This window comes from Vibrio sp. 2304, assembly GCF_033339475.1.
Classification (GTDB): Bacteria; Pseudomonadota; Gammaproteobacteria; order Enterobacterales; family Vibrionaceae; genus Vibrio; species Vibrio alginolyticus.
The window spans coordinates 115,344-173,014 of sequence record NZ_JAWOUQ010000011.1; the positions used below are offsets into that span (position 1 = coordinate 115,344).

At 44.5% G+C, this 57,671-nt stretch carries 52 protein-coding genes and 1 other annotated feature (1 of these 53 only partly in view); of the genes, 32 read left to right on the forward strand and 20 right to left on the reverse strand.

The window, feature by feature from the left end:
- Positions 1-402: the 3' portion of a hemerythrin domain-containing protein gene (locus R7P64_RS19035; protein ID WP_005381807.1), read on the forward strand. The gene continues 150 nt to the left of window position 1, outside the view; 402 of the gene's 552 nt are visible here — the last part of the coding sequence; its start codon lies off the left edge, out of view; the stop codon is at positions 400-402.
- Between the two features lie 236 nt (positions 403-638).
- On the opposite strand, the gene R7P64_RS19040 is transcribed toward R7P64_RS19035, so the two are convergent.
- On the reverse strand, positions 639-824 hold the full coding sequence (locus R7P64_RS19040; protein ID WP_005381805.1) for a DUF3545 family protein: 186 nt from the start codon (positions 822-824) through the stop codon (positions 639-641).
- A gap of 721 nt (positions 825-1,545) precedes the next feature.
- Here R7P64_RS19040 and R7P64_RS19045 point away from each other — a divergent pair.
- The gene (locus R7P64_RS19045; protein WP_005381800.1) at positions 1,546-2,979 is read left to right on the forward strand and encodes an alanine/glycine:cation symporter family protein; all 1,434 of its coding nucleotides are present in this window, start codon (positions 1,546-1,548) and stop codon (positions 2,977-2,979) included.
- 110 nt (positions 2,980-3,089) lie between these two features.
- Positions 3,090-3,866, forward strand: a complete 777-nt coding sequence (gene yaaA, locus R7P64_RS19050; RefSeq protein WP_318098444.1) for a peroxide stress protein YaaA — start codon at positions 3,090-3,092, stop codon at positions 3,864-3,866.
- Positions 3,867-3,975: 109 nt separating this feature from the next.
- Here the strand turns inward: yaaA and srmB are convergent, their stop codons facing one another.
- Both srmB and R7P64_RS19060 read right to left on the reverse strand, forming a co-directional pair.
- Positions 3,976-5,199, reverse strand: coding sequence for an ATP-dependent RNA helicase SrmB (gene srmB, locus R7P64_RS19055; protein WP_005381797.1), 1,224 nt, complete (start codon positions 5,197-5,199; stop codon positions 3,976-3,978).
- Positions 5,200-5,306: 107 nt separating this feature from the next.
- The gene (locus tag R7P64_RS19060; RefSeq protein ID WP_318123826.1) at positions 5,307-6,026 is read right to left on the reverse strand and encodes a tRNA1(Val) (adenine(37)-N6)-methyltransferase; all 720 of its coding nucleotides are present in this window, start codon (positions 6,024-6,026) and stop codon (positions 5,307-5,309) included.
- A gap of 330 nt (positions 6,027-6,356) precedes the next feature.
- Here R7P64_RS19060 and brnQ point away from each other — a divergent pair, with 330 nt between their 5' ends.
- Positions 6,357-7,667, forward strand: a complete 1,311-nt coding sequence (brnQ, locus tag R7P64_RS19065) for a branched-chain amino acid transport system II carrier protein (RefSeq protein WP_005381792.1) — start codon at positions 6,357-6,359, stop codon at positions 7,665-7,667.
- Positions 7,668-7,752: 85 nt separating this feature from the next.
- On the opposite strand, the gene fldB is transcribed toward brnQ, so the two are convergent.
- On the reverse strand, positions 7,753-8,271 hold the full coding sequence (fldB, locus tag R7P64_RS19070; RefSeq protein ID WP_005381790.1) for a flavodoxin FldB: 519 nt from the start codon (positions 8,269-8,271) through the stop codon (positions 7,753-7,755).
- Positions 8,272-8,428: 157 nt separating this feature from the next.
- Between fldB and xerD the strand changes: the two genes are divergently transcribed.
- The 7 genes from xerD to R7P64_RS19105 all read left to right on the forward strand — a co-directional run bounded on the left by xerD (position 8,429) and on the right by R7P64_RS19105 (position 17,160).
- On the forward strand, positions 8,429-9,346 hold the full coding sequence (gene xerD / locus R7P64_RS19075; protein ID WP_005381788.1) for a site-specific tyrosine recombinase XerD: 918 nt from the start codon (positions 8,429-8,431) through the stop codon (positions 9,344-9,346).
- A gap of 59 nt (positions 9,347-9,405) precedes the next feature.
- Positions 9,406-10,194 (forward strand): bifunctional protein-disulfide isomerase/oxidoreductase DsbC, encoded by a 789-nt coding sequence (gene dsbC / locus R7P64_RS19080; protein ID WP_318123828.1) that lies wholly within the window; start codon positions 9,406-9,408, stop codon positions 10,192-10,194.
- A 43-nt stretch (positions 10,195-10,237) separates the two neighbouring features.
- A complete protein-coding gene (gene recJ, locus R7P64_RS19085; RefSeq protein ID WP_017821504.1) occupies positions 10,238-11,977 on the forward strand; it encodes a single-stranded-DNA-specific exonuclease RecJ in 1,740 nt (579 codons plus the stop codon).
- Positions 11,978-12,150: 173 nt separating this feature from the next.
- Positions 12,151-13,249 (forward strand): peptide chain release factor 2 gene (prfB, locus tag R7P64_RS19090; protein ID WP_100068604.1). Its coding sequence is split into 2 segments (ribosomal slippage): positions 12,151-12,225 and positions 12,227-13,249, totalling 1,098 coding nucleotides; the frame shifts between segments, so codons are not numbered across the junction.
- Between the two features lie 34 nt (positions 13,250-13,283).
- Positions 13,284-14,801 carry a lysine--tRNA ligase gene (lysS, locus tag R7P64_RS19095; RefSeq protein WP_005382861.1) on the forward strand — a complete coding sequence of 506 codons (1,518 nt, stop codon included), beginning with the start codon at positions 13,284-13,286 and terminating at the stop codon, positions 14,799-14,801.
- Positions 14,802-15,044: 243 nt separating this feature from the next.
- Complete coding sequence (vpsR, locus tag R7P64_RS19100) at positions 15,045-16,379, forward strand: cyclic-di-GMP-binding transcriptional regulator VpsR (RefSeq protein ID WP_017635067.1); 1,335 nt, start codon at positions 15,045-15,047, stop codon at positions 16,377-16,379.
- A gap of 529 nt (positions 16,380-16,908) precedes the next feature.
- A complete protein-coding gene (locus R7P64_RS19105; RefSeq protein ID WP_005381776.1) occupies positions 16,909-17,160 on the forward strand; it encodes a hypothetical protein in 252 nt (83 codons plus the stop codon).
- A 131-nt stretch (positions 17,161-17,291) separates the two neighbouring features.
- Here the strand turns inward: R7P64_RS19105 and R7P64_RS19110 are convergent, their stop codons facing one another.
- Positions 17,292-18,326, reverse strand: a complete 1,035-nt coding sequence (locus R7P64_RS19110) for an NADP(H)-dependent aldo-keto reductase (RefSeq protein WP_005381774.1) — start codon at positions 18,324-18,326, stop codon at positions 17,292-17,294.
- Positions 18,327-18,480: 154 nt separating this feature from the next.
- Here R7P64_RS19110 and R7P64_RS19115 point away from each other — a divergent pair, with 154 nt between their 5' ends.
- A complete protein-coding gene (locus R7P64_RS19115; protein ID WP_005381772.1) occupies positions 18,481-18,792 on the forward strand; it encodes a DUF6482 family protein in 312 nt (103 codons plus the stop codon).
- A 15-nt stretch (positions 18,793-18,807) separates the two neighbouring features.
- Here the strand turns inward: R7P64_RS19115 and mutH are convergent, their stop codons facing one another.
- Positions 18,808-19,488, reverse strand: a complete 681-nt coding sequence (gene mutH, locus R7P64_RS19120) for a DNA mismatch repair endonuclease MutH (protein WP_017821501.1) — start codon at positions 19,486-19,488, stop codon at positions 18,808-18,810.
- Between the two features lie 619 nt (positions 19,489-20,107).
- Here mutH and rppH point away from each other — a divergent pair.
- From rppH to R7P64_RS19145, 5 genes are all read left to right on the forward strand, one after another.
- On the forward strand, positions 20,108-20,629 hold the full coding sequence (rppH, locus tag R7P64_RS19125) for an RNA pyrophosphohydrolase (protein WP_005381953.1): 522 nt from the start codon (positions 20,108-20,110) through the stop codon (positions 20,627-20,629).
- A 2-nt stretch (positions 20,630-20,631) separates the two neighbouring features.
- Positions 20,632-22,878: a phosphoenolpyruvate--protein phosphotransferase gene (ptsP, locus tag R7P64_RS19130; protein ID WP_318123830.1), complete on the forward strand. Its 2,247-nt coding sequence runs from the start codon at positions 20,632-20,634 to the stop codon at positions 22,876-22,878.
- Between the two features lie 6 nt (positions 22,879-22,884).
- Positions 22,885-23,676 (forward strand): sulfite exporter TauE/SafE family protein, encoded by a 792-nt coding sequence (locus R7P64_RS19135; protein WP_005385965.1) that lies wholly within the window; start codon positions 22,885-22,887, stop codon positions 23,674-23,676.
- Between the two features lie 87 nt (positions 23,677-23,763).
- Positions 23,764-24,585, forward strand: a complete 822-nt coding sequence (gene lgt / locus R7P64_RS19140) for a prolipoprotein diacylglyceryl transferase (RefSeq protein WP_005381948.1) — start codon at positions 23,764-23,766, stop codon at positions 24,583-24,585.
- Positions 24,586-24,594: 9 nt separating this feature from the next.
- Entirely contained in the window at positions 24,595-25,446 is an 852-nt protein-coding gene (locus R7P64_RS19145) for a thymidylate synthase (protein ID WP_005381947.1), read from the forward strand.
- 70 nt (positions 25,447-25,516) lie between these two features.
- Here R7P64_RS19145 and R7P64_RS19150 read toward each other — a convergent pair whose 3' ends face one another.
- Positions 25,517-26,659, reverse strand: a complete 1,143-nt coding sequence (locus R7P64_RS19150) for a flavohemoglobin expression-modulating QEGLA motif protein (protein ID WP_053306894.1) — start codon at positions 26,657-26,659, stop codon at positions 25,517-25,519.
- A 155-nt stretch (positions 26,660-26,814) separates the two neighbouring features.
- Positions 26,815-27,960, reverse strand: coding sequence for a Na/Pi symporter (locus R7P64_RS19155; RefSeq protein ID WP_222712340.1), 1,146 nt, complete (start codon positions 27,958-27,960; stop codon positions 26,815-26,817).
- A 386-nt stretch (positions 27,961-28,346) separates the two neighbouring features.
- Here R7P64_RS19155 and nhaR point away from each other — a divergent pair, with 386 nt between their 5' ends.
- Both nhaR and R7P64_RS19165 read left to right on the forward strand, forming a co-directional pair.
- A complete protein-coding gene (gene nhaR / locus R7P64_RS19160) occupies positions 28,347-29,237 on the forward strand; it encodes a transcriptional activator NhaR (protein ID WP_005381942.1) in 891 nt (296 codons plus the stop codon).
- Between the two features lie 288 nt (positions 29,238-29,525).
- Positions 29,526-29,834 (forward strand): ArsR/SmtB family transcription factor, encoded by a 309-nt coding sequence (locus R7P64_RS19165; RefSeq protein ID WP_005381940.1) that lies wholly within the window; start codon positions 29,526-29,528, stop codon positions 29,832-29,834.
- 304 nt (positions 29,835-30,138) lie between these two features.
- Here the strand turns inward: R7P64_RS19165 and rpsT are convergent, their stop codons facing one another.
- Complete coding sequence (gene rpsT / locus R7P64_RS19170; protein ID WP_005381938.1) at positions 30,139-30,399, reverse strand: 30S ribosomal protein S20; 261 nt, start codon at positions 30,397-30,399, stop codon at positions 30,139-30,141.
- A 305-nt stretch (positions 30,400-30,704) separates the two neighbouring features.
- Here rpsT and murJ point away from each other — a divergent pair, with 305 nt between their 5' ends.
- The 6 genes from murJ (at position 30,705) to ispH (ending at position 38,311) form a co-directional block, all read left to right on the forward strand.
- The gene (gene murJ, locus R7P64_RS19175; RefSeq protein WP_222712336.1) at positions 30,705-32,267 is read left to right on the forward strand and encodes a murein biosynthesis integral membrane protein MurJ; all 1,563 of its coding nucleotides are present in this window, start codon (positions 30,705-30,707) and stop codon (positions 32,265-32,267) included.
- A 69-nt stretch (positions 32,268-32,336) separates the two neighbouring features.
- Positions 32,337-33,272: a bifunctional riboflavin kinase/FAD synthetase gene (gene ribF, locus R7P64_RS19180; RefSeq protein ID WP_005381933.1), complete on the forward strand. Its 936-nt coding sequence runs from the start codon at positions 32,337-32,339 to the stop codon at positions 33,270-33,272.
- 64 nt (positions 33,273-33,336) lie between these two features.
- Positions 33,337-36,165, forward strand: coding sequence for an isoleucine--tRNA ligase (gene ileS / locus R7P64_RS19185; RefSeq protein WP_318123835.1), 2,829 nt, complete (start codon positions 33,337-33,339; stop codon positions 36,163-36,165).
- Between the two features lie 73 nt (positions 36,166-36,238).
- Positions 36,239-36,745, forward strand: coding sequence for a signal peptidase II (lspA, locus tag R7P64_RS19190; RefSeq protein ID WP_005385948.1), 507 nt, complete (start codon positions 36,239-36,241; stop codon positions 36,743-36,745).
- 144 nt (positions 36,746-36,889) lie between these two features.
- Complete coding sequence (fkpB, locus tag R7P64_RS19195; protein ID WP_005381922.1) at positions 36,890-37,321, forward strand: FKBP-type peptidyl-prolyl cis-trans isomerase; 432 nt, start codon at positions 36,890-36,892, stop codon at positions 37,319-37,321.
- 24 nt (positions 37,322-37,345) lie between these two features.
- Positions 37,346-38,311 (forward strand): 4-hydroxy-3-methylbut-2-enyl diphosphate reductase, encoded by a 966-nt coding sequence (ispH, locus tag R7P64_RS19200; protein WP_017636164.1) that lies wholly within the window; start codon positions 37,346-37,348, stop codon positions 38,309-38,311.
- A 46-nt stretch (positions 38,312-38,357) separates the two neighbouring features.
- Here the strand turns inward: ispH and R7P64_RS19205 are convergent, their stop codons facing one another.
- The 4 genes from R7P64_RS19205 to R7P64_RS19220 form a co-directional block, all read right to left on the reverse strand.
- Positions 38,358-38,828 (reverse strand): low molecular weight phosphatase family protein, encoded by a 471-nt coding sequence (locus R7P64_RS19205; protein WP_318123837.1) that lies wholly within the window; start codon positions 38,826-38,828, stop codon positions 38,358-38,360.
- Positions 38,829-38,902: 74 nt separating this feature from the next.
- Positions 38,903-39,631, reverse strand: a complete 729-nt coding sequence (gene btsR / locus R7P64_RS19210; RefSeq protein WP_005381917.1) for a two-component system response regulator BtsR — start codon at positions 39,629-39,631, stop codon at positions 38,903-38,905.
- Between the two features lie 12 nt (positions 39,632-39,643).
- A complete protein-coding gene (locus R7P64_RS19215) occupies positions 39,644-41,332 on the reverse strand; it encodes a sensor histidine kinase (protein ID WP_318118470.1) in 1,689 nt (562 codons plus the stop codon).
- A gap of 193 nt (positions 41,333-41,525) precedes the next feature.
- The gene (locus R7P64_RS19220; RefSeq protein ID WP_005381914.1) at positions 41,526-43,010 is read right to left on the reverse strand and encodes a carbon starvation protein A; all 1,485 of its coding nucleotides are present in this window, start codon (positions 43,008-43,010) and stop codon (positions 41,526-41,528) included.
- A gap of 280 nt (positions 43,011-43,290) precedes the next feature.
- On the opposite strand from R7P64_RS19220, the gene R7P64_RS19225 reads away from it, so the two are divergent.
- Positions 43,291-43,632 (forward strand): DUF2799 domain-containing protein, encoded by a 342-nt coding sequence (locus tag R7P64_RS19225; protein ID WP_005381912.1) that lies wholly within the window; start codon positions 43,291-43,293, stop codon positions 43,630-43,632.
- A gap of 114 nt (positions 43,633-43,746) precedes the next feature.
- Positions 43,747-44,019: a hypothetical protein gene (locus R7P64_RS19230; protein ID WP_318118469.1), complete on the forward strand. Its 273-nt coding sequence runs from the start codon at positions 43,747-43,749 to the stop codon at positions 44,017-44,019.
- A 51-nt stretch (positions 44,020-44,070) separates the two neighbouring features.
- Here R7P64_RS19230 and murQ read toward each other — a convergent pair whose 3' ends face one another.
- Together murQ and R7P64_RS19240 are read right to left on the reverse strand one after the other, a co-directional pair.
- Positions 44,071-45,000 (reverse strand): N-acetylmuramic acid 6-phosphate etherase, encoded by a 930-nt coding sequence (gene murQ, locus R7P64_RS19235; protein WP_318118468.1) that lies wholly within the window; start codon positions 44,998-45,000, stop codon positions 44,071-44,073.
- 36 nt (positions 45,001-45,036) lie between these two features.
- Positions 45,037-46,149 carry an anhydro-N-acetylmuramic acid kinase gene (locus R7P64_RS19240; RefSeq protein WP_318123840.1) on the reverse strand — a complete coding sequence of 371 codons (1,113 nt, stop codon included), beginning with the start codon at positions 46,147-46,149 and terminating at the stop codon, positions 45,037-45,039.
- 99 nt (positions 46,150-46,248) lie between these two features.
- Here R7P64_RS19240 and nagZ point away from each other — a divergent pair, with 99 nt between their 5' ends.
- The 3 genes from nagZ to tyrA all read left to right on the forward strand — a co-directional run bounded on the left by nagZ (position 46,249) and on the right by tyrA (position 49,665).
- Positions 46,249-47,232 (forward strand): beta-N-acetylhexosaminidase, encoded by a 984-nt coding sequence (gene nagZ / locus R7P64_RS19245; RefSeq protein WP_318118466.1) that lies wholly within the window; start codon positions 46,249-46,251, stop codon positions 47,230-47,232.
- A gap of 207 nt (positions 47,233-47,439) precedes the next feature.
- Positions 47,440-48,516, forward strand: coding sequence for a 3-deoxy-7-phosphoheptulonate synthase (locus tag R7P64_RS19250; RefSeq protein WP_005381904.1), 1,077 nt, complete (start codon positions 47,440-47,442; stop codon positions 48,514-48,516).
- Between the two features lie 21 nt (positions 48,517-48,537).
- On the forward strand, positions 48,538-49,665 hold the full coding sequence (gene tyrA, locus R7P64_RS19255) for a bifunctional chorismate mutase/prephenate dehydrogenase (RefSeq protein WP_318118465.1): 1,128 nt from the start codon (positions 48,538-48,540) through the stop codon (positions 49,663-49,665).
- 77 nt (positions 49,666-49,742) lie between these two features.
- Here tyrA and R7P64_RS19260 read toward each other — a convergent pair whose 3' ends face one another.
- The 3 genes from R7P64_RS19260 to ettA form a co-directional block, all read right to left on the reverse strand.
- Positions 49,743-50,744 (reverse strand): M23 family metallopeptidase, encoded by a 1,002-nt coding sequence (locus tag R7P64_RS19260; protein WP_005381900.1) that lies wholly within the window; start codon positions 50,742-50,744, stop codon positions 49,743-49,745.
- Between the two features lie 39 nt (positions 50,745-50,783).
- Positions 50,784-51,143 carry a PilZ domain-containing protein gene (locus R7P64_RS19265; RefSeq protein WP_065274196.1) on the reverse strand — a complete coding sequence of 120 codons (360 nt, stop codon included), beginning with the start codon at positions 51,141-51,143 and terminating at the stop codon, positions 50,784-50,786.
- Positions 51,144-51,373: 230 nt separating this feature from the next.
- Complete coding sequence (ettA, locus tag R7P64_RS19270; protein WP_005381894.1) at positions 51,374-53,041, reverse strand: energy-dependent translational throttle protein EttA; 1,668 nt, start codon at positions 53,039-53,041, stop codon at positions 51,374-51,376.
- A 364-nt stretch (positions 53,042-53,405) separates the two neighbouring features.
- Between ettA and sltY the strand changes: the two genes are divergently transcribed.
- Both sltY and trpR read left to right on the forward strand, forming a co-directional pair.
- Positions 53,406-55,352, forward strand: a complete 1,947-nt coding sequence (gene sltY, locus R7P64_RS19275) for a murein transglycosylase (protein WP_411912775.1) — start codon at positions 53,406-53,408, stop codon at positions 55,350-55,352.
- A gap of 13 nt (positions 55,353-55,365) precedes the next feature.
- Positions 55,366-55,674: a trp operon repressor gene (gene trpR, locus R7P64_RS19280; RefSeq protein WP_005381892.1), complete on the forward strand. Its 309-nt coding sequence runs from the start codon at positions 55,366-55,368 to the stop codon at positions 55,672-55,674.
- A gap of 110 nt (positions 55,675-55,784) precedes the next feature.
- On the opposite strand, the gene yjjX is transcribed toward trpR, so the two are convergent.
- Positions 55,785-56,318, reverse strand: a complete 534-nt coding sequence (yjjX, locus tag R7P64_RS19285) for an inosine/xanthosine triphosphatase (RefSeq protein WP_005381891.1) — start codon at positions 56,316-56,318, stop codon at positions 55,785-55,787.
- Positions 56,319-56,342: 24 nt separating this feature from the next.
- The gene (pheA, locus tag R7P64_RS19290) at positions 56,343-57,521 is read right to left on the reverse strand and encodes a prephenate dehydratase (protein ID WP_017636154.1); all 1,179 of its coding nucleotides are present in this window, start codon (positions 57,519-57,521) and stop codon (positions 56,343-56,345) included.
- Positions 57,522-57,533: 12 nt separating this feature from the next.
- Positions 57,534-57,655, reverse strand: a sequence feature (Phe leader region).
- Positions 57,656-57,671: the final 16 nt, after the last annotated feature.

Genomic DNA, 57,671 nt, shown 5'->3' on the forward strand with positions numbered 1-57,671 from the left:
AAAGTACACCACCCGAAAGAAGATATCCTCTATCACCACTTTCTTGAACACTATGGTAAGCAACAAACCATGGAAAATTTAGAGAAAGAACATCTAGAGTTAGCGAGTAAAACCAGAGAGTTTTCATCCGTGATAGAGATGATCCTTCAGGATGCTGTTGTGCCACAAGACATGTTTGTCGCTCACCTAGAAGATTTCATAGAATCGCAAAGGCACCACTTGGAGCTAGAAGAGCGAAAAATTTTGCCTCTCATTGAAGAGTTGTTTACCACAGAAGATTGGCAGCATGTCGAGAGCTTATGGAGCGTCAGTGAGGATGACCCTGTGTTTGGTGACACGATTGCTGATCGTTATAAGCAGTTGGCCGAACGTGTTCGTCAAAGTGATACTGAATATGTTTAAGACTGAATGATGAAACCTGAGCGAGCGAAAGCCGTCTCTCGGGTTTGTGAGATACATTTCTTATTTCTTGGGAATCAACCGAAAATTTAGTGTGCATATTTCTCGGCAAAAAGTACGGAAGATTCTCATTGAGTAATAATGGTATTCATACTTAAACCTTGGTACATAAACTCACGGTGTTTACGGTCACTGTAAACAAAAAACAAAAGGCACCTGTAAGGTGCCTTTTGTTTGAATTAGAGTTTAATGTCTTCCAAGTTATAATCGGTACAGACATCAAGTTCGCGCAGCTCTTTAAGCAAATTGCGTCTGTCGTTCATCTCTTCTATTTCACGCCACTTTCGCTTTACTGGTTTGGCACGAGATTTGGTTGTTGAGGTAGTATCCAGATTAAAAATGTCATCTAGTTGAAAGCCTTCCATAAGCCACCTTTACCTTTCTTAAGCTAAACTGTTGTAACCAGTCCTTGTGGAGTTTTTTAAGTACCACAATAGCCGTGAGAATAACCATGATATATTTCGCATTTGTGTCGGTAGCATGACATTTTCGTGCAAAAATATTCTCAAAATCACACTTTTTATTGCAACGATGTGGATAAAAAATGCACAAACGATCTCAAGAAAACGATTAAATAGAGAGATTTTCTATGTTAATTCGATTTGATGAATGGGTGCACTGCGCAAAGGTTAAAGTTGCATAAAATCAGTTTGATGAAATAGTGTTCAATTAGATGGTAAGTCACTAGCGTAAATTTATGTAACACCTTGTGAATACTAGCTTGTTCTTGTTTATACGGTTTGCCATTCCATTTAATGAAGAATAATTATTTATGTTGGTGTTTGGTAATTGAAATGTTGCGCAGTTTGAGTGTTAAGTCTTCTATTTATGTTATTTTTTGGTGACTTTATAGTGAAAAATAACAATGTTATTCTTATTGTTGCATATTGATTTTTGCGCTCCTAGGTTGCATTATCCGCCCGTCAAAAAATACGCTGGTACGTAAAATGGATGCATGAAGCGACGTTTACGATTCTAGATTGCCCATAAACATTACTTAAAAAGCTAAGCACACTTTGACACTTAGCAGGCAATTTGGTGGATGGCTAGGACGCATAGACTGGCGCAACTCACTTTGAGGTACACATGACAGACTTAATCAATTTGATGAACGATCTCCTCTGGGGCTCGATTCTGGTTTATCTTCTTGTTGGTGTTGGTATTTACTTCACCGTTCGATTAGGGTTCATTCAGTTCCGCCATTTCGGCCACATGTTCTCTGTTCTTAAGAACAGCCGTAAAGCAGACAAAGCTGGTATTTCCTCTTTCCAAGCGCTTTGTACTAGTCTTGCTGCACGTGTTGGTACAGGTAACATGGCGGGCGTTGCAGTGGCATTGACTGCGGGTGGTCCTGGTGCGATCTTCTGGATGTGGCTGATTGCAATGCTTGGTATGGCAACATCGTTTGCTGAGAGCACACTGGCGCAGCTATACAAAACCAAAGATGATGATGGCAACTACCGTGGTGGCCCTGCCTACTACATGGAAAAAGGCTTGGGCATGCGTTGGATGGGCGTGTTGTTCTCAGTTTTCCTAATCATCGCTTTTGGTTTGGTATTCAACGCCGTACAAGCTAACTCAATTGCCAATGCAATGAGCAACGCATTTGGTTGGAATAACCTGTATGTCGGTATTGCCGTTGTTCTACTGTCTGCAATTGTTATTTTCGGTGGCATCAAGCGTATCGCAAGAGTTGCTGAGATGATCGTTCCGATCATGGCACTACTTTATCTAGCCCTAGCGCTGTTCATCATGTTCTCTAACCTAGAGAAATTACCTGATGTATTGATGCTTATCTTTAAGAGTGCATTTGGTCTGCAAGAAGCAGCAGCAGGTGGTCTTGGCTACGCAATTGCACAGGCAATGATTAACGGTATCAAGCGCGGTCTATTCTCGAATGAAGCAGGTATGGGTTCTGCACCTAACGCGGCGGCTTCAGCAACACCTTACCCACCACACCCAGCGTCTCAAGGTTACGTACAGATGCTAGGCGTGTTCATGGATACGATCGTTATCTGTTCTGCAACAGTGGCTATCATCCTGATGTCTGGTGAGTATGTCGGTCAAGCAACGGAAGTGACGGGTATCGAGCTAACTCAGCGTGCATTGAGCTCACAAGTTGGCGATTGGGGCGGCATCTTTGTTGCTGTGGCAATCTTCTTCTTTGCGTTTACTTCAATCATTGCAAACTACTCGTATGCTGAAACGAACTTAATCTTCCTAGAGCACAATCATAAAGCGGGCTTAAGCATTTTCCGCGTTATTGTCCTTGGTATGGTGATGTTTGGTGCACTAGCTTCGTTGCCAGTCGTATGGTCGCTTGCTGACGTCTCTATGGGTCTGATGGCTATAGTCAACTTGGTGGCGATCATCTTGCTATCTGGCATCGTGATTAAACTGGCAAAAGATTACAACCGCCAGCTTGGTGAAGGCAAAGTGCCAACATTTGATGCGAATGACTTCCCAGAGCTGAAATCTCAGCTTGAAGAAGGCATTTGGTACAACGATAAAAAAGACTAAGTGAGCTATCACTCATAGTTGAAAGCTATTAGTACGATGTAAAAAGCCATGCAGACAATGCATGGCTTTTTTTGTACCCTATTAAAAACAAAATTAGAGAAGGGAAAGTCATGCTTATCGTAGTTTCTCCAGCGAAGACTCTTGATTACGAGTCTCCGTTAGCGACAGAAAAATTTACTCAACCTGAGTTGGTCGAATACTCAAAAGAGCTTATCGATGTTTGCCGCAAACTGACTCCTGCTGATGTTGCCTCTTTAATGAAAGTGAGCGACAAGATTGCCGATTTAAATGTGGGCCGATTCCAAGAATGGAGTGAAACGTTTACTACGGAAAACTCACGACAAGCCATTCTTGCATTTAAAGGTGACGTTTACACAGGTCTAGACGCCGAAAGTTTATCTGAAGCGGACTTCGAATATGCTCAAGATCATCTGCGTATGCTATCGGGTCTTTATGGTTTACTAAAACCACTTGATTTGATGCAGCCATACCGTCTTGAAATGGGTACCAAGCTTGCAAACGACAAGGGTACGAACTTGTACCAGTTTTGGGGCAATGTAATTACGGACAAGCTTAACGAAGCGATTTCTGCTCAAGGTGATAATATCCTTATCAACCTTGCATCAAATGAATACTTTAAAGCGGTTAAGCCAAAGAATTTAGATGCGCAAGTGATCACGCCAGTATTCAAAGATTGTAAGAATGGTCAATACAAGGTCATCAGTTTTTACGCGAAGAAAGCGCGCGGTATGATGGCGCGTTACATCATTGAAAACCGTGTTGAGAGCGTGGCAGACCTGACTAAGTTTGATACGGCGGGTTACTACTTTGTGGAAGATGAATCGACGCCAACAGAGTTAGTATTTAAACGTGAAGAGCAAAAATAAAGCTGATTGAGACGTAATCGACGTTAATCTCTATCAGCACAAACGAAAAAGGGTTGGCATTGCCAACCCTTTGTTATTTTCTAGCTTGAGCTACTTGGCTCCAACAAGATTACTTCTTCTTAGCGGTTTTCTTTTTCGCTACTTTTTTCTTGTCGTCTTTTTTCTTTTTCTTCTTAAACACAGGCTTTTTGTGTTTAGGACGCATCTCTTTCACGAAACGCTCTTTGATGTCTTCTTTCACGTAGCGCGCAACGCGATCCATCATTGGTTGGTCGTGTGCTTCTACGATTGAGATAGCGTTACCTTTCTTACCTGCGCGAGCCGTACGGCCGATACGGTGAAGGTAAACATCAGCCGTGCGCGGCATGTCGTAGTTGATAACGTGTGATACATCCGGAAGATCGATACCACGCGCAGCAACGTCCGTCGCTAGCAGCACGTTCACAGTACCATCGCGGAAGCGAGAAATCGCATTGTTACGACGATCTTGCGGCATTTCACCTTGAATCCAAGAACATGGAATCTGTGCACTTTCAAGCTGCGCTCGTAGCTCAGCCAAACGCTCACGAGTCTTTAAAAAGACGATAGTGCGCTCAGCTTGCTGAGTAATAATGTGTTTTAGTAATTCCAGTTTGTGTTCAGCATCATCAGCTCGGTGATACCACTGAGCAATTTTCTTACGCTCACGCAGCGGTGATTTTGCATCAATCTCTGCTGGGTCATTCAACAGATCAGCGGTAAAGCCTTCTACGCCTTTCCCTTCTAACGTTGCTGAGAACAGAAGGGTTTGCTTACGCCAGCGACATTCGTTAGATAGGCGATCGACAGTAGGAGCAAAACCCATATCTAGCATACGGTCTGCTTCATCAAGGATTAACCATTCGATTGCACGACAATCAAAACGTTCTGCATCAATGTATTCTTTTAAACGGCCAGGTGTCGCAACCACAATGTCTTGTGTTGTTGCAAGGATGTCGGCGTGCTCTTGGTACTGAACACCACCAGTGATGGTGAAAATGTTGAGTTTGGTATTTTTTGCCAAAGCACGTGCTTGATCGGCAATTTGCATCGCCAGTTCGCGAGTAGGCGTTAGGATCAAAATACGCGCAGGCCCAGGCTTACGACGAGGGAAGTCTTGCAAGTATTGCAATGCTGGCAGGACGAAGGCGGCCGTTTTACCAGTTCCTGTTGGCGCTGACGCTAGAATGTCACGACCGTCCAACGCTTGTGGAATCGCTTCTGCCTGAATTTTTGTTGGGCGTTCGTAACCCATCTCTTCAATGGCTTCAAGTAGGTTTTGGTCTAGATCAAGTTCAGCAAAGGTTCTGATCACAATGAGTTCTCCACAAGCAAAGCTTGGTTAATGGTTCGCCACAACAGCATAGAATACAAAAAGGTCGCACATTATAAAGTGATTGGTGATAAGGATCACATGTTATTTCACATCTTAAGATAAAACTCGCGAGTTAACTGGATGAAATCATCACTATAGCCGTCATTTGAACGGATAATTAAATGTGACGTTTGCGAATCGCAAGGTCGTTTTGATAGTTCAAATAACAGTCGGTGTACTGGTTTCTTTTCTGATGGTTGCACACGACAGATCCGCAATAGATACCAACCTTGGTTTAATGCTAGCTCAATGAACTGCTCGCCTTCGGTGATTGGCAACACAAAACTAGCCCTCCCTTCGTCATCAAGCAAATGATAGCAACGCTGTAGCAATGTGTTATGGCCTAGCGTATCAGTGTGCCTCGCGGTTGCACGTTGACTGTGTTTCGATTGTTCGCCGCTGTTGAAGTAGGGCGGATTACAAATGATGCGTTGAAATGGATGTGTCGGCGTAAAGTGCAGTATGTCGGTGTGATGCACACTTACACGATCTGACCAAGGAGACTGGGCCATATTTTTTTGCGCGGCAGTAACGGCTGTTAATTCGATATCGACCGCGGTTATTTGAGCTTCTGTAAAGCGTTGAGCACACATCAGGGCAAGCAGGCCAGTGCCAGTGCCAATATCGAGAATTTTAGCGTCGTTAGGGCTTTGAATCCAAGCACCAAGCATTACCCCATCTGTGCTGACTGGCATACCACTCTCGCCGCCCTCAATACAAAATTGCTTAAAATTGAAGCCTTTAGTTTTCAGTTTTTTGTTCTTCATGATTGTTTTATATTTGCTCAATAATTAAGTGGATTGCTCTATTGTTTATTAATTGTATAGATTGTTGTTTTGTTGGTTATTAAATTGTATTGTTAATTGATCGAGATAAAGAACTGGTCTGTTATTTGGATCTGGTTATATCCACTGCTTTTAAGTTTGAAAACTAAATTAATATGGTGTTTTTTTCTTAAAGGTTGCCAAATGATGAGTCTTTCGTCATTATGCGGCGAAAATTTTATAGATTGAACCACGTGTACTTATTGACTTTAGGTATACAAAAAGTGGTCTAAGCATACACAACATTCATTAATTAAAAGACAAGGGTTATCTGTGAAGCAGACGTTAAAACTAACAGATATTATCGCAGTAGGCTTTATGCTATTTGCGTTCTTTTTAGGTGCGGGCAATATTATCTTTCCACCTCTAGCGGGTCAGTTAGCGGGTGAAAACTTAATGCCAGCTATGTTTGGTTTCTTGCTAACAGCGGTAGGTCTACCTCTTATTACTATCGTTGCTATTGCTGTTGCTGGTGGTTCTTGGGATCACTTGACGCAAGATCTTCCGAAAAAAGCGGCAGTTCTTATGGCTGCACTGATTTTCATCATCATTGGTCCTGCGTTTGCAGCGCCTCGTACTGGCCTAGTGGCTTACGAGATGGCGGTGAAACCTTTCTTCCTTGAGGCGTCACAAACGCATCTGACAGCGTTCTCAGTGATCTTCTTTATCGCAGCGATGATGTTCTCATGGTTCCAAGGCCGTTTGATCGATCTTATCGGTAAAGTACTGACACCAGCATTGTTTGTTGGTTTGATCATTCTTGCTGTCGCTGTCTTCCTTGATCCTCAGGGCGATATGATTGGCGCGCACGGTGAATACCTAACGCAGCCTCTGACCAAAGGCTTCTTAGAAGGCTACAACACAATGGATACGTTCGCGTCATTGATGTTTGGTATGCTGATGGTTGATGCACTGCGCGGCAAAGGCATTACTGAGCGCTCTGCAACTACTAAATATCTGATCTATGCAGGTTGTATTGCTGCTGCTGGTCTTGCGTTTGTTTACATCTCACTATTTTACTTAGGTGCGACGAGTGCAACGGTTGCTGCTGGTGCTGATAATGGTGGCCTAGTGCTTAGCCAATACGTTCAAGCGTTGTTTGGTCCATACGGTCAAATCGTTCTGTCTGTCATCGTATTGCTAGCGTGTCTGACAACCGCGATTGGCTTGATTTCTGCGTGTTCAGATTTCTTCAGCTCGAAAACACCACTGTCATACAAGCAATGGGTACTGATTAATGGTTCTGTTTGTGCATTGGTTGCAAACGTTGGTCTTGCGCAGCTGATTTCTCTGTCAGTGCCAGTATTGTTTGCGCTGTACCCTGTGGCGATTGCGTTGGTTGCACTAACATTTGTGCGCAGCAAACTGCCGAATCCACGCTTTGCTTACCGTGCAGTACTGCTTGTATCTCTGCTGTTTGCGTTGGTTGATGCGGCAAAAGTATCGGGTATTGATGTTTCTGCGTTTAACATGTTGCCACTATTCGAAGTCGGCATGGGTTGGGTGCTTCCAACATTTGCGGCTATCGTGTGCATGTTCTTCATCGCGAAACCTCGCCCAGAGCTAGCACAAGAAACCGCGTAATCACTTCGCGTTATCAAGATAATAAAAAGCCCGATGAATTACTTCATCGGGCTTTTTACTTTTTAATGATGACGTGTTTGCGCTATTAAAGCGTGTCGTGGAATTCCACAAGAACTTGTTCACACCATTTTTCGATGCGTTCATCACTCAGTTCGTACTGTGAGTCTTCATCTAACGCAAGTCCAACAAACTTGCTGCCATCTTCGATCAATGCTTTCGATGCTTCAAATTCGTAGCCTTCATTTGGCCAGTAACCGATAAAGGTTGCGCCTGTGGCTTGCAATTCATCGTGAAGTAAGCCCATCGCATCTAAATACCACTCTCCGTAACCTTCTTGGTCACCCAGACCAAACAGCGCTACAACTTTGCCTTTCAGTGGCGTGGTCGCGATGTCTTGCCAAATCGCGTTCCAATCTTCTTGAATTTCACCAAAATCCCAAGTTGAGATGCCAAGGAGTAATAAGTCGTAGTCCGCCATTAGTGATAACGGTGTCTCTTTCACATTGTGAATGTCGACAAGGTCTTCACCAATAAGCGTACGAATTTTCTCTGCTGCCATTTCGGTGTAGCAGGTCGTTGAGCCGTAAAAGAGTCCGATTTTCATTATATTCGTCGTTATTTGTGTTGCTGTTGTGGAAGATTCTAACCATAAATTGAGGAAGATTGCAGCGAATATCCTATGTGGGATGATTTTTTATGGTATTGGATTGGCAGGTGCTTTAATCTAAATACTGTAAATATAAACAGATAAGGAAGCATTCATGACGGCACAACAGCCTGTCAATCAACAAGATTTTTCGCTTGTTGAGCAATTCTTAGATGCGATGTGGATGGAGCGTGGTCTATCAGAGAACACGTTGGCTTCCTACCGAAACGATTTAATGAAGCTGCTCGTGTGGATGGAAAAACATCGATACCGTCTTGATTTTATCAGTTTGTCTGGCTTGCAAGAATATCAAAGCCACCTTGTAGACTTAGATTACAAACAGACGTCCCGTGCGCGTATGTTGTCGGCTATTCGTCGTTTATTTCAATACCTGCATCGTGAGAAGGTGCGCGCTGATGACCCGAGTGCGCTCTTGGTTAGCCCTAAACTGCCACAACGTTTACCCAAAGATATTAGTGAAGAGCAAGTGGACGCGTTGCTCGAAGCGCCAGACCCGAATGACCCTATAGAATTGCGCGATAAAGCGATGCTAGAGCTACTCTACGCGACAGGGTTGCGTGTGACAGAGCTCGTCAGTTTGACCATGGAAAATGTTAGCTTGCGCCAAGGGGTGGTGCGCGTGACTGGTAAAGGTGGTAAAGAACGCCTGGTTCCTATGGGGGAAAACGCGGTCGATTGGATCGAGACGTTCATTCAACAAGGGCGCCCTGCGTTACTTGGTGATACATCATCTGATATTGTTTTTCCTAGTAAACGCGCAAGACAGATGACTCGTCAGACGTTTTGGCACCGTATTAAATACTATGCTTTGATAGCAGGGATTGATACTGATCAGCTGTCGCCGCACGTACTGCGTCATGCCTTTGCCACGCATTTATTGAACTATGGCGCAGATCTCAGGGTCGTACAGATGCTTTTAGGACATAGTGACTTATCGACCACGCAAATTTATACTCACGTGGCGACTGAACGATTGAAGCAGATCCACAGTCAACACCACCCAAGAGCATAACAATGGTTAGATTCATCCATGTCTTCTTGGAAAAACGATTTTACATTAAGGTGAATTTCATGAGCGTATTACGCCGACTAACTCTGCTGACTTTACCATTTTTTGTTACCGCTTGTGGTGCAGAAGAAAGTCAGGCTCAAACGGAGACTCCTGCGCAACAAGTGGCGCCAGCTGCACAAAGCGGCTTTGATGAAGCAGCATTAAAAACTAAGTTCTCAAAGCTTGGTTTATCTATCGTTGATATTCAACCATCAGACGTCGCTGGCTTATTGGAAATTCAAACCAATGGCGGGATCCTGTTTGCTTCAAATGATGGTAGCCATTTTATCGCCGGTACGCTTTATGCCATTAATGATGATGGCAGTTACAAAGATGTCATAGCAGAGCGTCAAGCGCCGCTTAACGCCGAGAAAATTGCGCAGTTCTCCGATAGCATGATCGAATACAAAGCCGACGATGAAAAGTATGTTGTGACCGTATTCACTGATATCACCTGTGGTTACTGTGTGCGTCTGCATAGCCAAATGCAAGGCTATAATGATCTAGGTATTACAGTGCGTTACATGGCTTACCCTCGCCAAGGTGCAACTGGCCCTGTGGCAGAGCAAATGGCAACGATTTGGTGTGCTGAAGATCCGGCGTCGGCAATGCACAACGCGAAAGTGAATCGTACATTTGATAACCCTGCGAAAGACCTGAAACAGTGTAAAGAAACCATCCAGGCGCATTACAATCTAGGTCGCCAATTGGGTATTTCTGGTACGCCAGCACTCTTCTTACCGAATGGCGAAATGGTTGGTGGCTACCTACCACCTGCAGAGCTATTGAAACGTTTAAAGCAACTATAATCCATTAGGAGCAGAGTCGGCAAAGTTGTCGGCTCTTTTAAGCATGATAGAAATTCAACGACGTCCTGAACCTGATCTTTCCCTTCTTCCTGATTCCATTCCTCCGATTCTTAAACGTATCTACATCAACCGTGGGATAACGGATCTTTCACAATTAGAAACGTCGGCCCGTGGGTTGCATTCATATCAAAAACTCGGGGGGATTGAGCAAGCTGTCGATCTTTTGTTTCAGGCGATAAAAGAACAAAAACGCATCATCGTTGTCGGTGATTTTGACGCTGATGGCGCGACAAGCTCAGCATTATCAGTGCTCGCGCTGCGTATGCTTGGTAGTCACAATGTGGATTACCTAGTGCCAAATCGTTTTGAAGACGGTTATGGGTTAAGCCCAGAAGTCGTTGACCAAGCCTTAGAGCTTGGCGCTGAGATGATCATGACGGTGGATAACGGCGTCTCATCAATCGAAGGCGTGCGTTACGCAAAAGAAAATGGCATTACCGTGCTCGTTACCGATCACCACTTACCAGGACAAGTGTTGCCTGATGTGGATGCAATGGTGAACCCAAACCTTGAGAGCTGTAGCTTTCCATCTAAAGCGCTTGCGGGTGTAGGGGTCGCGTTTTATCTCATGATGGCACTATGCGTTCATATGCGAAAACACAATTGGTTTGCAGAACAGGGGATGCAAGAGCCCAAATTGATGGAACTGATTGACCTTGTTGCACTGGGTACCGTCGCCGACGTCGTTCCATTGGATGAAAACAACCGCATTCTTGTACACCAAGGCTTGCAACGTATTCGTGCTGGCAAAGCGCGTCCCGGCATCCAAGCATTAATTGAGGTCGCGAAGCGCGATGCGCGTCGTTTAGTTGCGTCTGACTTTGGCTTTGCTTTAGGTCCACGTATTAACGCTGCAGGTCGTCTTGATGACATGTCTTTCGGTGTTGAACTATTGATGTGTAACAACATCCACGCTGCTCGTCGCATGGCAAGTGAATTGGATGGCTTGAACCAAACTCGTAAAGAGATTGAAGAAGGCATGAAGCAAGAAGCGATGGCTTTCTGTGAGCGCCTTCAGTTTGGTGAAGGCAATGAGCTTCCTTATGGCTTAGCCTTATTCCAGCGTGATTGGCACCAAGGTGTGATTGGTATTTTGGCTTCGCGCATTAAAGAGAAGTTTCACCGTCCAGTCATTGCATTTGCTGATGGCGGAGAAGGGACGATTAAAGGCTCGTGTCGTTCTATTCCGGGGCTACACATGCGCGATGCGTTGGATTTCATCGACACACAAAACCCGGGTTTGATCATCAAGTTTGGTGGACACGCCATGGCAGCAGGCTTAACGATTAAAGAGCAGGATTTTGAGCGTTTCAGTCGTTTGTTTGATGAAGTGGTAAAAAAGGAACTCGATGAAGCGGCGCTAAAAGGCGTGATCATGTCAGATGGTGAACTTAAGCCGGAAGAGTTCTCTATGCATGTTGCTGAACAGCTGCGATCGGGTGGCCCTTTTGGACAAGCCTTCCCTGAACCAATCTTTGATGGTGAGTTTAAAGTACTGCATCAAAAGCTGGTGGGTGAGAAGCATCTTAAATTGATGTTAGAGCCGCTTTATAAAGGTCACCCTACCAATGTGATGATCGACGGCATTGCATTCAATGTTGATCTACGCCGATGGCCAGATGCATCGGTTAAAACAGTACGTCTCGCGTATAAGCTGGATGTGAATGAATTTCGTGGTAATCAATCATTGCAATTGATGATCGACCATATCGAAGCTAAGTAATACCTAGATTAACCTTTCTTATAGAGTACGGTTGCCCCTAAGTGGGCGTAAAATTTTATGACCGTGCTCTCTCTCACCGCAATCTGATTTCTCATCCGAAATTTTCCTGTATCTCGGTCACATTTTTCAGTAGAATTTCTCGGTTAAATTCTATTCTAAAATGTTGAGTAAACATGTTTGAAATCAATCCAATTAAAAACCGTCTGCAGGACGTGTCTCAGCGCACAAATGTCCTGAGGGGGTATCTTTGACTATGACGCGAAGAAAGAGCGTCTAGAAGAAGTCAACGCAGAACTTGAACAACCAGATGTATGGAACGAACCTGAGCGTGCGCAAGCACTGGGTAAAGAGCGTGCATCACTAGAAGCGGTTGTTGAAACCATTGATCAACTAGAGCAAGGTGTGGAAGATGTAGAAGGTCTTCTTGAGCTGGCTGTAGAAGAAGAAGATCAAGAAACATTTGACGAAATTGAACCAGAACTTGCTGAGTTGGAAGAGAAGCTAGAAAAGCTTGAATTCCGTCGTATGTTCTCTGGCGACCACGATAGCTCTGATTGTTACATCGATTTGCAAGCAGGTTCTGGTGGTACAGAAGCACAAGACTGGACTAACATGCTGCTGCGTATGTACCTACGTTGGGCAGAAGCGAAGGGCTTCAAAGCTGAAGTGATTGAAGTCTCTGAAGGTGAAGTCGCGGGTCTTAAGTCGGCAACAGTTCGCATCTCTGGTGAATATGCGTACGGTTGGTTACGTACTGAAACGGGCGTTCATCGTCTTGTTCGTAAATCTCCGTTCGATTCAGGCGGTCGTCGCCATACGTCATTTGCTTCTGCGTTCATCTATCCAGAGATTGATGAAAACATCGACATCGACATTAATCCTTCCGACCTACGTATTGACGTTTACCGTGCGTCAGGCGCAGGTGGTCAGCACGTAAACACCACAGAATCTGCGGTACGTATTACGCACGTACCTACGAACACAGTGGTTCAGTGTCAGAATGACCGTTCTCAACATAAGAACAAAGATCAGGCAATGAAACAGCTTCGAGCGAAGCTATTTGAGCTTGAATTGCAAAAGCAAAATGCGGAAAAACAAGCTAATGAAGACGCTAAGTCTGACATTGGCTGGGGTAGCCAGATCCGTTCTTACGTATTGGATGACTCACGTATTAAGGACCTCCGTACGGGCATTGAAAACCGTAATACTCAAGCGGTTCTTGATGGCGATCTGGACAAATTTATTGAAGCTAGCCTGAAATCAGGTCTATAAAGCTTTTCACCGACAAAAACAGGATACATCGAAAATGACTGATGCTGTTCAAAACGAAACTGTACTAGAAGAAAATAAGCTGATTGCTGAACGCCGCGCTAAACTGGATGCAATCCGAAAGAGCTGCAAAGCGAACGGCCATCCAAACGACTTCCGTCGTGACGCACTAGCGGGCGACCTTCAGAAAGAGTTCGGTGAAAAGACGAAGGAAGAGCTAGAAGAGCTTAACCACGTAGTAGCAATCGCTGGCCGTATCATGGCTAAACGTGGTCCATTCTTGGTAATTCAAGAAACTTCTGGCCGTATCCAAGCTTACGCTGACAAAGCGGTTCAAAAAGTACTTAAAGAAAAATACCAAGGTCTAGATATCGGTGACATCATCGGTGTTAAAGGTGCACTTCATAAGTCTGGTAAAGGTGACCTATACGTGAACATGGAAGAGTACGAGTTGCTAACCAAAGCACTACGTCCACTTCCAGAAAAGTTCCACGGTCTAACTGACCAAGAGATGCGTTACCGCCAACGTTACGTTGATCTGATCGTTAACGAAGACTCTCGTCAAGCGTTCGTAGTACGTTCTAAAGTAATGTCTGCAATCCGCAACTTCATGATCTCTAAGCAGTTCATGGAAGTTGAAACGCCAATGATGCACGTTATCCCTGGCGGTGCGAGTGCGCGTCCATTCATCACGCACCACAACGCACTAGACATGCCAATGTACCTACGTATCGCGCCAGAGCTATACCTGAAGCGTCTAGTTGTTGGTGGTTTTGATCGCGTATTCGAAATCAACCGTAACTTCCGTAACGAAGGCCTTTCTCCACGCCACAACCCAGAATTCACAATGATGGAATTCTACATGGCGTACGCAGACTACAAAGATCTGATGGACCTAACTGAAGAACTACTAAGCTCAGTGGCGCAAGAAGTTCTAGGTTCAACGTCAATGCCTTACGGTGATGAAACGGTTGAGTTTGGTGGTACTTACACTCGTATGAGCATGTTCGAAGCAATCAAGCACTACAACCCAGACCACGCGCAAATCCAAGCGCTAACAGAAGAAGACCTACAAAACCGTGATCTAATGGTTTCTATCGCGAAATCTGTTCACGTTGAAGTAGAACCTTTCTGGACATGTGGTCAGCTTCTTGAAGAGATCTTTGGTGAAACAGCAGAACCTAAGCTAATGCAGCCTACGTTCATCACTGGTTACCCAGCAGATATTTCTCCGTTGGCTCGTCGTAGCGACGATAACCCGTTCTTTACAGACCGCTTTGAGTTCTTTATCGGTGGCCGTGAAGTAGCGAACGGTTTCTCAGAGCTTAACGATGCTGAAGACCAAGATGCACGCTTTAAAGCACAGGTTGAAGCGAAAGAGTCTGGTGACGACGAAGCAATGTTCTACGATGCAGACTACATCACTGCTCTAGAGCACGGCCTACCGCCAACAGCAGGCCAAGGTATCGGTATCGACCGTTTGGTTATGCTACTGACTAACACGCACACTATCCGTGACGTGATCCTATTCCCTGCAATGCGCCCGCAAGCGTAATTCGATAGGATGAGTAAAAAACCACCTTCGGGTGGTTTTTTTTTGCCTTTTAGTTAAGGTAATTCAAGTTGTTGCACTTGCCTTTTAATGGGATATGCAAATAAACATTCGCCAAATCTCAATCTATTGCATAGTCTTAATACTGAGACAGACGTGAGGGGGCGGAGTCTCGATAATGTTACCCGCTCGCAAAGATAAGTTTGTGGCACAAAATTTCTATTAACAATGAAAAAGGGTTAGAGAATGGCTGGGCAGTTTAAGATGGATTCCATCCCGGGATCGCTTGTGGTAGTTGGCGGTACTTATGAGCCTTGGTTATCGGTACTGGAGCAAGTGGGCTGGAAGTGTCACCAAGTAGGTGACTTACGCAAAGCTAATACGCTGTTAGAAGATATTGGTCCATGTATCGGTATTGTTGATCTCAGCCATGACGAGTTCAGCTTGAATGGTTTGGCGAACTTAGTCAGCTCTCACAAACACGTACGTTGGTTAGCGTTTATTCGTGAATCTCAGCTTGGCACTGACACCATATGCCAGTTCATTGTTAACTTTTGTATCGATTTTTTCACAGCGCCGATCCCAGATGCACAGTTATTAAGCACAATAGGTCACCAGCTTGGCATGCTTAAGTTGGAGAAAAAAGTTTGGCCTAGTTTTGGTAGCAGTTTAGATATGGGTTTGATCGGTGAATCTATCCCGATGAAACGTTTACGCGATCAAGTGAAGCGCATTGGTCCAACAGACGTCAGTATTCTGATTTCTGGGGAAAGTGGGACTGGTAAAGAGGCGGTTGCTAGGGCCATCCATAAAGTCTCTTCACGCTCTCATAAACCGTTTATGGCAATTAACTGTCGCGCACTCAATGAACAACGTTTCCAAGCTGAAGTATTTGGTATTAACGCCGATGAAGATATGGAAGCATGCCTGCTTGAACAAGCAGATGGCGGCACCGTGTTGTTTAACGACATTCTTACCATTTCAAAAGAGCAGCAAATGAATCTGCTGAGATTCTTGCAAGAAGGCACCATTGATACCAAAGATGGCGTAAAAGCGGTTAACGTGCGTATTCTTGCTGCTAACTCGTCAGATGTTGAAAAAGCTTTGATTGACGGTGACTTCAATGAAGAGCTTTACCATTACATCAACGTTCTGCGCATCAATGTCCCTAGCTTGAAAGAACGTGCGAGTGACATCGCATTGCTGGCTCGTTTCTACTTACAAGAGTTCTCAAAAGAGTACAACTCGCAAGCAAAAAGCTTTTCTGAGGATGCATTCAAGGCACTGACACGTTATTTCTGGCCTGGAAATGTGCGTGAGCTGATGAACCAAGTGAAGCGAGCGGTATTAATGTCCGACAGCGTAATGATTGAAGAGCATCACTTAGATTTACCTCAACGTAATGACTCAAAGCGCAGCTTGAAATCAATCCGTGAGAAGAGTGAACGTGATGCGTTGCTGGTTGTTTTGGAATCTCATTCTGGTCAAGTTTCAAATGCGGCGAAAGAGCTCGGAGTTTCGCGTGCAACCATGTATCGACTACTTAATAAACATAACTTGATTTCCGAACAAGCCATGTAGTTGGCCTTTCCCTGTGTCAAATAGGCGAATAAATACAATAAAAGAGAGTGGCCACAGAGCCGCTCTTTTTATTTTTTGTTTGGTTTGATTTATAAAATCCGCAAATTTATATATTCCTCAGGTGAATATGTTATACATAAAAGTATATGAAACTAAATTGCGGTGTATTGATTTGTTTTTAATCAAAAAGGCAAAAAATGTTTGATATATATTCATCAAAGCTTACAATTTAACCGTAACTCAGTGAGTTATACCTTTCATAAACGGATTAATTTTTAGCTAGGAGGCGCAAGATGAAACATTACGTTGTTAACACCACTGCTTGCGCTGATCGTATGCCTATCGCTCCGATAACCCTTAAATCGGATGATACCAATACCACTGGCTCACAAGATAAAAATTAATCCGTAACCTATCATATTTATTACTAGGCTGCGGAAAAGTAGCGGCTTAGTATCAACAGAATATTTCTGTTCATTTTACGCACTATTTTTCCCAGTCGAATACATCGATAATCGGAGAAAATATTATGCGTCACTCTATTTACCTACAATTGGCCACTTTGCTATTGAAAGCAGACCTTAAACGCGAAGAAAAGCAATGGCAGCGCACCATACGCCGAACTGCTCATGATATTCCATGGACGAATGTTCATCTATTGAGAGATATTGGTTTAGATCGCGATGGTCGTTCTACACGTGCCAATGTTCCGGATGCAGTAAAAGTTGAACGTCGAGTTCGTCACCTTCGTCGAGTTTTAACGTCGCGAATAATGACGTAATCGTTAGCGTGTTGGACTGGCAGAGTTGCTAACGAGTCAGTCAACACGCTTAACGTGCGATATGAAGTCATACTTCATTTGATAAACAGCTGATCTTGAAGATCAGCTGTTTTCGTTTGAAGGTGGTACCGTTAAGGGCAAGGATTCGAGTAAGTTGTACCTATTGCTTGAATTTCAGTAAGTAGTTCGTCGCTAAGTTGCAAATCAATACTGTCGATATTGGCCTTTAATTGGTCTAGGTTTGTTGCTCCGATAATGTTAGAAGCAACAAATGGACGCTGATTGACAAACGCGAGCGCCATTTGTGCAGGGTTTAGACCATGCTCTTGAGCTAAATTGACGTAAGCTTCGGTCGCTTTAACACCTTGCGGAGTGAAGTAGCGCGCAAAACGCTCCCACTTAGTGCATCGAGCGCCTTCAGGTTTTGCCCCGTTTAGGTATTTACCACTCAGGCAGCCAAATGCCAAAGGAGAGTAGGCAAGTAACTGAACGCCTTCGTAATGGCTGATTTCAGACAAGCCAACTTCGAAGCTGCGGTTCAATAAGTTATATGGGTTTTGAATGGAGACAATTCTTGGCAAATCGTGTTTTTCTGCCAAACGCAGTAGCGACATTACACCCCACGGCGTCTCGTTGGATACGCCGATATAGCGCACTTTACCTGCATTCACTAATTCAGTAAGCGCTTCCAACGTTTCAATTAACGTGACTTCTTCTTGTTTGTCAGGGTATGGGTAGTTGAGTTGACCAAAGCAGTTGGTTTGACGCTGCGGCCAATGTAGTTGGTACAAATCGACATAATCGGTTTGTAGACGATTAAGGCTGTCATCAATCGCTGTATGGATGTGGCGACGATTAAGGCTCATGTTGTCTCTAATGTGAGGAACATTGCGAGGGCCTGCCACTTTTGTTGCCAGTACTACTTTTTCTCTTTTGCCGCTTTTTGCCAACCAATTACCGATGTATTGCTCGGTAAGCCCTTGTGTTTCCGAGTTTGGCGGTACAGGGTACATCTCAGCGGTATCGATGAAGTTCACCCCATGATCGAGGGCAAAGTCGAGCTGTTCAAAGGCGTCCTTTTCTGTGTTTTGCTCGCCAAACGTCATAGTGCCGAGGCAGATTTTACTGATCTCAAGTGATGAGTGCGGTAGTTTTGTGTATTGCATATCACGTCCTTGAAGAGTTACCGACTAAATAAGTGATTCCAATATAGGGGATTTTTAGCCGCAATCGCAAATGATTTACGTATAAAGGGAGAGCAAACTCGAAAGCTACAGTTAGCCTAACTACACTTAAATAATCGTGTGAAGGAGGTATGTTATGCAGAAGCATCAATTGGACATGTGGCTACATGGTCCACATAAAGATACTTATAAAACTCCCAAAGTATTTGTGATTGGGTGTTCTGATGTCTCTGACTATCTTTTAGCTGTGGAGTACAAGCATCAACTTGAGCCGATTAAAGACGGTGAAGACCCGATACATTTTGGCTCTCTAGACTTAGTAAAAGAAGAACTATTGAGGCTAGGGGTCGATAAAGCGTATTTAAGGCTGCGCAATGCGTATGACGAATGTGGCACTGAAGAGGCAGCCTCGTACTGCGATATTGAGTTATCGCTCGTGACGCACTAAGTAGCTGATATGGTTTTATTCTGGTTGAGTGTTAATGTAGTGCTTGAGTAAGATCTGTTCAGTAAACTGTGTTCTAAGGTAAAAGCCTCGGGGCAGAGTTTTCATCGGCTTACCATTTGAGTTATATGCTTCGGTGAGCGCTTTTGCATTTGCGGCTTTAGGGCGAAGATGCAGCGCTTCTCCGTGTCTGGCGGAAATTTGATCAAATCTTCCCAAGACGATCATCTCCATTAACTCTTCCCAGTCATTTCGCAAAATCCGTTCTTCTTCTTCATCTGGTGACCAAATGAGTGGACTGCCCACACGTCTTTCAGCGAGTGGGATTTCTCGTTCTCCTTCTACGGGTACCCAAAGCACACGAGATAGCTTGTTTCGAACATGACTTGTTTCCCATGTAAGACCATGAACACCAGTGAGGGGGGCCACAGAAACAAAGGTTGTTTCTAAAGGTTTGCCAGAGTAACTGATCGGAATACTTTTCAACTCGATCCCTAGTTTTGCGAAATCTTGTTGAGGTTTACTGCCAGCTGGAGCGCCCAAGTGCCATTCGAGTAATTGACCCACCCAACCTTTATCACGTTTTAAGTTTTCAGGAACAATCATATTCGCCTCGGCGGCCAACTCAGCAAAACTGAGTCCTGCCATATCATGCGCTCGTTCCAATAGCTCTGCTTCTGTTTGTGGTTCTGGTTTCATAGTTACAAGGTGGTATTACAAAAAATATAGTTTATCAAACTCCGACCAAATCTACTGTTTAAGATTTCACCGAGGCGGTGTAAGAACGATCAATTCATAACTTATCCACAGGTGGAGGAGGTATTGATAAGATCCTGACGAGGTCTGTATGAATAAACAGGGGTTAAAATGCATTTTTGGGGTTGATTTTGTTGTAATCATCTAAACGAATAGCAGGTAAGTGTGGATAAATAGCCTGTTGGTGGATCTTTGACCGATCTGAGTTTGGTGAAAAGATCATCAAGAAATTGAAGATCGAATTATCGTTATTTTTAAAAATAAATACTTTTTTATCAATGTATTATGTTTGTTTTTTTGTTTATTCATTTGTTTTTCATTTGATGGGATTGAACTGAATTACTCATTTGAATTGAATTCTTCACAAAGTTATTCACAGAAAAGGTGAATAAATGTGGGCAATGTCTCACTCTTGTGTTGATAAGGTATGGTTTGATTAAAAGATATCCAAAAATGCTGAAAAGGTAATAAATCTTGCTCATATCACATCAGTAAGTTTGCTAGTAATGGGGATATGTGGAAAAATCACGGTAATAAAAAATTTATTCATAGAGGTTAGCCAGTGATAGATGGCGATGGTTACCGACTTAATGTTGGTATTGTGATATGTAATAACCATGGTCAGGTCTTCTGGGCTAAACGATACGGGCAACACTCATGGCAATTTCCACAAGGTGGGATTGACGAAGGTGAAACCCCTGAACAAGCCATGTTCAGGGAGTTATACGAAGAAGTCGGTTTAACGAAAAAAGACGTTAAGATCATTGCAACAAGTCGTCATTGGTTAAGATATAAGCTACCAAAGCGATTGGTGCGTTGGGACTCCAAGCCTGTTTGTATCGGCCAAAAACAGAAATGGTTTCTGCTGAGATTAGAATGCGATGAGTCTCGCATTAATATGCAACGCGGAAAATCCCCTGAATTTGATGGTTGGCGCTGGGTAAGTTACTGGTATCCAGTTAGGCAAGTTGTTTCTTTCAAGCGAGATGTTTATCGACGAGCGATGAAAGAATTTGCATCCTTAGCCATGCCTTTTCGAGAGAGAAAAGCGAAAGGGAAAAGAAAAAAGCAACGTAGAGGATAATCATGCTCAGTCAGCTAAGGGAAATAGTTGAGAAAGTCTCCAGGGTCGATGATGTGCATCTGGCACTCGATATATTGGTGAAAGAGACTTGTGCTGCCCTTAGTACTGAGTGCTGTACTATCTATCTTGCTAATGAAGAAATGCAGCGCCTTGAGTTAATGGCAACTCAAGGCCTTATTTTTGAAGGTGATAGTATTCATATCAACTTCAATGAAGGCTTGGTTGGGTTGGTAAAACGAAGCGCTGAACCCCTTAACCTTGCCGAAGCCTCAAAACACCCCGAGTTCAAATTCTTTCCTCAACTCGGCGAACAGATTTACCACTCTTTTTTAGCTACTCCAATCATTCATCGTAAACAAGTTTTAGGTGTGTTGGTGATCCAACAAAAAACGCCGCGCTTGTTTAGTGAAATGGAAGAATCGTTTCTTGTTACCTTATCCGCTCAGTTAGCGGTGCTCATTGCACATGCGCAGAATCTTGGGCATTGGCAGTTAGCATCTAAACCCACGGTATTAAAAGGTTTGCCTGCGTCTACTGGTGTCGCGATTGGAGAGTTTTGGTTCGACAATACCCAGCCGAGTTTATCGGATATTTTCCCTTCGTCCACGTTAGATAAGGAACGCGAGCACGAGACACTACTGGTGGCCATAGAGCGAGCGTTAAATGACTTTCGCCGCATGCGGAAAAAACTGGACAGTGAAATCAACAAAGATGCGCTGGCGATCTTCGATCTGTTTACTCACTTACTGAATGATCCGATGCTTCGCGGTGATTTGAAGAAGCAGATTGAAAAAGGAGACAGGGCAGACTGGGCGTTACGCCAAGTTGTAGAGTCATACTCGAATCGATTTGCCAGAATGTCGGATGTATACATGCGTGAAAGAGCGCAAGATATCCGAGAGTTAGGGCAAAGGCTGCTCTATTTTCTGCACAACAGTGAGCAAGAAAATTCTGCAATTGATCGTCCCATTATTTTGGTGGCGAACGAACTCACTGCCACCTTGCTCGCTTCTGTACCTAAAGAGTTCTTGTTAGCCGTCGTATCATTAGAGGGAGGCGCAAACTCTCACGCTGCCATTTTATCTCGAGCTCTTGGGGTCCCTGCAGTCATGGGCGCCAACATTAATCCGGATGTGGTTAATGGCAAACTCGGGATAGTCGACGGCTATACGGGTGAGATCTTCTTAGAGCCAAACCGCCAGTTGTTGCGAGAGTATCGCAGCTTAGTAAGCGAAGAGTCTGAATTGTTTGCCATGGTAAACAAGGACCTCGCACTCCCTGCGGTTACGCAAGATAATCACCATATCGAAATTATGCTGAATGCGGGACTCAGTGCAGACAGTAATATTGCCATCAACACAGGTGTTGATGGTGTTGGGTTGTACCGAACTGAGATTGCATTTTTACTTCAGCATCACTTTCCTTCGGAAGATGAGCAGTATCATCAATACCAAGCAATACTTAACAGCTATTCGAATCAACGAGTAGTGATGCGTACTTTGGATATTGGTGGTGACAAACCTTTGCCGTATTTGCCCATCGAAGAAGATAATCCGTTTCTAGGCTGGCGTGGCATTCGTTTTACATTGGATCATCCAGACATTTTCTTGATCCAGCTGCGTGCAATGTTAAGAGCGAGTGCAGAAAGCGGAAACTTAAGTATCTTATTGCCAATGGTCTCAGGGGTAAAAGAGCTAGACGATGCCATTAGCTTGATTAATCAAGCTCACAGCGAAGCCGTTTTGCTTGATGATAGAATTCAGTTCCCACAAATTGGGGTCATGATTGAAGTACCATCGATGGTGTATCTGTTGCCAACGATTGCTCACCGTGTTGATTTTGTTTCTGTCGGGACAAACGATTTAACTCAGTATTTATTAGCGGTAGATAGGAACAATTCGCGCGTAGCGGATGTCTATGAATCTATGCATCCTGCGGTACTGTTAGCGCTTAAGCAAATCCATGAGGTGTGTGATAAATATCAGGTGCCCGTGTGTATTTGTGGTGAGCTAGCGGGTGATCCATTTGGCGCTCTTCTCTTACTTGGGTTAGGGTATACCAGTTTGAGTATGAACACCTCCAACGTGGCTAAGGTGAAATATTTGATTCGTCATAGTCAACAAGAAGAATTAGAAAAATTAGCGGAGCAAGCAATGACAAAATCCTATGGGGAGGACATTCATCAAATGATGCATGACTTCTTCATTCAACAGGGCTTTGCGGGCTTTATCCGTGCAGGTAAAAAGTAGGAAATCGTGACCGTCTCTTTATTTTTGTTATTGTTGGCGCTAGGCGCTTTTGTGGGTGTGATGGCGGGGTTACTCGGTATCGGTGGTGGTTTGATTGTGGTTCCTGCCTTGTTGTATTTGCTTCCTCTTGCTGGGATCTCTCCAGAAATGAGTATGCACATGGCCTTAGCCACTTCGTTAGCGAGTATTATTGTCACGTCTGGCTCATCGGCGATGAATCACCTTAAGCTCGGCAATGTCGATATGTTTGTCGTAAAATGGTTGATGCCTGGTGTGGTCATTGGTGGCTTTGTTGGTGCCAATATTGCTGAGTGGATCCCTACACACTATTTGCCGAAAGTGTTTGGTGTCATTGTTCTTTGCCTGTCAGTACAAATGTTTCGTTCCATTAAAGTTACGAGCAGTAAACCTATGCCGAGCAGCCCTGTGACTGTAGTTTACGGCACGGGAATTGGTGTCGTATCAAGCCTTGCTGGTATTGGTGGTGGCTCACTGTCGGTACCATTTCTAAATAAACACGGGATAGAGATGCGTAAAGCGGTGGGTTCATCCTCCGTTTGTGGTTGCGTGATTGCTATTTCTGGTATGATCGGCTTCATCTTACATGGCTATAAAGTCGAAGGCTTACCTTCATACAGTATTGGTTATGTTTATCTTCCCGCTTTATTAGCGATTGCTATGGCCTCGATGCTCACAACAAAAGTGGGTGCGAAGCTGGCAACTAACCTTCCAACTGCGGTATTAAAAAAGATATTCGCGGTGTTCTTAATGTTTGTTGCAGCGACCATGCTGCTCTAAGTTTGTACCCAAGTCATTCTCGCTGAACCAAGCATCTAGAGGTTACTTGGGTATATTTATTTTGTTGTGATAAGAAGAGAATGATTTATGTCTCAGGGATATATTGAATTTCCCAATATTGATCCGGTTTTAATCTCTATTGGTCCTGTTTCGGTTCGTTGGTACGGTTTGATGTACCTTGTGGGCTTTATGTTTGCTCTATGGTTAGCGAACCGACGTGCAGATAAGCCTGGAAGTGGTTGGACACGAGAGCAGGTTTCTGATTTGTTGTTCGCAGGCTTCCTTGGCGTGGTGATTGGTGGCCGTGTAGGCTACGTGCTTTTCTACAATTTTGAGCTCTTCCTGGCTGACCCTTTGTATCTATTTAAAGTGTGGACCGGTGGTATGTCTTTCCACGGGGGCTTACTGGGTGTGATTACTGCGATGTTCTGGTATGCACACAAAAACGGGCGAACTTTCTTCGGTGTTGCTGACTTTATCGCGCCGCTTGTGCCATTTGGTTTGGGTATGGGGCGTTTAGGTAACTTCATGAACAGCGAGTTGTGGGGCCGAGTAACGGATGTGCCTTGGGCGATCGTTTTCCCAAATGGCGGTCCACTGCCACGTCATCCATCACAGCTTTATGAAATGGCGCTTGAAGGCATCGTCCTTTTCTTCATTTTGAATTGGTTCATCAAGAAACCTCGTCCTCTAGGTTCTGTTTCAGGACTCTTTCTTGCGGGTTACGGAACCTTCCGTTTCCTAGTAGAATACGTGCGCGAACCAGACGCTCATTTGGGTTTATTCGGTGGCTTTATTTCCATGGGACAGATTTTATCTCTGCCAATGGTGGTTATCGGTGTCCTCATGATGGTTTGGGCATACAAACGTGGTCATTACAAAGACGAATTACCACAAAAGACGAAGTAAGGTATTGGTGTGAAACAGTATTTAGATTTGTGTCAACGCATCGTTGACCAAGGTGTTTGGGTTGAAAATGAGCGTACAGGCAAGCGCTGCCTGACCGTAATCAACGCGGATTTAACCTACGATGTTGCGAACAATCAATTTCCGTTGGTCACCACACGTAAAAGTTTTTGGAAAGCAGCTGTTGCAGAGCTACTAGGGTACATTCGTGGTTACGATAATGCGGAAGATTTTCGTAAGCTGGGCACGAAAACCTGGGATGCCAATGCCAACCTAAATGATGCCTGGTTGAATAACCCATACCGTAAAGGCGAAGACGACATGGGCCGTGTCTATGGAGTTCAAGGGCGCGCCTGGGCGAAACCTGATGGTGGTCATGTTGACCAGCTACGTAAGATAGTGGATGACTTAACGCGTGGCGTTGATGACCGCGGTGAAATCTTGAACTTCTACAACCCGGGTGAGTTCCACATGGGGTGCTTGCGTCCTTGTATGTACAGTCACCATTTTTCATTGCTGGATGATACGCTTTACCTGAATAGTACTCAGCGTTCGTGTGATGTACCGCTTGGCTTAAACTTCAATATGGTTCAAGTTTACGTGTTCTTGGCGATTATGGCGCAAATTACGGGCAAGAAACCTGGTCAGGCATTTCATAAGATTGTGAATGCTCACATTTATGAAGACCAGCTTGAACTGATGCGCGATGTTCAGTTGAAACGTGAGCCATTAAAAGCGCCGACGTTCCATATCAACCCAGAGATTAAATCTCTAGAAGATTTGGAAACTTGGGTCACACTGGATGACTTTTGGGTTGAAGGGTACGAGCATCACGATCCTATTCGTTACCCATTCTCAGTGTAACGAGTATCGTTCTTCAAGATATAGAAAAAGCTCCGAATGGAGCTTTTTTCTTTTTTGTACTTAGAAGGTATTATTTTAGTGCACTGACAATATAACGGTGAATTGGGTTGGTCTGCATCGGTGTGGACAGTGCCGGGCTAATAAACTTAGGTTGAGTGAATATTTCTTTACTCACTAATGAGCGGATAAGCTCAAAATACTTCAGCTCCGTTTTCCCGCACAACAATAGTGAAAAGTCATCGCCCAATTTATCATAGGCATTGAGCACCTCTCGGAATCCTCTAAGATACAAGTAATCCTTCGTTAAACCTCCACCTCGATAGACTCGGGCAGTCGTTGTAAATGCTTGAAGATCAGAAGCTTTATACTGTTCTTTTAATAGCATGAACGTATGGCGGAAATCGCGATCCTTGATCATCGACTCTACTGCCAGAACTCGTAAGGCTAAGGTTCTTAGGCGCTTGATACTGAAATGTCCTGACAGATACTCACATAATATAGCCAGCCCTTCTTGAGTGTTGGTATTGGCAGGACAACCTAAGCTTAGGACTTTTAGCGGTTGTTGACGACCGTTAAGCGTAGTCAGGAGATGTACTCCCATTTCATGATGTGCAAGAGCCTCCAGCTCATCAGTGGTGATGTACGCCGCGTGGTTAATTTTGACTCGAGATCCTGAAACTAGTGCGTTTGCTAACATCCCGTCCAACACCTGTATTTCACATTCATACCCATTGCGTTGAGCAAAATTTTGCATGAAACGTGCTATTGCACGGCTATCGTGCTGAGGTTCTTTTTCTTCTTCTGTAGGAAGGTGCAATATGAAATGGGCGTTGGCAATATCTTTGGCGCTCGGTTCCCCATAATAGCGTAAGGAGTTATAAAGAAACTCTTGCGTGCCTATGGTATTCACTTGATCCAGTTTATCTGCATAAGACTGAATTACATCCGCGTACAGCCTCTGCAGTTGGGTGTCTTGAATGTTTTCTAGAGGTAGCTCATATAGACGTCGCTTTGCACTGTGGGTATCTACGTTAGTAATTGAATATTGAAAATTAGGCTCTTGAGAATATTTGTTTTTAATGAAACGTTCTCTTTCTTGAGCATAATTAAGAGGATTCACGCTACTAAGGATATCAATATCAGCAACCAGTTGGGTTAGGTTTTCGTCTATTGCGAGTAGCTGATCAGAAATAGCGTCATTAAGCTGCGTCATGTTGTCGACTCCAAATGAGATAGCTCAGCATAAGCATGCTGATGTGGCTCAAATTATCACCGGACAATCGATTTGAACAGTTTAATTATCATAAAAAAGGCTCCACGATGTGGAGCCTAAACAATAAGCGATGGTATGTCGTTGTTGTTACGTTGTTACGTTGTTAGGGCTAGAATTGCACCTGGTAGAATAACGAATACTGACATTAGGTAACCACCAACAACTGCTTTATTCTTAATAGCCATTTCAGAAATCATCTCAGCGCCTTTAACCGGAATCTCACGTAGGAATGGAATTCCAAAGATAAACAGCGTCGCCATGATGTTAAACACTAAGTGGACTAGAGCGATTTGTAGTGCGAATACTGCGAACTCTCCAGATACCGCTGTCGCTGCTAGTAGTGCCGTAATACAAGTACCAATGTTAGCACCCAGAGTGAAAGGGTAGATATCTCGTACTTTCAACACGCCAGTACCAACCAACGGAACCATTAAACTTGTCGTGGTTGAGGAAGATTGTACTAGAACGGTCACGATTGAGCCTGATACGATGCCGTGAATAGGACCACGACCGATGGCGTTTTTCAAAATTTCACGTGCACGACCAACCATTAGGCTCTTCATTAATTTACCCATCACTGTGATTGCAACGAAGATAGTCGCAATACCCAAAGCAATAAGCATGACGCCGCCAACAGTATCACCGAAGGTAGAAAGTGGCTCTTTAATTGCGCCTACGACTGGCTTTGTAATTGGTTTAATAAAGTTGAAGCCTTTAATGCTCATATCACCAGTAGCAAGCAGTGGAGAAACAAGCCAGTGAGAAACTTTTTCTAAAATGCCGAACATCATTTCCAACGGAAGGAAAATAGCGACAGCAAGCAAGTTGAAGAAGTCGTGAATGGTTGCACTTGCAAATGCACGTTTGAACTCTTCTTTACAGCGCACGTGGCCAAGAGACACAAGCGTATTGGTCACTGTGGTACCAATGTTAGCACCCATCACCATAGGGATAGCGGTTTCTACAGGTAAGCCACCTGCAACCAAGCCTACAATAATAGACGTTACAGTACTTGAAGACTGAATTAAGGCTGTTGCCACCAAGCCGATCATTAGACCTGCAACTGGGTGTGCGGCAAATTCAAATAGCACCTTAGCTTGATCGCCAGTTGCCCATTTAAAGCCACTACCAACCATAGATACTGCTAGAAGAAGCAGATATAACATGAATGCCAAGTTAGCCCAGCGTAACCAACGAGCTGGGCTCGAAATTGGTGCCACTGTTGAAGTAGCTTGGTTCATCATAATTTTCTCCGTTGACCTTTCAGTTCATTTTTCGGTCTGTAGTTGAATCTGCGGGCGATGTTAGAGAACAAATATTTCAGTAATATTACAAATTTCTTGCTGTGAGAGATTTTTATTGTTCTTTTTGATAATGGCGTGAAAGAAGAAGAAAATTAATTTTTAACCTATTGATTTTAATGGTTAAATTTTGATTTCGTTTTGTTTGGTTTTTGCGCTTTTTTTGTAGAGAAAATGCGCATCAGTTCAACTTTTATGACAGTATTGACTTTATACTTTCGGTAAAACTTATGCTTTTGTAAGGTATTGTATGGTTTTGTCGAGTTTATTGTTTGTCTCTGTCACATTTGGTATAAAAAGTATCACTTTCTTTTCGGGACTCGATCATGTCACATCTAAACTACAACCATCTCTATTATTTCTGGATGGTGTGCAAACAGGGCTCTGTAACTAAGGCGGCTGACGCGCTCTTCCTGACACCGCAAACCGTGACAGGACAGATTAAAGCGCTTGAAGAGCGCATGAAAGGAAAGTTAACCAAGCGCAATGGTCGTACAGTTGAGCCCACTGAGTTAGGTCAGCTTGTGTTTAAGTACGCCGACCGGATGTTCGGTTTGAGCTATGAGATGTTAGATATCGTCAATTACAGCCAGCACTCGAACATTCTATTTGAAGTTGGTGTAGCCGATGCATTATCTAAACGCTTGGTCAGTAAAGTACTGATGACGACCGTCCCGGAAGATAACAGTATTCATTTACGCTGTTATGAATCGACCCACGAACTGCTACTTGAACGCCTTTCTCAGCACAAGCTAGATATGATCCTTTCGGATTGTCCCGTTGATTCTACTCAAAGTCCTGGCCTTTATAGCAAAAAGTTAGGTGAAAGTAGCATGAGCTTTTTTGCTTCTTCTGAAATTGAAAATGTGCGATTCCCTGAGATCTTGGAACAAAAAAAACTTCTGATTCCCGCGAGCCGAACGGCTATGGGGCGTAAAGTTATTCAATGGTTTGATCGTCAAGGCCTTCAACCCAATGTGCTGGGGGAGTTTGATGATGTTGCGTTGATGAAAGCTTTTGCTCGGTACCACGATGATGTGATTTTCTTGGCACCGACCGTATACATGTCGGAGATTGAAGACGACCGAAATTTACAGCTAATTGGCCATGTCGATGGGCTAAAAGAAGAGTACTACGTGATTTTTGCGGAACGAATGATCCAACACCCCGCGGTAAAAAATGTTTGTGATGCTGATTTCAGTCAAATGTTTGAGTAAACCCGTATCGTTGCGTAAATAAATAGATTACTATCAATAAAAATATAATTCTAAATAATATCTAAGTAAGCAAGATACTTGTTTTAGTGAGCAAAACTATTAATTATTGATGGCGCACCAATTAAAATCCTTGGTGGATAATATTGGTGTATCACTAACAACTAAATTAGAGGTTCTAATAATGAAGACTCTGGAAGTGTATCTTGATTTTCTTAGATATATAAATCAGTGCAACACAACAAGCTGGCCAGGGTTGGAATAAGTAAGTTGTAGCTAGAGGTCCAACACATGAATCTACAAGAAATGGAGCAGAACTCCGCAAAAGCCGTCGTGTTGCTCAAAGCGATGGCAAACGAGAGACGCCTACAAATCCTTTGTATGCTGCATAACCAAGAGCTGTCCGTGGGAGAGCTGTGTGCAAAGTTAGAGCTAAGCCAGTCGGCATTATCTCAGCATCTTGCTTGGCTTCGCCGTGATGAGTTAGTCACGACAAGGAAAGAAGCACAAACGGTGTACTACACATTAAAGAGTGATGAAGTGAAAGCGTTAATAAAAACACTGCATAGTCTTTATTGTGCTGAGAGTGCTCAACATTAATTAAATAGTCCTAATATACTGCTCATCTTAGAGTGTGAATCTAACTTGTTGGAATATTTGAGAGTGGCGTTAAACTTTTGATGATAGGGTACTACTCATCGATCAATTTGCTTTGTTCTCAAGTGTTTTATTAGTGCTTTCTAGTATGAGCGTTATATGGGTAATGAATAAGCTGATGTCTTTAAATGGGACATTCAGAAAAAGAAAAGCTGGCATTGCCAGCTTTTTTTATTAAGAAAATTTTGTAGATATAAAAAAACCGACACAAGGTCGGTTTTTTCTTCACTGTAAAATCAGGACTCTATTAAAGAGCTTTGATTTGTGCAGCGAAACGAGACTTATGGCGAGCTGCTTTATTCTTGTGAATAAGGCCTTTAGTTGCCATGCGGTCTAGGATAGGTGTAACTACAGCGAATGCAGCAGTTGCAGCTTCTTTGTCGCCTGCTTCGATAGCAGCAACAGTTTTCTTCATGTAAGTACGCATCATTGAGCGACGGCTAGCATTGTGCTGACGACGTTTCTCAGCTTGGATAGCGCGCTTCTTAGCAGATTTACTATTTGCCAAGGGTCTAACTCCCAAAAACTTAGTTCTGTGACAATTTAAGGGCGAGGAATATCCCTCATTTGCGCTTAAATGTCAAATGATTTGTGCAAAAACCGATCTAAGCCAAAACAAATTTTGGTAAGAGAGGTTATCGCGGTTAAGATGGCGGGGATTCTAACAGCATTTTTATACCAATGCTAATAATTATCCGCGAAAGGCACACTTATTCCTTACAACCCGCGGATAGATTTTTGACGTCTATTTGCAGCACCTGTCAGAGAAACAGTATAGGGTTAGCTGTCTTATGGTGATATTCCGAGGTTACAGTGAGTAAACGACTACTCAAGTCTGGCATGATCGTCAGTGCTATGACATTTATTTCCCGCGTTCTTGGCCTAGTTCGTGATGTTGTAGTGGCAAGTTTAATGGGGGCAGGAGCAAGCGCAGACGTCTTTTTCTTCGCCAATAAAATTCCTAATTTTTTACGACGTTTGTTTGCTGAAGGTGCTTTTTCCCAAGCGTTTGTACCTGTTTTAACGGAAAGCCATGCTCAAGGCGACATGGATAAAACTCGGGAGCTCATTGCTCGTGCAGCGGGCACGTTGGGGGTGATAGTCTCAATTGTTACCATCTTAGGTATTCTAGGTTCCGGTGTGGTGACTGCACTGTTTGGTTTTGGTTGGTTCCTAGACTGGATGCATGGTGGTCCCGCGGCTGAGAAGTTCGAACTTGCTAGCGTGATGCTCAAGATTACCTTTCCTTATTTATGGTTCATCACTTTTGTTGCCCTATCGGGAGCCATTCTTAATACACTAGGTAAGTTTGCGGTTTCTTCGTTTACTCCCGTCTTCCTCAACGTAATGATCATTTTGGCAGCATGGTTTATCTCGCCGCAGATGTCACAGTCAGAGATTGGTCTTGCCATCGGTGTTTTCCTTGGTGGTTTGGTTCAGTTCTTATTTCAAATCCCTTTCCTTATTAAAGCGGGGGTTATGGTTAAGCCAAAATGGGGCTGGCGCGATCCGGGCGTGGTGAAGATCCGAACCTTAATGATTCCTGCTTTGTTCGGTGTGTCGGTAAGCCAAATCAACTTGTTGTTTGATACTTTTATTGCCAGCTTTCTGCAAACCGGTTCGATCAGTTGGTTGTACTATTCAGATCGCTTGTTGGAATTCCCGTTAGGTCTGTTTGGTATTGCTATTGCAACGGTGATTTTACCAGCATTATCACGCAAACATGTTGACGCACAAAATGAAGGATTCGCACAAACCATGGACTGGGGGGTGCGCATGGTGATCTTACTTGGCCTTCCTGCAATGCTTGGTTTGATGGTACTGGCAAAACCTATGTTGATGGTGTTATTCATGCGAGGTGAGTTTTCGCCACAAGACGTACATCAAGCATCATTGTCACTCTTTGCTTACGCTTCAGGCTTGTTGAACTTTATGCTGATTAAAGTGCTTGCTCCGGGTTATTACTCGCGTCAAGACACCAAAACGCCAGTGAAATACGGCATCATTGCGATGGTGACCAACATGGTATTTAATGCAATTTTTGCGTACTTCTATGGCTACGTTGGCTTGGCTATCGCGACAGCACTATCGGCATTTGTGAATATGGCACTGCTGTATCGTGGCCTGCACATCGCAGAGGTATACCAAATCACTAAGCGAACCGTCTTCTTTATTATACGTTTAGCTATTGCTGGCGCGGCGATGGTTGCGGCAATCTTATGGCAACTGGAAGATATGTCAGTATGGCTGGGCTGGAGCTTTGCTCACCGAAGCGCGGTGCTAGGGATGTTGATCGGTTTAGGAGCAGTAGTTTACCTAGTGGTTCTATTTTTAACTGGTGCGCGTTTAAAAGACCTAAAAGCTGGGACAGACTGAGGGTGATTAGTATATAATCCGTCAGTTTCACACAGTGTAAAGTAAAACAGAGGCAGAAAGCAGTATCCAATGGAACTGATTAGAGGCATTCACAATATCAACCCGCGACATCATGGTTGTGTGCTGACTATTGGCAATTTCGATGGTGTCCATAAAGGCCATCAACAAGTATTGCAGCAAGTGTCTGAGCAAGCGGACAGGCTATCCTTGCCTTCTGTTGTGATGACCTTTGAACCTCAGCCGATGGAGCTGTTTGCCAAAGACAAGGCACCTGCAAGGTTGACGCGATTACGCGATAAGTTCGTGCAATTGAGTAAGCTCGATATTGACCGCTTACTGTGTGTCAATTTCAATCGCCATTTTGCAAGTTTAACCGCGGAAGAGTTTATCCGTGACTTGTTGGTCGAGCGTTTGGGTGTTAAGTTTCTTGTCGTTGGTGATGATTTCTGCTTTGGCAAAGGCCGTACAGGTAACTTTGCAATGCTGCAGGAAGCAGGGGAAAAATACGGCTTTGATGTCGTAAGTACCCAGAGCTTTTGTTTACAACAATTACGTGTCAGCAGTACGGCTATCCGTCAAGCGCTGGCGCGTGACGATTTGCATTCCGCGCAACAGATGCTGGGAAGAAACTACAGCATCAGCGGTCGTGTTTCTCACGGAAGAAAGCTAGGTCGAACCATTGGGTTCCCTACTGCAAATATTCCTTTGAAACGCTGTGTTTCTCCGGTTTCCGGAGTCTATGTTGTTCAAGCGCTTGGCTTAGGAAATAAGCCAGTTGGTGGTGTTGCTAATATTGGTCAAAGACCAACCGTCAATGGTGTTCGCCAACAGTTAGAAGTGCACTTATTCGACTTTCATGCCAATTTATATGGCAAGCAACTAGAAGTGGAACTTTTGCATAAACTTCGAGATGAGCAAAAGTTTGAGTCGTTTGAAGCACTTAAACAACAAATCGAATTGGATGCTGAAGCAGCAAGGGTGTGGCTGCGTCAGCTTAAGCGTTGAGCGGTTTATTCCACCGTTCAACATAATGTCTAATTTTCGCCCAATATAACGGAATTAAGAATCGATGAGTGAGTATAAAGATACCCTGAACTTACCTGAAACAGGGTTTCCAATGCGCGGCAACCTGGCCAATCGTGAGCCAGAAATGCTTAAGCGTTGGTACAAAGAAGATCTTTACGGTGAAATCCGTAAAGCTAAGAAAGGCAAAAAGTCATTCGTATTGCACGATGGCCCTCCTTACGCAAATGGTGACATTCATATTGGTCACGCACTAAACAAGATTCTTAAAGACATTATTATTAAATCCAAAACACTTTCAGGTTTTGACGCACCTTACATCCCAGGCTGGGACTGCCACGGTCTACCAATCGAATTAATGGTAGAGAAGAAAGTAGGTAAGCCAGGCCAAAAAGTGACAGCAGCGGAATTCCGCGAGAAATGTCGTGAATACGCAGCAGGTCAGGTTGAAGGTCAGAAAGAGAGCTTCAAACGCCTTGGTATCATGGGTGAGTGGGACAAGCCATACCGCACTATGGATTTCGCAACTGAAGCGAACATTATTCGTGCTCTTGGTAAGATCGCAAGCAATGGTCACCTGCTAAAAGGTTTCAAACCTGTTCACTGGTGTACAGACTGTGGTTCTGCTCTTGCTGAAGCGGAAGTAGAATACAAAGATAAAGTATCGCCATCTATCGACGTTCGTTTTAAAGCGGCTGACGAAGCGGCACTGCTATCTAAATTTGAACTGACAGAAGGTCATGAAGGTCACGGTGACGTATCTATCGTTATCTGGACAACAACACCTTGGACACTGCCTGCAAACCGCGCAGTATGTCTACGTGATGATCTAGAGTACGTGCTTATCCAAACAGAAGGCGACAACGCTGAGCGTATCATCGTTGCTGCTGAGCTAGCGAAAGACGTAATGGACCGTGCGGGTATCGAGCACTTCCACAACCTTGGCTTTGCTAAAGGTGCGGACCTAGAGCTTTCTCAATTCCAACACCCATTTTACGATTTCACTGTACCGGCGATCCTTGGTGATCACGTTACGACTGATTCAGGTACTGGTGTTGTTCACACTGCTCCTGGTCACGGTCAAGAAGACTTCGCGGTTGGTAACAAGTACAACCTAGAAGTAGCAAACCCAGTTGGCTCAAACGGTGTTTACCTACCAGATACAGAGCTATTTGCTGGTCAGCACGTATTTAAAGCGAACGATGCAGTAGTAGAAGTACTAAAAGAAAAAGGTGCACTACTACACCACCACGCTTACGAGCACAGCTACCCACACTGTTGGCGTCATAAGACTCCAATCATCTTCCGTGCTACACCTCAATGGTTCGTTTCTATGGACCAAGCTGGCCTACGTGCTAAAGCATTAGAGTCAATCAAGAATGTAGAGTGGATGCCTGAGTGGGGTCAAAGCCGCATCGAAGGTATGATCGAAGGTCGCCCTGAGTGGTGTATCTCTCGTCAACGTACTTGGGGTGTGCCAATTGCTCTGTTTGTTCATAAAGAAACAGCAGAACTTCATCCAAACACGCTAGAGCTGATCGAGAAAGTCGCTAAGCTGGTTGAAGAGAAAGGCATCCAAGCATGGTGGGATGTAGATGCCGCTGAACTACTAGGTGCTGACGCTGACCAATACGAAAAAGTGCTAGATACGCTAGACGTATGGTTCGATTCAGGTGTCACTCACTTCTCTGTTGTTGATGCTCGTGAAGAGTACAACGGCAACAGTGCAGACCTATACCTAGAAGGTTCTGACCAACACCGCGGTTGGTTCCAATCTTCTTTAATTTCATCTATTGCGATGAAAGACGAAGCACCTTACAAACAAGTACTGACACACGGTTTCGTGGTTGATGGTCAGGGTCGTAAGATGTCTAAATCTATCGGTAACGTGGTTGCGCCAAAAGACGTAACCAACAAGCTAGGTGCTGACATTCTTCGTCTATGGGTTGCTTCTACAGACTACACTGGTGAAGTTGCGGTTTCTGATGAAATCCTAAAACGCAGCGCAGATGCGTACCGTCGTATCCGTAACACAGCGCGTTTCTTCCTAGCTAACTTGAGCGGCTTCAACCCTGAAACAGACATCGTTCCTGTTGAAGAGATGGTTGCGCTAGATCGCTGGGCGGTTGGTCGTGCACTAGCAGCACAAGAAGAGATCGTTAAAGCATACGAAGAGTACAACACACACGGTGTAACTCAGCGTCTAATGCAATTCTGTTCAATCGAAATGGGCTCTTTCTACTTAGACGTAATTAAAGACCGTCAGTACACAGCAAAACGTGGCGGCAACGCTCAACGTAGCTGTCAGACTGCACTTTACTACATCGTAGAAGCGCTAGTTCGTTGGATGGCGCCAATCATGTCGTTCACTGCAGATGAAATCTGGAACGAAATGCCAGGTCAACGCGACAAGTTCGTATTCGCTGGTGAGTGGTTCGACGGTCTATTCGGTCTTGCTGAAGGTGAAGAGCTGAGCAACGAATTCTGGTCTGAGATCCAAGCGGTTCGTGGTGCGGTAAACAAACTTCTAGAAGATGCGCGTAAAGAGAAAACCATTGGTGGTGCACTACAAGCTGAAGTGACTCTATTTGCTGATGACGCACTAGCGGCGAAGATCAACAAACTTGAAGATGAACTGCGCTTTGTTCTACTAACCTCTGCGGCGAAAGTTAAGCCCCTAGGTGAGAAGACGGATGCAGCACAAGCCACAGATATCGAAGGCTTGTTTGTTGAAGTAGCAGCAGCTGAAGGCGAGAAGTGTGACCGTTGTTGGCACCACACGCCAGACGTAGGCACAATCGAAGGTCACGAGAAGATCTGTGGTCGTTGTGTGTCTAACGTAGACGGCGAAGGTGAAGTACGTAAATTCGCGTAATTGCCTAGAACGACTGAACTTTTTTTAAAATTAACAGCCCCAGTATTTACTGGGGCTGTTTGTAGGTAAAGTAATGAGTGAAAAAGCACTGACGTTAAAGCAATCTGGAGTTCGCTGGCTGTGGTTAGCAATTCTGGTATTTATTGCAGATATTGGCATCAAATTGGTGGTGATGGACAACATGGGCTACGGATGGGCAAACCGAATTGAGGTGCTGCCATTCTTCAACCTACTTTATGTTCATAACTACGGTGCAGCATTCAGCTTCTTGAGCGATCAAGCTGGTTGGCAGCGCTGGTTATTTACAGGTATCGCGTTTGTTGTTACGGGTCTTTTGACCTACTGGATGAGTAAGCTTCCAGCAAAAGAAAAATGGAACAACATTGCTTATGCACTGATTATTGGTGGTGCAGTGGGCAACGTGTTTGACCGCGTCGTTCATGGCTTTGTTGTTGATTACCTAGACTTCTTCTGGGGTAACTACCACTGGCCAGCATTCAACCTTGCTGACATGGCGATCTGTATTGGTGCAGCAATGATTATTCTGGATGGCTTCCGTAAAAAAGACGCTGACAAGTAATCTTTTGCGGTATATCGAATAACCCTAAGCGTCGTCCGTTGATTCGAGCGACGCTTTTTATTATGTTGGAGCGCAAATCAGCATATCAATGTATAAAAAGACCAAGCTGACAGCGTAATAACCCAAGAACAAGGAAGCATTAACGTGACAACAATAACCAATGAATCGGTAGTAACCCTTCACTTTACGATTAAAATGAAAGACGGATCGGTTGCAGATAGTACTCATAACATGGGTAAACCAGCGAAGTTTGTTATGGGTGATGGCAGCTTGAGTGAAAACTTTGAGCAATGCTTGATCGGCCTCGAAACAGGCGCACAAAAAGCGATTGAGCTAAAGGCAGAAGACGCGTTTGGTATGCCAAACCCTGATCATATTCACTATATGGATCGCACTAAATTTGTAGGTGATGCAGAAGTGGAAGTTGGTACAATCATGGCCTTCAGTGGCCCTGATGGCATGGAAATCCCGGGCATTATTACAGAGATTGCAGGCGATTCAGTCACTGTGGACTTCAACCATCCTCTAGCGGGACAAGACGTGACTTTCGAAGTTGAAATTTTGTCAGTAGAATAGCGAACCAAATAAAAGATAACTTCCATGAGCAATGAAATGAAAATCCTGTTAGCTAACCCACGTGGTTTCTGTGCTGGTGTTGACCGCGCGATTAGCATCGTAGAGCGTGCGCTAGAGATGTATCAGCCACCGATTTATGTGCGTCATGAAGTGGTGCATAACCGTTTTGTGGTTGAAGGTCTAAAACAGCGTGGTGCTATCTTCGTTGAAGAACTGCACGAAGTGCCAGACAACAACATTGTGATTTTTTCTGCTCATGGTGTATCGCAGGCAGTTCGTCAGGAAGCCAAGCTGCGTGATTTGACCGTATTTGACGCAACGTGTCCTTTAGTAACCAAAGTGCATATGGAAGTGGCGCGTGCGAGCCGTCGTAATATGGAAGTGGTTCTGATTGGTCACGCAGGTCACCCTGAAGTCGAAGGTACGATGGGGCAATACGCCAGTGAAACCGGTGGTATGTACTTGGTTGAAACTCCAGCCGATGTTGAGAAACTGAAGGCGATTGTGAAAGATCCATCCGATCTTCATTACGTAAGCCAAACGACGCTTTCTGTCGATGAAACTGCCGATGTTATCGAAGAGCTACGCCGCGTGTTCCCAGATATCCAAGGTCCACGTAAAGACGATATCTGTTACGCGACACAAAACCGCCAAGACGCCGTACGTGAATTAGCTGGTGACGTAGATGTGATGGTTGTGGTGGGTTCTAAAAACTCATCAAACTCTACACGTCTTAAAGAGCTAGCTGAAAAGCTAGGGACACCTGGCTACTTAACCGACTGTCCGGAAGATATCAAACCTGAGTGGTTCGAAGGCAAAACAAAGGTCGGCGTGACTGCGGGAGCATCTGCTCCGGAAGAGCTCGTTAATCAGATTCTAGAGCGAATCAAAGAGCTCGTCGGTGCCGAAGCGGTTGATGAAGTACTTGGCCGTGAAGAGAATATGTTCTTTGAAGTACCTAAAGAACTGCAAATCAAGCAAGTGGATTAGTCTCCATTTATCGAATATTCAAAAGGCGACCTGTGGGTCGCCTTTTTTACATCTCTCTTAACTCATTTAGGTAATCACGAATTTGGTCTTTTCCTAAACCATCGATAATCATATCAGACATCTTCGTGATTCTTCGCTCAAGCGACTGAGCAACCTTTTCGCAATGTGCGTACATGTCTTCATCAGAACCATCGGTCGGAAAAGCATCAACTTGCCAGTTTACGCGAACACCACCTGCAAGCCACTGAGGAGCGGTTTCTTGATGTAAAGAATCACAGAGAATAATAACGATGTCGGGAAGACACTGAGTTCGCTCCTCCCATGAATGCGTGTGGATATGCGGAATGGGGAGTTGGTGGTCATCTAAGTATTTTTGCACCAATGGGTGCACCTTGCCTGTGGGATGTGAGCCTCCACTGGTGACACTAAAATCTGCTGGCAGGATATTGGTTGCGATTGACTCCGCGAGGACGCTTCGTCCAGCGTTGTGCTTACATATGAATAAAACTTTATACATCGTCGCCTCGTCTTTTCAGAGCGTCCTATTTATACGCTAGCGGAAACTCAGCGATGATGTGTGAAGTTTTTGTGTTAGTGGCTAATGCCGAGCATCTCTTTGAGCACCTTTAAGTAGCGGCGGCTTACTGGTATCTCAAAGCCTGTTTTGGTGATGATTTCCGCTAACCCATTTTCCAGTAACTTGATTTCGCTAATTGCTTTAATACTGACTAAGTATTGACGATGGCAGCGGACTAGAGGGGTTTTCTCTTCCAACGTTTTTAATGTCAGTTGGGTGCTCGCGGTTTGGCTGGTGGAGCGTACATGCACGCCGCTGATATCACTGTAAGCACATTCCACCGTGTCGGTGGCCATGATAACGATGCGGTTGTGTCCGATGCACGGTATCTGATCCAACGTGTCAGGTGTAATAGCAGACAGTTGTTGCGTTAGGGCGGATTGGCTAATGACTTTGTTTAGTCGTTTGACCGTTTTAGTTAACCGGCATGGGTCGACAGGTTTGAGCAAGTAATCAAAGGCATTGTCTTCAAATGCTTGAATCGCATACTGATCATAAGCCGTGACAAAAACCACATAAGGCATGGTTTCTGGATCAAGCATCCCAAGTAATTCAATCCCCGTGACTTGAGGCATTTGGATATCGAGAAACACCACATCAGGCTTGAGTTCATTGATTTTTTTTAGGCCGAGGATTGCGTTTGAGGCATCGCCCACGACCTCAACTTGGCCTGTTTCATCCAGTAACTCTGCTAGCTCTTCACGAGCAAACTGTTCATCATCAATGACGAGTGCGGTTAACATCCAACATTACCTTTATTGCTTCAGCGTGCTTTTATGATTTTGGGGAATGATAAAGCTCATTTTAGTAAATTGATGTGGCTCGCACGTAATTTTTAGCGCTGCATCACGTCCAAATTGATTAGTGAGACGCTTGTCGACAATTTCTAAACCTAGCCCTGAGTGGTTTTCTTTTGGCGGCTCAAAACTGCCTGCGTTGTCTTCGACGGTAATCAAGTGACCTTGTGGGTGTGCTTCGCTGTATATATGAACTTTACCACCTTCAAGCATGTTTGAAATGCCATGCTTAATGGCGTTCTCAACCAAAGGCTGGAGTGTAAAGCTTGGTAATTTGATGTCCAGCAATTCAGGTTGAATATCGATTTCAACCTCTAAGCGGTCCGTAAAACGCGCTTTTTCGATGCTCAAGTACGAGTTCACATGTGCAAGCTCTTCCTTTAGCGTCACGGTATTAATGTTCTGCTTTAAATTGCTGCGGAAGAAGTGCGATAGATTTTGGATTAGCTCGCGCGCTTTGTCAGGGTCACGACGAGTAATCGCACTAATAGTATTGAGTGCATTAAACAAAAAGTGTGGATTCACCTGAGCGTGAAGCAATTTTATTTCTGCTTGGGCGAGTAAGGCTTGTTGTTGTTGGTAATCGCCATAAAGGATTTGGCTAGATAGAAGCTGGGCTATTCCTTCCGCCATCGACATGTTGGCCGTCGAGAACAATTTACGCTTCGGTTCATACAGCTTTATGGTACCAATGACCTCTTTCCCTGCACGCAGTGGGATGATCAGCGCAGATCCGAGCTTGCAATCTTTTGCAATGGAGCATTGGTATGGACGCTCCGCACCATCAAGATAAATGATGTCGTTTTTCTCCATGGAGTCTAATGTGCTTTGCGATGAAATCGGCGTGTTTGGTTTATGGTGATCATCGCCAATGCCCACAAACGCTAAGATTTTTTCTTGGTCAGTAATCGCGACAGCGCCCACTTTGGTTTCTTCGTAAATAATACGCGCGATTTTCTCTGCGTTTTCGGTGTTGAAGCCGTTGCTTAGAATTCCCACTGAGCGATCAGCAATGGTGAGCGCTCGACGCGAAAACGTCGCAGAAAACTTTTCAAAGATTGCTTTTCTGTCTTGCAGGATACTCATGAACAACGCCGCACCAAATGAATTCGCGATGATCATAGGCGCTGCAATAGCGGACACCAGTTCATAGGCTTGATCAAAAGGTTTCGCGACGGCGAGCAGCAAAATCATTTGCACCACTTCTGCAACAAACGTGACGCTGAATACGACGCTTGGATTAAACAGCAATGCGCCTTTATTTCGCTTGATAAGGTAAACGTGGAGCAAGCCACCAATTACGCCCTCGGCGGTGGTTGAAATTGCGCAGGCTAGGTCAGTAAAGCCACCAAGAGAGTATCGATGGATGCCACCAGTAAATCCGACGGCGAAACCTACAACAGGTCCACCAAACAGCCCGCCCATAACTGCGCCGATCGCACGAGTATTGGCAATAGCATCGTTGATGTGCAGACCGAAATAGGTGCCGAGAATACAAAAGCCAGAGAAGAGTACGTAACAAATTAGGCGGTGGCTTAAGCGCGAAGAAATACTCAGCAAAGGTAAGATGATTGGCGTTTTACTTAGCATGTAAGCCAAAACTAAGTACACACACATCTGTTGTAAAAGGGAGATGACCAGTTCCATAGTGAACCTAACCTAGAATCAATGTTGTTATTGTATACCTAAGTAACCTCAAGATGCTTGGCTCAGATAGATAAGAACAGCTAAGTAAATGATGCTGCGCTGTGCTTTCTGAGTCTTAAAGTGACTTGGGTATAAAACAAAAAGAGCCTGCAATTGGCAGGCTCCTATCTTAGTCACTCAGATGTGACGAGTATTACGCTGTTTCTGATACGGCTTGTGGTTTCTCTTCGTCAGCCAGTTCAGTTTCACCTTTACCCTTAGAGGTTTTGATAACGTAACCTGTCACAGCTAGGGCAAACACAATACCTACGATAGTTGATAGTTGCATTGGCAGACCAAAACCTAGCGAGCTGTTGTTTAAGATGAACGTGACACATACCGTGGTCATGAAGATAGCTGGGATAGTGGTAATCCAGTGCAGCTTGTTGTGACGCAGTAGGTAAGCGGACGCAGTCCAAAGCATCATTACCGCTGTTGTTTGGTTTGCAAAACCGAAGTAGCGCCAGATAATGCCGAAGTCTACTTGAGTTAAGATACCGCCGATAACGAACAGTGGAAGTGCCATCAGTAGACGGTTACGTAGCGTTTTTTGTTCCATGTTGAAGTATTCAGCAAGGATCAAGCGGCTTGAACGGAACGCTGTATCGCCAGACGTAATTGGTAGGATAACCACACCCAGGAACGCAAGGATACCACCGAACACACCTAGCAGACCAAATGATGCGCTGTATACCACGTTACCAGGGCCACCGTTTTTCACAGCTTCTGATAGAGCGTCTAGAGAGCCGAAGAAAGACAGAGCGATAGCACACCAAATTAGCGCGATAACACCTTCACCAATCATTGCACCGTAGAATACGAAGCGACCGTTTTTCTCATTCTCCATACAACGCGCCATCAGTGGAGACTGAGTCGCGTGGAAGCCAGAGATAGCGCCACATGCGATAGTGATGAACAATGCAGGCCATAACGGCATGTCATTTGGGTTGAGGTTAGAGAACATGTCCGAAACTTGGAAGTCACCCATTACTGTGTGTTCGCTAGAGAAAGCAACGGCTGTCATTAGGCCAACAGACATAAAGATAAGTAGGGCGCCAAACAGTGGGTAGAAACGACCAATGATTTTATCGACAGGAACAATCGTCGCAATGATGTAGTAAGCAAAGATAGCAATAACCATCGTCGTCATGCTTACACTCAAGCTTGTTTGATCATTGATGAGGTTAGTAATCATGCCAGCAGGGGCTGAAACGAACACTACGCCAACTAGAAGCAATAGGACAATGGCAAAAATATTCATAAAGTGTTTTGCGCCATTACCTAGGTAGCGACCTGTAATGGTAGGTACCGATGCACCGCCGTTACGCACTGAAAGCATGCCTGAGAAGTAATCGTGTACTGCACCAGCGAAAATACAACCGACTACAATCCAAAGCATCGCCGCAGGACCGTATAGTGCCCCCATGATCGGGCCAAAAATTGGACCAACACCTGCGATGTTAAGTAGTTGAACTAGGTAAACTTTCTTTGTTGACATTGGAACGAAGTCAACACCGTCCGATTTGGTGTGAGCTGGCGTTTGGCGTTTTTCATTGATGCCGAAAATCTTCTCGACGAAAGCGCCGTAGATGAAGTATCCGCCGATTAGGGCTGCGACACAGGTTAGAAACCACATCATAGCAATTGTCCTTGGTCTTAGTTGGGTAGGGTAATTTTTTAATCTCAGGATGCATGTTATGCGTCACTTGTGTTAAATGCATTCGGTTAGTAGATGAGTGGTCGAATAGAGCACTGAGTGGTCGATATGCTGCTTGAGCGGTTTTTAAAAATGGCGAAAGGTTGATGACAGTCTTGAGCGGCTGATTTGAGTCATCAGTGGTTAAATCTGCAAGCTCAGCGGCAAGCGCCAATAATTAGTGGTAAGCTTATTTTTGAAAACAATTACTTAAGGAAGAACCATGAAAAAGGTAACGGTAGGTCTGGCACTGGCTTTACTTGCAGGATGCACAGCAACGACAGCAGATCTTGCCAAGTCGGGAGATTGGCATCAGATCGGATATCAAGATGGCATAACCGGACACACATCGCGTACGATGAGCGAGCTTCGTGAATTGGGTAGTGTTAAGCAAAGTGACTACGACCAAGGTTATTTAGAAGGTTTACGTGAGTACTGTAATCCTGCTTTTGCGTATCAAATGGGGTTATCTGGTCAGTATTACGAAGGGGTTTGTGAAGGTACTGAGCAAGCGCAAAAATTCCGCATGGAATGGCAACGTGGTTGGAATGAATACTCAAATTAATAGTCAATAAAGCCGTTGTTACACTGTCTGCATCACATAAATGTGGCAAAGTCTTCCTTATTAAACCATGCTCATATTGATTGATAGTGAGCACAGAAAAAAAGGAATCACATTATGTCAACGCAAATGGCTGGTGGCTGGAGTCCATTTCATGAACTCACTGCAGAGAATAAAGAAGTATTTGCTAAAGGTATCGAGGGGTTTGTCGGTGTCAAATACTCCCCTTTGGTTGTGGCTACTCAAGTCGTAGCCGGACAAAACTATGCGTTTTTCTGTAATGCAGAAGTTGTCTACCCTGGAGCACAACCATACCCAGCAATGGTTCATATGCTCAGTGACCTTGAAGGTAAAGTCGGTATTACTCACATTGAACGATTGAACTACTAAATTAAGCCATAAAAGGCGCCTGACTTTTAAATAAGTGAGGCGCTTTATTGATTAAGATTGATTAGCTTGCGCGATCACGACTTTTCTTAAATATCCTTGCTTGGCGTTCAGTTGCTCAGTTGCGCTTTCTCTATCCAGCCCGGTTAAAATCATCAAAATCGCTAACTTGGCGTCGTAGTCAGTTTCTTTGAGCGCCGTTTTAGCCTCTTGGTTAGTACAATCTGTTGCTTGCATAACAATACGAGCCGCTCTTGCAACTAGCTTTGCATTCGTCGCTTTCACATCTACCATTAAGTTCTGATAACTTTTGCCTAGGCGAATCATGCTTGCGGTAGTGAGCATGTTCAGTACGAGTTTTTGTGCTGTCCCTGATTTTAAGCGAGTGGATCCCGTTAACGCTTCAGGTCCAACAACGGGGCTAATCGCAATATCAGCAATATCTGCAATCGGAGAGTCAGGGTTACAAGATAGTGCTACAGTGGTGGCACCAAGCTCGTTCGCATACTCTAAGCCACCAATCACGTAAGGTGTTCGTCCACTTGCCGCAATACCAACGACGACATCGCGTTGTGTTAGCGTATTCTCTTTAAGATCTTGCTCACCCAATGCTGGATCGTCCTCCGCCCCTTCTTTTGCACGGAACATTGCCTCTTTTCCACCGGCAATAATACCAACGACCATCTCTGGATCTGTGCCAAAAGTTGGTGGGCATTCTGAAGCGTCCAAAACGCCAAGTCGACCACTGGTACCCGCACCGATGTAAAACAACCGACCTCCGACCTTAAATGCTTCCGTGATCTTATCAACGGCTTCAGCGATCTCAGGCAACACTTTTTCAACGGCAAGAGGAACGAGTTTGTCCTGTTGGTTGATGCGTTGAACAATATCGTGAGAAGGCAGCAAGTCGATGTCCATGGTGTCTGGGTTTCGCCCTTCAGATACCAGATGGGATAAAGCTGCGATAAGTGCATCGTTCGTCATAATGAATTAAGCCTTTTTGTTTAGGATCTATTGCCCTTAATTTTTTGAATAGAGTACACCCAGTGAAGCGAGACGACTTGCCCCCGTAACTTCCGGTAAGTTGCTAGGGAGGCCGTGAATATGGCGCTGCGCAAGCCAAGCAAACGCCATTGCTTCCATGTAGTCGCCATCAACGCCTTTTTCTGCCGTTGTCGCAACGCTCCATTGTGGCAATAACTTAGCTAGTCGCTGCATCAAAAGTGGGTTTCTTGCTCCACCGCCACAGACCAATAGTTGAGGTGTGATGCCATGAGAAAACTTGTCGACTTCGTTGGCAATGGTAATCGCAGAGTATTCGCAGAGTGTACGCTGTACGTCTTCGGTTGGTAAATTGTGATGGGCCAGTTGTTGATGCAGCCAGTCAATATTGAACAGTTCTCGTCCGGTACTTTTAGGGGCTGGCATGGCGAGGTAAGCTTCTTTGAGTAATTGAGTCAACAAAGTAGCGTTTACCGTTCCTTTAAGTGCAAATTGTGCATCTTCGTCGAAGCTTTGCCCAGTATGCAGCGCACACCATGCGTCCATCAACATATTGCCCGGGCCTGTGTCATAGCCAATGACTGGTTGTTCTGGATGCAGTACCGAGATATTGGCAATGCCTCCAATGTTAAGTACTACAGTTGTGGAATCCTGCATCGCAAAAATGCTTTTATGGAAAGCAGGGACGAGTGGGGCACCTTGTCCACCTAGCGCCATGTCTTTACGACGAAAATCCGCTACCGTATCAATGCCTGTCTTGACCGCGATAATGTTGGCATCGCCCAATTGAGTGGTAAACGGCAAGTTTCCGGTAGGCTGATGGAACACTGTTTGACCGTGATTACCAATCGCACGAATTTGCTCTGCGACGTAACCAGACTTATTGAGCAGCTGTAACACGGCATCTGCAAATAGGTGGCCGAGCTGGTGGTCAAGTTCACCTATGGTTTTTAAATTTGTTGCTTGACCGGTACAAACAGATAGCAGCATGTCTTTTAGCGCTGCGGGCATTGGGTAGTCGTCGTGTGCAATCAGGCGAACGTGCTCATCGCTTATTTCAACTAGAGCGGTATCAACACCATCCATACTCGTTCCAGACATCACACCAATGTACAGTTCGTTAAATTTCATAGCCGATCTCGTCAATTCTTCATTCACTTATTGTAAAGCAAATCTGAAGCGAATAACCTCATCGAATACGAGATATTCAGCCGATTTTGAGGAGAAAACATGGGACCGTTATGGGTTGACGTTGCGGGGTATGAACTGACCGCTGAAGACAAAGAAATCTTGGAGCATCCTACGGTTGGTGGCTTAATTCTATTTGCTCGCAACTATCATGATAGCGAACAGCTTCAAGCACTTACTCAATCCATCCGAAAGGCGGCTAAGCGCCCGTTTTTGATCGGTGTGGATCAAGAAGGCGGCCGAGTGCAGCGCTTTCGTGAAGGTTTCTCATTAATTCCTGCTGCTGATGAGTACGCTAAACATCAAAATGGTGAAGAGCTTGCTCGTATGGGCGGTTGGTTAATGGCAGCAGAGCTGATTGCCCATGATATTGATTTAAGCTTTGCCCCGGTACTTGACCAAGGCCATCAATGTAAAGCGATCGGTAACCGTGCATTCGGTGAAGATGCCGATACCATTCTTCTCTATAGCACTGCATATATGCAGGGAATGAAGAGTGTTGGCATGTCAACGACAGGCAAGCACTTCCCTGGACATGGTGGCGTGATTGCAGACTCACATCTAGAAACACCATACGATGAGCGCAGTGATATTTTTGAACAAGATATGGCGATCTTCAAAGCGCAAATTGATGCCGGTATTTTAGATGCCATGATGCCTGCTCACGTGATTTTCCCACATTATGATGCTCAACCAGCCAGCGGTTCTGAATACTGGTTAAAACAGATCCTGCGTCAGCAATTGGGTTTTAAAGGTTTGGTTTTTTCGGATGACTTGACCATGGAAGGCGCTGCGATTATGGGCAGCCCTGCCGAGCGAGGTGCTCAAGCATTGAGAGCTGGCTGCGATATGTTGTTAATGTGTAATAAACGAGAAGCGCACGTTGAGGTATTAGACAACTTACCGGTTTCAACCGTGCCACTCGCGGATGGATTACTGAAAAAACAGTCATTTTCTCCAAGCGAACTTAAGCTATCTCAAGAGTGGAAAGCGGCGAGTGAAGCGATGAAACGCTTGACTAGCTAAACCTCTTGTAAAAGATTCAAAACAGCGATGAGAAGCCAAAGTTAATTATACTTTGGCTTTTCATTTTACTGTAAACCTAAGTTTACACTAAATGTTTTTTATTCTGTACGCTTGTTTTTCTTTTTTAGCCTGTTATCTTGTCGTTAAAGCTTAGTTGTCTCACCAAAGGTTTGGTTGGGTGTAAAAATAAATATACAGGTTAGAGTTATGCAGAAAAGTGAGTTGAGCAATATTAATATTATCGAAGAACAGGTTCTTATTACTCCGGAGGAACTAAAAACCAAGCTTCCTTTGAGTGAAAAAGCACGTCGCTTTATTCAAGAGTCTCGTCAAACTATCGCTAATATTATTCACAAGAAGGATCACCGCCTGCTTGTTGTATGCGGTCCATGTTCTATCCACGACGTAGAAGCGGCGAAGGATTACGCAAAGCGACTTAAAGCACTCTCTGAACAACTAAGTGACCAACTGTATATTGTTATGCGTGTTTACTTTGAGAAGCCGCGCACCACGGTCGGCTGGAAAGGCCTGATCAATGACCCACACCTAGACGGCAGTTTCGATATTGAACACGGTCTGCATGTTGGACGCGAACTTCTGGTGGAGTTGGCAGAGATGGAAATCCCGCTCGCGACTGAGGCTCTAGACCCAATTAGCCCACAATACTTGGCGGATACTTTTAGCTGGGCAGCCATCGGTGCTCGTACGACGGAGTCACAAACTCACCGTGAAATGGCAAGCGGCCTGTCTATGCCAATCGGTTTTAAGAATGGCACGGATGGCAGTTTGGCAACCGCAATTAACGCGATGCAAGCTGCGTCCTCTAGCCACCGTTTTATGGGAATTAATCGTGAGGGACAAGTCGCACTATTAACCACCCAGGGCAATGCTAATGGACATGTGATCTTACGTGGCGGCAAGCAAACTAACTACGATTCGGTATCCGTCACTGAGTGTGAGCAGGAGATGGCGAAATCTGGTCTTGATGCTTCATTAATGGTGGATTGCAGTCACGCCAACTCACGTAAAGATTACCGTCGCCAGCCATTAGTCGCGGAGGATGTGATTCATCAAATCCGTGAAGGCAATAAATCTATTATCGGTCTTATGATTGAAAGCCATATCAATGAAGGAAATCAATCTTCTGACTTAGCTCTTGAAGAGATGAAATACGGTGTATCTATCACTGACGCATGTATCAATTGGGATTCAACTGAGGCACTATTACGTCATGCACATGAAGAGCTAGTGCCTTTCTTAGAAAATCGTCTAAAGGCTAATTAATACAGGATTTAAGGAACATCAATGGCAGTTGAACTTAACGCATTACGCGAACAGATTGATGCAGTCGACAAGCAAATGTTGGAGCTATTGGCTCAGCGTTTAGCGCTCGTAGAGAAAGTTGGGGAAGTAAAAAGCGAACATGGTTTGCCAATTTATGCTCCAGACCGCGAAGCGGCGATGTTAGCTTCTCGTCGCGCTGAAGCTGAAAAAATGGGAATCCCTCCACAGCTTATTGAAGATATTCTGCGTCGAACAATGCGTGAGTCTTATGCCAGCGAGAAAGATTCCGGTTTTAAGTGTTTGAACCCTGATTTACGCTCAGTTGTTATTATTGGTGGTAATGGTCAATTGGGTGGCCTGTTTGGTCGTATGTTCAAATTGTCGGGCTACCAGGTCAAAGTTCTCGGTAGTAAAGACTGGGATCATGCGGATGAGATTCTAGACAACGCGGGTTTAGTCGTGGTCACGGTGCCGATTCATCTAACGGAAGGGGTGATCGAAAAACTGGGGAACTTGCCGCAAGACTGCATTCTGTGTGACCTGACTTCTATCAAGTCGAAGCCTCTGCAAGCAATGTTGAATGTGCACCAAGGTCCTGTAGTTGGTTTACACCCAATGTTTGGCCCAGATGTTCCGAGCCTTGCCAAGCAGGTTATTGTGTACTGTGATGGTCGTGGTCACGAGCATTACCAATGGCTATTGCAACAGTTTGGAATTTGGGGCGCAAGCTTGTGCCAAATCGATGCACAAGAGCACGATCATGGCATGACGTTGATTCAGGCGTTGCGCCACTTCACGTCGTTTGCTTACGGTATGCACCTAAGCAAAGAGAACCCGAACATCGATCAGTTGTTGAAGTTAAGCTCGCCAATCTACCGCCTTGAATTGGCGATGGTGGGACGACTGTTTGGTCAGGATCCGAACTTGTACGGTGATATCATTTTCTCTTCTCAAGAGAATATCGATATGATCAAGCGATTCCATCAGCGTTTAGGTGATGCGGTAGCGATTTTGGATAGCAGAGACAAAGCTCGATTCATCGAAAGCTTTAAGCAGGTGAGTGATTGGTTTGGTACTTATTCTCAACAATTTATGAATGAGAGCCAAAACTTACTCAAACAGGCGAATGATAATATTCATCGCGGCTAATCACGGGTCATTTAGCCGTGCAGAGTCCGAAACAAAAAGAGCAGCGTAAGCTGCTCTTTTTCGTGTTGATGGACAAATCAGTTCGTCGCAGTATTACTCGTATCTTCACTTGATACTGTGTTGATACTGGTATCGCGATAGGGTGAATTGGTTAAATTGACTTGTAGGCGTACAACGTTATCAATCAATTGAACCAAAGGTCCCCATTTCACTTTTTTCTCTTTTTCAAAGACGTCATTGAAGTTTTCTGGCGTCCACTCCATTAAGTATTGAGGGTTGAGTGCTCGTCCGAGGAAGCGTACTTCATAGTGCAAGTGTGGCCCTGTGGAGTTGCCAGAGTTACCGCATTGAGCAATGATGTCGCCTTTACTAACAAACTGACCGCTTTTCACTTTGAAGCGTTGTAGATGAGCAAAGGAGCTCATAAAGCCAAATGAGTGACGAATGGTGACATAGTTACCATAACCACGATTGCTCGGGCGAACGGTTTCCACCACACCGTCAGCCGGTGCCAGGATCTCTTCTCCTCTTTTACAAGTCAGATCGATACCAGTATGAACATGCCTCTTACCTGAAATCGGATTAATACGACTGCCGTAAGAAGAAGAAATACGTTGGTATGTGACTGGACTGTCATTTGGTATCAAACGGAACATCGTCGCGCGAACAGCAGAATCGATAGCGGCTGCGTCAATTCGCTCCTCTAACCCCATGCTGTTCTCATCGATCATCAACTCTTCGTCTGCGAGACCTAAAACCGATTCAACGTCGAATACCCGTTTGCCCAATAGCTGAATTTGATTGTTTTTGTCCGTCAAAGATTGGGAAAGCGAATGATTGGTATCAAGCTGCTCTTCGTAAAGAGCCGTCACTTCGGCCTTTTCACTTTCCAGTTTGGCGATGATTTGTGTTAGTTCGTCTTTATTGTGCATCTGCTGCTGATTAAGGTACCACGCGCCACCAACGACGGCGGGTAATGCCAATACTGAAGCAAATACTGCTAGGACCGAACTGCGGCCCAAATAGAACTGCTGATCGCCGTCTTTCGTCGGGATCTGCATGATGATTTTTTTAGACATAGTTATTGTTACTTAAATAGGCGTTCATTTATTTTTCTCCTAAAAACCAGAGAGGTGCTCTAACTCTCGATTCAGAAGGTCGTTATTGCCTACATTCAATTCTATAAATCGTTTTAGTTGGCTAATGCTTTCGATGTCTATCTTAGCGATCTTCAACCTAACCTCACACTTAGAGACATTCACAATTTGCGCTTTTAACGTAATCACTTGTTCGGATTGATCAAATGAAAAAGTCACATGGACTGGAAGGGTTGGATCCAAAGCCTCAGTCTCTTCCACTTTCATGAGTAAACCATGCAAGGAAAGATCTTGAATCCTAGCTTCAATTGCCAAGTCACGTTGTTCTATCTTAGCTGGAGCTTGATGGAGAATACGTGAAAAGCGTCGTCTCTCTGTCATATGAATATTCTCGTCAGGTCGTCAAACAGAATTGAATAGTATATCAATACGAACAAAAAATGTTCGATTGTTGTTTGAAAAGTGTCGAAGTCGCTACAGAGTGACGTAAGTGCAATGTCATGTTCTTAACGAACGAGACGGGCTAATGAGCTCTTTTTATAACAAAGAAAACAAAGGCCGCTATGATAGCGGCCTTTGTACAAATTACAATCAAACTTTGTGGGTTGCGATTACTTCGCAATACGCTTGTATTTGATACGGTGTGGTTCTGCGGCTTCAGGACCCAATGTTTTCTTCAACCAATCCATGTACTCTGTGTAGTTACCTTCGTAGAAGTTAACTTGGCCTTCGTCACGGTAGTCAATGATGTGGGTTGCGATACGGTCAAGGAACCAGCGGTCGTGCGAGATAACCATTGCACAACCAGGGAACTCTAGTAATGCTTCTTCTAGAGCACGCAGTGTTTCAACGTCAAGGTCGTTGGTTGGTTCGTCGAGTAGCAACACGTTGCCGCCCGCTTTAAGAAGCTTCGCAAGGTGGACACGGTTACGCTCACCACCCGATAGCTCACCAATAATTTTTTGTTGGTCACTGCCTTTAAAGTTAAATCGTGAACAGTATGCGCGAGCTGGGATTTCGAAGTTGTTGATCTTAATGATATCAGCACCTTCAGAGATCTCTTGGAATACGGTTTTAGAATCGTCCATGCTGTCACGGAACTGATCGACAGATGCTAGTTTTACTGTATCGCCCATCTCAATTGTGCCCGAGTCTGGTTGTTCAGTACCACTTAACATCTTGAATAGCGTCGATTTACCTGCGCCGTTAGCACCGATGATACCAACAATTGCACCTTTAGGGATGCTGAATGACAGGTCATCAATCAGAACTCGACCGTCAAATGACTTGGTCAGGTTCTTCACTTCAATAACCTTATCACCTAGACGCTCACCTGGTGGGATAAACAGTTCATTGGTTTCATTACGTTTTTGGTGATCAGAGCTTTGCAGTTCTTCAAAGCGAGCCATACGTGCTTTTGACTTCGCTTGACGACCTTTAGGGTTTTTACGTACCCACTCAAGCTCTTTCTCGATAGTCTTTTGGCGAGCACTCTCTTGGGAGGCTTCTTGTTGTAGACGAGCGTCTTTTTGCTCCAGCCATGAGGTGTAGTTGCCTTCCCATGGGATACCTTCACCACGGTCCAGTTCTAAGATCCAGCCCGCAGCGTTATCTAGGAAGTAACGGTCGTGGGTGATGGCTACTACGGTACCTGTGTAATCCACTAAGAAGCGCTCTAGCCAAGCCACTGATTCTGCATCTAGGTGGTTGGTAGGTTCATCAAGCAATAGCATGTCTGGCTTAGAAAGTAGCAAGCGACAAATAGCCACACGGCGGCGTTCACCACCTGATAGGTGCGCAATTTTTTGGTCCCATTCAGGTAAACGTAGTGCGTTTGCTGCACGCTCAAGCGCATTTTCTAGGTTGTGACCATCTTTCGCTTGGATAAGGGCTTCTAGCTCGCCTTGCTCTTTTGCAAGTGCGTCGAAGTCTGCATCTGGTTCAGCGTATGCTGCGTAGACTGCGTCCAAACGTTTCAGAGCGTCAGCAACGTCAGCAACCGCTTCTTCAACAACTTCACGAACGGTTTTTGATTCGTCTAATACTGGTTCCTGAGGTAGGTAACCTACGTTTAGACCAGGTTGTGGACGCGCTTCACCGTCGATATCCGTGTCGATACCTGCCATGATACGTAGCAGTGTGGATTTACCTGCACCGTTCAGACCTAAAACACCGATTTTCGCACCAGGGAAGAAGCTCAGAGAGATGTCTTTAAGAATTTGACGCTTAGGTGGCACAATTTTGCTCACCCGCGACATGGTATATACGTATTCAGCCATTGCCGATCGTTCCTAAATTAACTGTCATTCAAACCCATCATTTTATACCAACTGCTTTGTTTTTGTTACCGCATTGCAAGAATTTCCCTAACGAATGGATTTCTTATTTTGAGCTGACCGGAAACTTACACGGTTAGGGTATACACTTTTGTTATTCGTTAAGAATGACGAAGTGTTTTCTATGCGAGTTAGAAACGCTTTGTCTCCATCGTCTTAAAAGTTTGACGAGTACAATTTTTAATACACTAAGTTGCTTTACATGGACATCTGCATTCTGTGTAAATAGATGCATGTGTGAAAATTGCCTTAACATCACATGAACTCTAACAAAACTAGGCTTTAGGGCAGTATATGTCTGGGGAAAATGACACAAATGAGATTCAACGTATCTGAATTGGCTAAAAACGTATGCTGCGCCGCCGCGTTGTGTGCTATGAGTTTGAGTGCTAATGCCGCGCTGAGTTTGGAAAAGCAGCGCGAAGTATATGAGCAAGCTCAAGATTTATTAGATAAAAATGACATCGACGGATACCTTTCGATTCGTCCTAAAATTTCTGACTATCCACTAACGCCTTATGTGGATTACCGCACTTTTATTAGACAGTTACCGGAAAAGTCACCACAACAGGTGAACGAGTTTATTTCTGAGCACGAGTCTTTTCCATTTTCTCGTCGAGTTCGCGCTCCATACCTCAATCATCTTTATAAGCAAAAAGATTGGAAAACCATTACTGAGTTTCAAAAAGTCATTCCTAGTGGTGAGCGTTACCAATGTATTTTCTACGTAGCTCAGTTAAAGCAAGGCAAGAAAGTCGCGGCGTTTAAAGGGGCTGAACATATGTGGTTACGTGGCATCAGCATTGCTGATGAGTGTGACCCATTATTTGCAGCATGGGACAAGGCGGGTGAGCGTACCGATGAACTGATTCTACAGCGTATGTTACTGGCGTTTGATGCTCGTAATGGCGGTTTGATGAGTTACTTACTCAAACTGCCTAAATCAGCGCAGGCAAAGCAACAAGCCAAAGAAATGAAAGCGTTGTTTGATAATCCTGCAAGTGTTGCGGAATTCGCGAAGAAAAAACCTGCGAATGATTTTAATCGAGCGCAAAGTGAATATGCGTTAGAAAAGTTGGCTCGTATGAACTCTAGCCAAGCTCAAGGTGCGTACGATGTCGTCATTAAAGGACAGAAGTTTTCTCCAGAAAAAGCGCAAGAACTTGCCGACTATATTGCATTTCGATTGACTCGTACGGAGTCTGAGTCATTAGCTAAATGGCGCGATGATAAAACGAAAACCAGTCAGTACTTACCGTTGATTGAAACGCGCATCCGCTTAGCGATTCAAAATGCAGATTGGAAAGGCGTACAAGAGTGGATTGCTGTTCTAAATAAAGAAGAGCAAGCCACGCTACGCTGGCAATATTGGCTTGGAAGAAGTGAAATAGCGTTAGGTGATGACATCGCGGGGAAACAGCGTTTAGCAACTCTGCTTGGGCAACGAAACTTCTACAGTGTGGCTGCCGCCAATGCAATCGGACAATCAATCAAATACCCAACGCATACGGTTAAGTTGGATAAGAAAGTTGTTCAACCCTATCAAGACTCGCTAGCTCGTATCGAAGAGTTGATCGCGACGGATAAAATCGCAGCAGCGAAGAGTGAATGGGCACACTTACTGCGCCGCGTAGGGAAAGATGAAAAGGCGATGTTGGCGGCTTATGCATCATTTAAACGTTGGCATAACCTAACGGTGACCGCGAGTATTCAGGCGCAGATGTGGGATAATATCGAACTTAGGTTCCCAATAGCACACCGCTGGTGGTTTAACTTTTATGCGAAAAAGCACAACATTGATCCCATCACGATGATGTCTCTCGCTCGACAGGAAAGTGCGTTAGATGTTGAAGCCCGCTCTCCAGTCGGCGCTCGTGGTCTTATGCAGATCATGCCTGCGACGGCGAAGTACACGGCACGTAAATATAAGTTGAGTTATCAAGGTACGCAGGATCTCTACAATGTAGGAAAAAATATCGAAATTGGTAGCCATTATTTGCAAGGTTTATTAGAGGATTACGATAATAATCGTATTTTTGCTCTTGCTGCTTATAATGCAGGTCCTAACAGAGTAAAAACGTGGCGAGAGCGTACCCAAGGAAAAGTGGATGCTTATGCCTTTATTGAGGCAATTCCATTTAAAGAGACGCGCGGTTATGTACAAAACATCTTGATGTTTGAAACATACTATCGTGATCTTTTGGGTATCGATGGCGCGTTCTTGAATCAACATGAGATCAATACCAAGTATTGAGTGAGGTAACTTGATGTCGCACGAACCCGAGTACAAAGACTGGCAACAGATTATTGAGCTAATTCGAACAAGTATGGGCACCCAGCAAGATGACATGCTGTTAACTATGCTGATGTCACGTGATGAGAGAGAGTCATTAATATCACGCGTTAATATAATTAACGAACTTCTTAAAGGAGAATTATCTCAACGTCAGATCAGTCAGATGCTTGGTGTGGGCATTGCCACCATTACTCGTGGCTCTAACGAACTAAAGTCGAAATCTGATGAAGAAAAAGACAAGTTGAAAGTCTTGTTAGAACAAGTTGCGGTATCTAAGTAGACAGTATATCCAATTTGCTTTTAGGCCTTGGTGTTACAATTGACTAAGATAACGTATTGCAAAGGGCGGAAATATCCGCCCTTTTGCGTATCTAGAGACTAGGCTGAGTGTTATAAATTTGAAGGAAAATGCTCAGGGTTTGTGAATGGAATTAAAGCCAGAATCAAGGCTTGGTGATAGACCGAGCTTCGAGTTAGCTGGTTTTGGGTTAGCAGGCTAATAGCGCCACCTTTCTGTTTGATATTATCAGTACCAAACACTTCGTCCATTACATCTCCCAATTCATTCGCATCCTTGAGTTTTTCCAAGACTTTTGGCGGCAACATTAAGCTTGCAGAACGAGATTCACCGCGGTGAGTCTCTGATTCAACCACCATCCAAGCAAACGTCACGTTTGCTTCAATTCCCGCTTCGAGACCGACATAGTAATCCGCGTTTGGCATCTCTACTTTTGCGTTTTTAACGCGGTTTAGCGCACCACGATGAGTTTCTTCATTCGTCATGGGCTGATCTGCGACCTCACTCGGTACACTGATGCCAACGAAGTTGAACTCTTGATGCGGAAATGCATTACGAAATGCACTTTGAACTGCATTAATTTTGGCTGGGTTTAGCGATGCGATTACGACTTTTTGGGTTGCCATGATCTTTTTACTCACTGGTGTCTATTAACTCAATTTTACTTGCGTAGGCTTTACGTTCTCACTCGGGTAACAGCCTAATACTTTCAAGTGCTTAGTGATTTTTGTTAGCTCTTCAAGTGCCTGTTGCATTTCTGTCGAAGCAAGATGTGATGTCAAGTCTACGTAGAACATCTCCTCCCACGGGTTCCCCATAATTGGGCGTGATTCTAGCTTGGTCATATTGATGCCGTAACGTTGCAGCACTAATAGTGTTTCAACCAATGAGCCTGCCTCTTGGGAGGTCGACATGATCAATGTGGTTTTTGCTGGAATCTGAGTAGAAACTTCAACCGGTTTACGAGCAACCACGATAAAGCGAGTATGATTTTCGGTTTGGTTTGCGATGTTGCCTTGAATTGCTTGCAAGCCATATAGCTTACCGCTTGATGCATTACCAATTGCAGCCACATCATCACGATCCATCTCTTGGACTTTCTGCATTGCATCTGCTGTGCTCGCGCAGGACTCCAGCTTTACCCCTTTCATACGGCTTAAAAACTCACTGCACTGTTGGTGTGGCTGAGGGTGAGAATACAGCGTTTTAATATCTTCCAGACGAATGTCTTTTTTCGCAACCAAGCAGTGTTCGATTGGTTGAGTTAGCTCTCCAACGATGTAAAGCGTCGTGTGTTGTAGTAAGTCATACACTTCATTAATAGAGCCTGAGCTGGTGTTTTCGATTGGCAGAACGCCATAATCAGCATGGCCAGATTCAACCGTTTGAGTCACTTCTTTAAAGTGCTCGCAGTTGAGCTCGATAAGCTCCGTATTTTTACGACTGAAGTATTCGCGACTTGCCAAGTGCGAATAAGAGCCTTTGGCTCCTAAAAAAGCGACGCGAGCAAGTGGCTTACGGCTTTGCTGTGGGTTAACGAGATTTTGCAGATAACTTTGTTGAAGCAGAACTGAGTCTTCAATGATGGTATGGAAAAGTTTGGTGATGTACTGCGCGTCAAGTTCGTATTTATCTTGGCCATTAGAAATCAGCTTGACCAATAATTGCTGTTCACGGACGGCGTCGCGAACAGGCTTTGAGGTTTGTACTTTGCTTTTGGCTACTTCAATGCTGAGTTTACGGCGCTCAGACAATAAGCTGAGAAGTTGGTCATCCAACTCATTCAAGCGTAAACGAATTTCTTCGAGGGAAATAGGTTGGTCAGTCATCAATTCTTTCCTTATAAAAAAGCCTCCCGATTTGGGAGGCTTTCTGTTTGTTTTTGACTTTTCTTTCACAAACGAGTTCGCCCCTCCAACTATGGGAGGAAAAAGAAGTCAAAAATAAACAGTGAGGTTAAATGCATAAATAGTGCTTAA

Bases quoted from the DNA above. Each gene is read 5' to 3' on its own strand.
- R7P64_RS19040 (WP_005381805.1), bottom strand. From the start codon at position 824: ATGGAAGGCTTTCAACTAGATGACATTTTTAATCTGGATACTACCTCA.
- R7P64_RS19045 (WP_005381800.1), top strand. From the start codon at position 1,546: ATGACAGACTTAATCAATTTGATGAACGATCTCCTCTGGGGCTCGATT.
- yaaA (WP_318098444.1), top strand. From the start codon at position 3,090: ATGCTTATCGTAGTTTCTCCAGCGAAGACTCTTGATTACGAGTCTCCG.
- R7P64_RS19060 (WP_318123826.1), bottom strand. From the start codon at position 6,026: ATGAAGAACAAAAAACTGAAAACTAAAGGCTTCAATTTTAAGCAATTT.
- fldB (WP_005381790.1), bottom strand. From the start codon at position 8,271: ATGAAAATCGGACTCTTTTACGGCTCAACGACCTGCTACACCGAAATG.
- xerD (WP_005381788.1), top strand. From the start codon at position 8,429: ATGACGGCACAACAGCCTGTCAATCAACAAGATTTTTCGCTTGTTGAG.
- dsbC (WP_318123828.1), top strand. From the start codon at position 9,406: ATGAGCGTATTACGCCGACTAACTCTGCTGACTTTACCATTTTTTGTT.
- recJ (WP_017821504.1), top strand. From the start codon at position 10,238: ATGATAGAAATTCAACGACGTCCTGAACCTGATCTTTCCCTTCTTCCT.
- lysS (WP_005382861.1), top strand. From the start codon at position 13,284: ATGACTGATGCTGTTCAAAACGAAACTGTACTAGAAGAAAATAAGCTG.
- vpsR (WP_017635067.1), top strand. From the start codon at position 15,045: ATGGCTGGGCAGTTTAAGATGGATTCCATCCCGGGATCGCTTGTGGTA.
- R7P64_RS19105 (WP_005381776.1), top strand. From the start codon at position 16,909: ATGCGTCACTCTATTTACCTACAATTGGCCACTTTGCTATTGAAAGCA.
- R7P64_RS19110 (WP_005381774.1), bottom strand. From the start codon at position 18,326: ATGCAATACACAAAACTACCGCACTCATCACTTGAGATCAGTAAAATC.
- R7P64_RS19115 (WP_005381772.1), top strand. From the start codon at position 18,481: ATGCAGAAGCATCAATTGGACATGTGGCTACATGGTCCACATAAAGAT.
- mutH (WP_017821501.1), bottom strand. From the start codon at position 19,488: ATGAAACCAGAACCACAAACAGAAGCAGAGCTATTGGAACGAGCGCAT.
- ptsP (WP_318123830.1), top strand. From the start codon at position 20,632: ATGCTCAGTCAGCTAAGGGAAATAGTTGAGAAAGTCTCCAGGGTCGAT.
- lgt (WP_005381948.1), top strand. From the start codon at position 23,764: ATGTCTCAGGGATATATTGAATTTCCCAATATTGATCCGGTTTTAATC.
- R7P64_RS19150 (WP_053306894.1), bottom strand. From the start codon at position 26,659: ATGACGCAGCTTAATGACGCTATTTCTGATCAGCTACTCGCAATAGAC.
- R7P64_RS19155 (WP_222712340.1), bottom strand. From the start codon at position 27,960: ATGAACCAAGCTACTTCAACAGTGGCACCAATTTCGAGCCCAGCTCGT.
- nhaR (WP_005381942.1), top strand. From the start codon at position 28,347: ATGTCACATCTAAACTACAACCATCTCTATTATTTCTGGATGGTGTGC.
- R7P64_RS19165 (WP_005381940.1), top strand. From the start codon at position 29,526: ATGAATCTACAAGAAATGGAGCAGAACTCCGCAAAAGCCGTCGTGTTG.
- ribF (WP_005381933.1), top strand. From the start codon at position 32,337: ATGGAACTGATTAGAGGCATTCACAATATCAACCCGCGACATCATGGT.
- ileS (WP_318123835.1), top strand. From the start codon at position 33,337: ATGAGTGAGTATAAAGATACCCTGAACTTACCTGAAACAGGGTTTCCA.
- lspA (WP_005385948.1), top strand. From the start codon at position 36,239: ATGAGTGAAAAAGCACTGACGTTAAAGCAATCTGGAGTTCGCTGGCTG.
- ispH (WP_017636164.1), top strand. From the start codon at position 37,346: ATGAGCAATGAAATGAAAATCCTGTTAGCTAACCCACGTGGTTTCTGT.
- R7P64_RS19205 (WP_318123837.1), bottom strand. From the start codon at position 38,828: ATGTATAAAGTTTTATTCATATGTAAGCACAACGCTGGACGAAGCGTC.
- btsR (WP_005381917.1), bottom strand. From the start codon at position 39,631: ATGTTAACCGCACTCGTCATTGATGATGAACAGTTTGCTCGTGAAGAG.
- R7P64_RS19215 (WP_318118470.1), bottom strand. From the start codon at position 41,332: ATGGAACTGGTCATCTCCCTTTTACAACAGATGTGTGTGTACTTAGTT.
- R7P64_RS19220 (WP_005381914.1), bottom strand. From the start codon at position 43,010: ATGATGTGGTTTCTAACCTGTGTCGCAGCCCTAATCGGCGGATACTTC.
- R7P64_RS19225 (WP_005381912.1), top strand. From the start codon at position 43,291: ATGAAAAAGGTAACGGTAGGTCTGGCACTGGCTTTACTTGCAGGATGC.
- R7P64_RS19230 (WP_318118469.1), top strand. From the start codon at position 43,747: ATGTCAACGCAAATGGCTGGTGGCTGGAGTCCATTTCATGAACTCACT.
- murQ (WP_318118468.1), bottom strand. From the start codon at position 45,000: ATGACGAACGATGCACTTATCGCAGCTTTATCCCATCTGGTATCTGAA.
- R7P64_RS19240 (WP_318123840.1), bottom strand. From the start codon at position 46,149: ATGAAATTTAACGAACTGTACATTGGTGTGATGTCTGGAACGAGTATG.
- nagZ (WP_318118466.1), top strand. From the start codon at position 46,249: ATGGGACCGTTATGGGTTGACGTTGCGGGGTATGAACTGACCGCTGAA.
- R7P64_RS19250 (WP_005381904.1), top strand. From the start codon at position 47,440: ATGCAGAAAAGTGAGTTGAGCAATATTAATATTATCGAAGAACAGGTT.
- tyrA (WP_318118465.1), top strand. From the start codon at position 48,538: ATGGCAGTTGAACTTAACGCATTACGCGAACAGATTGATGCAGTCGAC.
- R7P64_RS19260 (WP_005381900.1), bottom strand. From the start codon at position 50,744: ATGTCTAAAAAAATCATCATGCAGATCCCGACGAAAGACGGCGATCAG.
- R7P64_RS19265 (WP_065274196.1), bottom strand. From the start codon at position 51,143: ATGACAGAGAGACGACGCTTTTCACGTATTCTCCATCAAGCTCCAGCT.
- ettA (WP_005381894.1), bottom strand. From the start codon at position 53,041: ATGGCTGAATACGTATATACCATGTCGCGGGTGAGCAAAATTGTGCCA.
- sltY (WP_411912775.1), top strand. From the start codon at position 53,406: ATGACACAAATGAGATTCAACGTATCTGAATTGGCTAAAAACGTATGC.
- trpR (WP_005381892.1), top strand. From the start codon at position 55,366: ATGTCGCACGAACCCGAGTACAAAGACTGGCAACAGATTATTGAGCTA.
- yjjX (WP_005381891.1), bottom strand. From the start codon at position 56,318: ATGGCAACCCAAAAAGTCGTAATCGCATCGCTAAACCCAGCCAAAATT.
- pheA (WP_017636154.1), bottom strand. From the start codon at position 57,521: ATGACTGACCAACCTATTTCCCTCGAAGAAATTCGTTTACGCTTGAAT.